This window comes from Thermopolyspora sp. NPDC052614 (assembly GCF_040678635.1).
GTDB lineage: Bacteria > Actinomycetota > Actinomycetes > Streptosporangiales > Streptosporangiaceae > Thermopolyspora.
On record NZ_JBFATZ010000024.1, the window covers coordinates 480 to 55,641 of the forward strand.

General features: G+C 71.3%; 54 protein-coding genes and 3 pseudogenes (1 of these 57 running past the window's edge). 18 read left to right on the forward strand and 39 right to left on the reverse strand.

Going from position 1 to position 55,162, the window contains the following annotated elements; translation table 11 throughout:
- Nucleotides 1–601 (forward strand): tetratricopeptide repeat protein (locus AB0K60_RS32920; RefSeq protein WP_364064141.1); only part of this gene is annotated, 601 nt, incomplete at its 5' end.
- A gap of 54 nt (nt 602–655) precedes the next feature.
- Here AB0K60_RS32920 and AB0K60_RS32925 read toward each other — a convergent pair.
- Entirely contained in the window at nt 656–1,972 is a 1,317-nt protein-coding gene (locus tag AB0K60_RS32925) for a helix-turn-helix transcriptional regulator (RefSeq protein WP_364064144.1), read from the reverse strand.
- A gap of 260 nt (nt 1,973–2,232) precedes the next feature.
- Here AB0K60_RS32925 and AB0K60_RS32930 point away from each other — a divergent pair, with 260 nt between their 5' ends.
- Nucleotides 2,233–2,709, forward strand: a complete 477-nt coding sequence (locus AB0K60_RS32930) for an ATP-binding protein (protein ID WP_364064147.1) — start codon at nt 2,233–2,235, stop codon at nt 2,707–2,709.
- A gap of 107 nt (nt 2,710–2,816) precedes the next feature.
- Here AB0K60_RS32930 and AB0K60_RS32935 read toward each other — a convergent pair whose 3' ends face one another.
- Nucleotides 2,817–3,269: an Rrf2 family transcriptional regulator gene (locus tag AB0K60_RS32935; protein WP_364064150.1), complete on the reverse strand. Its 453-nt coding sequence runs from the start codon at nt 3,267–3,269 to the stop codon at nt 2,817–2,819.
- Nucleotides 3,270–3,352: 83 nt separating this feature from the next.
- Between AB0K60_RS32935 and AB0K60_RS32940 the strand changes: the two genes are divergently transcribed.
- Genes AB0K60_RS32940 through AB0K60_RS32950 form a run of 3 tightly spaced genes read left to right on the forward strand, consistent with a single transcriptional unit; the run spans nt 3,353 to nt 6,208 of the window.
- Nucleotides 3,353–4,216 carry an SDR family oxidoreductase gene (locus AB0K60_RS32940; RefSeq protein ID WP_364064153.1) on the forward strand — a complete coding sequence of 288 codons (864 nt, stop codon included), beginning with the start codon at nt 3,353–3,355 and terminating at the stop codon, nt 4,214–4,216.
- Nucleotides 4,213–5,421, forward strand: a complete 1,209-nt coding sequence (locus tag AB0K60_RS32945; RefSeq protein ID WP_364064156.1) for a multidrug effflux MFS transporter — start codon at nt 4,213–4,215, stop codon at nt 5,419–5,421. Before AB0K60_RS32940 ends, AB0K60_RS32945 begins: the two co-directional genes overlap by 4 nt.
- Entirely contained in the window at nt 5,411–6,208 is a 798-nt protein-coding gene (locus AB0K60_RS32950) for an MBL fold metallo-hydrolase (RefSeq protein WP_364064159.1), read from the forward strand. The genes AB0K60_RS32945 and AB0K60_RS32950 overlap by 11 nt, the downstream gene beginning before the upstream one ends.
- 379 nt (nt 6,209–6,587) lie before the next feature.
- Here AB0K60_RS32950 and AB0K60_RS32955 read toward each other — a convergent pair whose 3' ends face one another.
- Nucleotides 6,588–7,076: a helix-turn-helix domain-containing protein gene (locus AB0K60_RS32955; protein WP_364064162.1), complete on the reverse strand. Its 489-nt coding sequence runs from the start codon at nt 7,074–7,076 to the stop codon at nt 6,588–6,590.
- 56 nt (nt 7,077–7,132) lie between these two features.
- Between AB0K60_RS32955 and AB0K60_RS32960 the strand changes: the two genes are divergently transcribed.
- Nucleotides 7,133–8,119 carry an NADP-dependent oxidoreductase gene (locus AB0K60_RS32960; RefSeq protein WP_364064386.1) on the forward strand — a complete coding sequence of 329 codons (987 nt, stop codon included), beginning with the start codon at nt 7,133–7,135 and terminating at the stop codon, nt 8,117–8,119.
- On the opposite strand, the pseudogene AB0K60_RS32965 reads toward AB0K60_RS32960, so the two are convergent.
- The 5 genes and pseudogenes from AB0K60_RS32965 to AB0K60_RS32985 form a co-directional block, all read right to left on the reverse strand.
- Nucleotides 8,118–8,246, reverse strand: a pseudogene (locus tag AB0K60_RS32965) (transposase); the annotation flags it as partial. The gene AB0K60_RS32960 and the pseudogene AB0K60_RS32965 sit on opposite strands and share 2 nt — an antisense overlap.
- Nucleotides 8,241–8,486: pseudogene (locus AB0K60_RS32970) on the reverse strand (DUF397 domain-containing protein); the annotation flags it as partial. The pseudogenes AB0K60_RS32970 and AB0K60_RS32965, both read right to left, overlap by 6 nt.
- Complete coding sequence (locus AB0K60_RS32975) at nt 8,483–8,653, reverse strand: hypothetical protein (RefSeq protein ID WP_364064165.1); 171 nt, start codon at nt 8,651–8,653, stop codon at nt 8,483–8,485. The pseudogene AB0K60_RS32970 and the gene AB0K60_RS32975, both read right to left, overlap by 4 nt.
- A 21-nt stretch (nt 8,654–8,674) precedes the next feature.
- The gene (locus tag AB0K60_RS32980) at nt 8,675–8,920 is read right to left on the reverse strand and encodes a DUF397 domain-containing protein (RefSeq protein ID WP_364064168.1); all 246 of its coding nucleotides are present in this window, start codon (nt 8,918–8,920) and stop codon (nt 8,675–8,677) included.
- A complete protein-coding gene (locus AB0K60_RS32985; protein WP_364064170.1) occupies nt 8,917–9,771 on the reverse strand; it encodes a helix-turn-helix transcriptional regulator in 855 nt (284 codons plus the stop codon). The genes AB0K60_RS32980 and AB0K60_RS32985 overlap by 4 nt, the downstream gene beginning before the upstream one ends.
- A gap of 253 nt (nt 9,772–10,024) precedes the next feature.
- Here AB0K60_RS32985 and AB0K60_RS32990 point away from each other — a divergent pair, with 253 nt between their 5' ends.
- Nucleotides 10,025–10,378 carry a hypothetical protein gene (locus AB0K60_RS32990; RefSeq protein ID WP_364064173.1) on the forward strand — a complete coding sequence of 118 codons (354 nt, stop codon included), beginning with the start codon at nt 10,025–10,027 and terminating at the stop codon, nt 10,376–10,378.
- Between the two features lie 202 nt (nt 10,379–10,580).
- Here the strand turns inward: AB0K60_RS32990 and AB0K60_RS32995 are convergent, their stop codons facing one another.
- The 6 genes from AB0K60_RS32995 to dapA form a co-directional block, all read right to left on the reverse strand.
- A complete protein-coding gene (locus tag AB0K60_RS32995; RefSeq protein ID WP_364064176.1) occupies nt 10,581–11,072 on the reverse strand; it encodes a nitroreductase/quinone reductase family protein in 492 nt (163 codons plus the stop codon).
- A gap of 166 nt (nt 11,073–11,238) precedes the next feature.
- Complete coding sequence (locus AB0K60_RS33000) at nt 11,239–11,649, reverse strand: VOC family protein (RefSeq protein ID WP_364064178.1); 411 nt, start codon at nt 11,647–11,649, stop codon at nt 11,239–11,241.
- Nucleotides 11,650–11,713: 64 nt separating this feature from the next.
- On the reverse strand, nt 11,714–12,109 hold the full coding sequence (locus tag AB0K60_RS33005) for an AraC family transcriptional regulator (protein WP_364064181.1): 396 nt from the start codon (nt 12,107–12,109) through the stop codon (nt 11,714–11,716).
- Between the two features lie 10 nt (nt 12,110–12,119).
- Nucleotides 12,120–12,887 carry an IclR family transcriptional regulator gene (locus AB0K60_RS33010; protein WP_364064184.1) on the reverse strand — a complete coding sequence of 256 codons (768 nt, stop codon included), beginning with the start codon at nt 12,885–12,887 and terminating at the stop codon, nt 12,120–12,122.
- Nucleotides 12,888–13,220: 333 nt separating this feature from the next.
- Entirely contained in the window at nt 13,221–14,906 is a 1,686-nt protein-coding gene (locus AB0K60_RS33015; RefSeq protein WP_364064187.1) for a ribonuclease J, read from the reverse strand.
- 10 nt (nt 14,907–14,916) lie between these two features.
- Nucleotides 14,917–15,795, reverse strand: coding sequence for a 4-hydroxy-tetrahydrodipicolinate synthase (gene dapA / locus AB0K60_RS33020; RefSeq protein WP_364064190.1), 879 nt, complete (start codon nt 15,793–15,795; stop codon nt 14,917–14,919).
- Between the two features lie 763 nt (nt 15,796–16,558).
- Between dapA and AB0K60_RS33025 the strand changes: the two genes are divergently transcribed.
- Nucleotides 16,559–17,302: a GntR family transcriptional regulator gene (locus tag AB0K60_RS33025; protein WP_364064193.1), complete on the forward strand. Its 744-nt coding sequence runs from the start codon at nt 16,559–16,561 to the stop codon at nt 17,300–17,302.
- Nucleotides 17,303–17,626: 324 nt separating this feature from the next.
- Here AB0K60_RS33025 and AB0K60_RS33030 read toward each other — a convergent pair whose 3' ends face one another.
- Both AB0K60_RS33030 and AB0K60_RS33035 read right to left on the reverse strand, forming a co-directional pair.
- Nucleotides 17,627–17,788, reverse strand: coding sequence for a hypothetical protein (locus AB0K60_RS33030; RefSeq protein WP_364064195.1), 162 nt, complete (start codon nt 17,786–17,788; stop codon nt 17,627–17,629).
- Nucleotides 17,789–17,805: 17 nt separating this feature from the next.
- Nucleotides 17,806–18,741: a DMT family transporter gene (locus AB0K60_RS33035; protein ID WP_364064197.1), complete on the reverse strand. Its 936-nt coding sequence runs from the start codon at nt 18,739–18,741 to the stop codon at nt 17,806–17,808.
- Here AB0K60_RS33035 and AB0K60_RS33040 point away from each other — a divergent pair.
- A complete protein-coding gene (locus AB0K60_RS33040; protein ID WP_364064200.1) occupies nt 18,740–20,158 on the forward strand; it encodes a PLP-dependent aminotransferase family protein in 1,419 nt (472 codons plus the stop codon). The two genes, AB0K60_RS33035 and AB0K60_RS33040, sit on opposite strands and share 2 nt — an antisense overlap.
- Here AB0K60_RS33040 and AB0K60_RS33045 read toward each other — a convergent pair.
- The gene (locus AB0K60_RS33045) at nt 20,134–20,439 is read right to left on the reverse strand and encodes a hypothetical protein (RefSeq protein WP_364064203.1); all 306 of its coding nucleotides are present in this window, start codon (nt 20,437–20,439) and stop codon (nt 20,134–20,136) included. The two genes, AB0K60_RS33040 and AB0K60_RS33045, sit on opposite strands and share 25 nt — an antisense overlap.
- 225 nt (nt 20,440–20,664) lie before the next feature.
- On the opposite strand from AB0K60_RS33045, the gene AB0K60_RS33050 reads away from it, so the two are divergent.
- The 3 genes from AB0K60_RS33050 (at nt 20,665) to AB0K60_RS33060 (ending at nt 23,186) form a co-directional block, all read left to right on the forward strand.
- A complete protein-coding gene (locus tag AB0K60_RS33050; protein WP_364064205.1) occupies nt 20,665–21,291 on the forward strand; it encodes a CGNR zinc finger domain-containing protein in 627 nt (208 codons plus the stop codon).
- Nucleotides 21,292–21,336: 45 nt separating this feature from the next.
- Entirely contained in the window at nt 21,337–21,942 is a 606-nt protein-coding gene (locus AB0K60_RS33055; RefSeq protein ID WP_364064208.1) for a GNAT family N-acetyltransferase, read from the forward strand.
- Between the two features lie 374 nt (nt 21,943–22,316).
- The gene (locus tag AB0K60_RS33060) at nt 22,317–23,186 is read left to right on the forward strand and encodes a 1,4-dihydroxy-2-naphthoate polyprenyltransferase (RefSeq protein ID WP_364064210.1); all 870 of its coding nucleotides are present in this window, start codon (nt 22,317–22,319) and stop codon (nt 23,184–23,186) included.
- Between the two features lie 338 nt (nt 23,187–23,524).
- Here AB0K60_RS33060 and dapB read toward each other — a convergent pair whose 3' ends face one another.
- The 13 genes and pseudogenes from dapB to rimP all read right to left on the reverse strand — a co-directional run bounded on the left by dapB (nt 23,525) and on the right by rimP (nt 38,443).
- On the reverse strand, nt 23,525–24,262 hold the full coding sequence (gene dapB / locus AB0K60_RS33065) for a 4-hydroxy-tetrahydrodipicolinate reductase (RefSeq protein ID WP_364064213.1): 738 nt from the start codon (nt 24,260–24,262) through the stop codon (nt 23,525–23,527).
- A gap of 152 nt (nt 24,263–24,414) precedes the next feature.
- Nucleotides 24,415–25,725 carry a pitrilysin family protein gene (locus AB0K60_RS33070; RefSeq protein WP_364064388.1) on the reverse strand — a complete coding sequence of 437 codons (1,311 nt, stop codon included), beginning with the start codon at nt 25,723–25,725 and terminating at the stop codon, nt 24,415–24,417.
- A 36-nt stretch (nt 25,726–25,761) separates the two neighbouring features.
- Nucleotides 25,762–28,086, reverse strand: a complete 2,325-nt coding sequence (locus AB0K60_RS33075) for a polyribonucleotide nucleotidyltransferase (protein ID WP_364064216.1) — start codon at nt 28,084–28,086, stop codon at nt 25,762–25,764.
- 327 nt (nt 28,087–28,413) lie between these two features.
- Nucleotides 28,414–28,683, reverse strand: coding sequence for a 30S ribosomal protein S15 (rpsO, locus tag AB0K60_RS33080; RefSeq protein ID WP_364064219.1), 270 nt, complete (start codon nt 28,681–28,683; stop codon nt 28,414–28,416).
- Nucleotides 28,684–28,901: 218 nt separating this feature from the next.
- Complete coding sequence (locus tag AB0K60_RS33085) at nt 28,902–29,858, reverse strand: bifunctional riboflavin kinase/FAD synthetase (protein WP_364064391.1); 957 nt, start codon at nt 29,856–29,858, stop codon at nt 28,902–28,904.
- Nucleotides 29,859–30,007: 149 nt separating this feature from the next.
- A complete protein-coding gene (gene truB, locus AB0K60_RS33090) occupies nt 30,008–31,036 on the reverse strand; it encodes a tRNA pseudouridine(55) synthase TruB (protein WP_364064222.1) in 1,029 nt (342 codons plus the stop codon).
- Nucleotides 31,037–31,224: 188 nt separating this feature from the next.
- On the reverse strand, nt 31,225–32,274 hold the full coding sequence (locus AB0K60_RS33095) for a DHH family phosphoesterase (protein ID WP_364064225.1): 1,050 nt from the start codon (nt 32,272–32,274) through the stop codon (nt 31,225–31,227).
- A 122-nt stretch (nt 32,275–32,396) separates the two neighbouring features.
- Nucleotides 32,397–32,843: pseudogene (gene rbfA / locus AB0K60_RS33100) on the reverse strand (30S ribosome-binding factor RbfA); the annotation flags it as partial.
- A gap of 51 nt (nt 32,844–32,894) precedes the next feature.
- Nucleotides 32,895–33,209 carry a DUF503 domain-containing protein gene (locus AB0K60_RS33105; RefSeq protein WP_364064227.1) on the reverse strand — a complete coding sequence of 105 codons (315 nt, stop codon included), beginning with the start codon at nt 33,207–33,209 and terminating at the stop codon, nt 32,895–32,897.
- 153 nt (nt 33,210–33,362) lie between these two features.
- The gene (infB, locus tag AB0K60_RS33110; RefSeq protein WP_364064230.1) at nt 33,363–36,479 is read right to left on the reverse strand and encodes a translation initiation factor IF-2; all 3,117 of its coding nucleotides are present in this window, start codon (nt 36,477–36,479) and stop codon (nt 33,363–33,365) included.
- A gap of 155 nt (nt 36,480–36,634) precedes the next feature.
- On the reverse strand, nt 36,635–36,946 hold the full coding sequence (locus AB0K60_RS33115; RefSeq protein ID WP_364064233.1) for a YlxR family protein: 312 nt from the start codon (nt 36,944–36,946) through the stop codon (nt 36,635–36,637).
- Nucleotides 36,912–37,925 (reverse strand): transcription termination factor NusA, encoded by a 1,014-nt coding sequence (gene nusA, locus AB0K60_RS33120; protein WP_364064394.1) that lies wholly within the window; start codon nt 37,923–37,925, stop codon nt 36,912–36,914. Before nusA ends, AB0K60_RS33115 begins: the two co-directional genes overlap by 35 nt.
- Nucleotides 37,926–37,948: 23 nt before the next feature.
- Nucleotides 37,949–38,443 (reverse strand): ribosome maturation factor RimP, encoded by a 495-nt coding sequence (gene rimP / locus AB0K60_RS33125; RefSeq protein ID WP_364064236.1) that lies wholly within the window; start codon nt 38,441–38,443, stop codon nt 37,949–37,951.
- 216 nt (nt 38,444–38,659) lie between these two features.
- On the opposite strand from rimP, the gene AB0K60_RS33130 reads away from it, so the two are divergent.
- Both AB0K60_RS33130 and AB0K60_RS33135 read left to right on the forward strand, forming a co-directional pair.
- The gene (locus AB0K60_RS33130) at nt 38,660–39,325 is read left to right on the forward strand and encodes a hypothetical protein (RefSeq protein ID WP_364064239.1); all 666 of its coding nucleotides are present in this window, start codon (nt 38,660–38,662) and stop codon (nt 39,323–39,325) included.
- A gap of 71 nt (nt 39,326–39,396) precedes the next feature.
- Nucleotides 39,397–39,810, forward strand: a complete 414-nt coding sequence (locus AB0K60_RS33135) for a ferritin-like domain-containing protein (protein ID WP_364064242.1) — start codon at nt 39,397–39,399, stop codon at nt 39,808–39,810.
- A 142-nt stretch (nt 39,811–39,952) separates the two neighbouring features.
- Here the strand turns inward: AB0K60_RS33135 and AB0K60_RS33140 are convergent, their stop codons facing one another.
- From AB0K60_RS33140 to AB0K60_RS33150, 3 genes are all read right to left on the reverse strand, one after another.
- Entirely contained in the window at nt 39,953–41,695 is a 1,743-nt protein-coding gene (locus tag AB0K60_RS33140) for a proline--tRNA ligase (protein ID WP_364064245.1), read from the reverse strand.
- Between the two features lie 108 nt (nt 41,696–41,803).
- Nucleotides 41,804–42,373 carry a hypothetical protein gene (locus tag AB0K60_RS33145; protein ID WP_364064248.1) on the reverse strand — a complete coding sequence of 190 codons (570 nt, stop codon included), beginning with the start codon at nt 42,371–42,373 and terminating at the stop codon, nt 41,804–41,806.
- Between the two features lie 240 nt (nt 42,374–42,613).
- Nucleotides 42,614–43,126: a hypothetical protein gene (locus tag AB0K60_RS33150; protein WP_364064250.1), complete on the reverse strand. Its 513-nt coding sequence runs from the start codon at nt 43,124–43,126 to the stop codon at nt 42,614–42,616.
- 335 nt (nt 43,127–43,461) lie between these two features.
- Here AB0K60_RS33150 and AB0K60_RS33155 point away from each other — a divergent pair, with 335 nt between their 5' ends.
- The 3 genes from AB0K60_RS33155 (at nt 43,462) to AB0K60_RS33165 (ending at nt 47,601) form a co-directional block, all read left to right on the forward strand.
- Nucleotides 43,462–44,787 carry an AMP-binding protein gene (locus AB0K60_RS33155; RefSeq protein WP_364064253.1) on the forward strand — a complete coding sequence of 442 codons (1,326 nt, stop codon included), beginning with the start codon at nt 43,462–43,464 and terminating at the stop codon, nt 44,785–44,787.
- Nucleotides 44,788–44,789: 2 nt separating this feature from the next.
- Nucleotides 44,790–46,136 carry an FAD-dependent oxidoreductase gene (locus tag AB0K60_RS33160; protein WP_364064256.1) on the forward strand — a complete coding sequence of 449 codons (1,347 nt, stop codon included), beginning with the start codon at nt 44,790–44,792 and terminating at the stop codon, nt 46,134–46,136.
- Between the two features lie 280 nt (nt 46,137–46,416).
- A complete protein-coding gene (locus tag AB0K60_RS33165) occupies nt 46,417–47,601 on the forward strand; it encodes an aldolase (RefSeq protein WP_364064258.1) in 1,185 nt (394 codons plus the stop codon).
- A 9-nt stretch (nt 47,602–47,610) separates the two neighbouring features.
- Here AB0K60_RS33165 and AB0K60_RS33170 read toward each other — a convergent pair whose 3' ends face one another.
- The 3 genes from AB0K60_RS33170 to AB0K60_RS33180 form a co-directional block, all read right to left on the reverse strand.
- Entirely contained in the window at nt 47,611–48,300 is a 690-nt protein-coding gene (locus tag AB0K60_RS33170) for a copper homeostasis protein CutC (RefSeq protein WP_364064260.1), read from the reverse strand.
- 95 nt (nt 48,301–48,395) lie between these two features.
- Nucleotides 48,396–49,196, reverse strand: coding sequence for a GNAT family N-acetyltransferase (locus AB0K60_RS33175; protein WP_364064263.1), 801 nt, complete (start codon nt 49,194–49,196; stop codon nt 48,396–48,398).
- A gap of 408 nt (nt 49,197–49,604) precedes the next feature.
- Nucleotides 49,605–50,558, reverse strand: a complete 954-nt coding sequence (locus AB0K60_RS33180) for a GntR family transcriptional regulator (RefSeq protein ID WP_364064266.1) — start codon at nt 50,556–50,558, stop codon at nt 49,605–49,607.
- A 392-nt stretch (nt 50,559–50,950) separates the two neighbouring features.
- Here AB0K60_RS33180 and AB0K60_RS33185 point away from each other — a divergent pair, with 392 nt between their 5' ends.
- Entirely contained in the window at nt 50,951–51,769 is an 819-nt protein-coding gene (locus tag AB0K60_RS33185; protein ID WP_364064268.1) for an SDR family oxidoreductase, read from the forward strand.
- 31 nt (nt 51,770–51,800) lie between these two features.
- Here the strand turns inward: AB0K60_RS33185 and AB0K60_RS33190 are convergent, their stop codons facing one another.
- The 3 genes from AB0K60_RS33190 to AB0K60_RS33200 all read right to left on the reverse strand — a co-directional run.
- Nucleotides 51,801–52,496 carry a pentapeptide repeat-containing protein gene (locus tag AB0K60_RS33190; RefSeq protein ID WP_364064271.1) on the reverse strand — a complete coding sequence of 232 codons (696 nt, stop codon included), beginning with the start codon at nt 52,494–52,496 and terminating at the stop codon, nt 51,801–51,803.
- Between the two features lie 104 nt (nt 52,497–52,600).
- Nucleotides 52,601–54,190, reverse strand: coding sequence for a glycoside hydrolase family 3 N-terminal domain-containing protein (locus AB0K60_RS33195; RefSeq protein ID WP_364064274.1), 1,590 nt, complete (start codon nt 54,188–54,190; stop codon nt 52,601–52,603).
- Between the two features lie 65 nt (nt 54,191–54,255).
- Nucleotides 54,256–55,162, reverse strand: the 3' portion of a protein-coding gene (locus tag AB0K60_RS33200; RefSeq protein ID WP_364064277.1) for an alkaline phosphatase D family protein. 509 nt of this gene lie beyond the right edge of the window; the window shows 907 of its 1,416 coding nt (coding positions 510–1,416); its start codon lies beyond the right edge, outside the window; the stop codon is at nt 54,256–54,258.

The following is a 55,162-nucleotide window of genomic DNA, read 5'->3' on the forward strand; positions in this document are numbered from 1 at the left end:
ACAAAACCGCGACGCCCACCTCCCCGCCCTCGCCACATCGCTGCACAACCACGCCAGCTATATGTCGGAGACCGGACGACGAACCGAAGCGGTACCGGTCAGCGAAGAAGCCCTCCGCCTCTACAGCGAACTGGCCGAACAAAACCGCGACGCCCACCTCCCCGCCCTCGCCACATCGCTGCACAACCACGCCAGCTATATGTCGGAGACCGGACGACGAACCGAAGCGGTACTGCTCAGCGAAGAAGCCCTCCGCCTACGACGCGAACTGGCCGAACAAAACCGCGACGCCTACCTCCCCGACCTCGCCACATCGCTCTGGGTGCGCGCGGAGGTGCTCGACTCCGATGTAGAAAATCTCACTGCCGCAATCGCTGCCGCTGAGGAGGCGGTAGTCCTATTCGAGGAACTCGTCTCAGTGCTTCCGCAAGCGTTTGAGGAACGGCTTCTTGCGGTCCGCAACCTCACCGCGAAGCTGCGAAGGCAACGTGATCGCGGCGCGGGACCCGGTCAGGGCGGACTCGTTGACCTGCAGCCAAATGCTCCCTGTTCATGCGGATCTGGCAAGAAGTACAAGAGGTGCCATGGTGCACCGTCGTGAAGCCGGCGCGGTCCCGCCGCGCTGTCAGCGACATGTAGTTGGAGACGATTCAGTTCAGAGGTCTGGTGAATGATCTGGGAAACGTGGAGGGCGGGTGGCGAGCAGTTCACGGAGTTCGGCGACCGCTGGGCGCTCTTGCTGGGCTAGAGGTACGGTGCGCAGTACCAGTCGTCCCGTCTCGATGATGTGGCGACTGCGGTAGGCCGAATCGAGGTGGTCGATAACCGAGGCTGCGCGGCGTGCTCCCTGATCCACGGCGCCGTTGACGACCATGCAAAGCGCATCGTGGAGTTGAACGTTCGCTTGATATTGATAGTCGCGGGTCAGGCCGAGCACGTCTTGGCGGGCTGCGTCTGCTTGCCGTTCATCGCCCATGCCCGCGTAAACCCAGCTTTTGGCGAAATGGATTTGGCTCGGTGTCCAGAAGCCGAGCGGGTCCGGGGTGACGCCCTTGTCGGCGACGTCGAGGAGAGTGTGCAGAGTCTCCCGGGCCTGGTCGTGTCTGCCGAGTATCGACAGGGCTTTGGCCTGCGTGGTCATCAAGTCCACGGAGGGCTTGTCGGTGCCCAGGAGTTGTTGCGCGCTCTGGACCAAGCGGAGCACGGCTTCCGGGGCGCGCTGGCCGTAAAGGCCGTGGCCGGCCTCTTCGGAGCGGACCAGTACCCGCAGTTCGAGATTTCCCGACGCGTCGGCGGCCTGGCGGGCGGTTTGCCACCAGCGGATGGCCGCGCCGTGGTCGCCCAAGCGGGTGAGGGCGTTGGCGTGTACGGCGGAAAGGCTTGCCGTTACGCGGTACAGGTCGGGCACTTCGGTGGGCGAGGACAAGTCCAATTGCCGTTTGACGGCGAACAGGTCCATAACGAGATCGGCCGCGACCTGGGCGGGAGGGCGGGTGCGGAGCGCGTAGAGGTGGTCGGTGCAGGCGAGTTCCCAGTCCGGAATGCTTCGGAATCCGTTGTCGAGGGTTGTTCCGATCAATTGTCGGGCGGATTCGCTGGAGATGCCGAGGGCCCCGATTCCGGCGCCGACGGCGGCGAGACGTAGAAGCTGTCGGCGTTCCGTGGCGGCCTCCTCCGTGGAAATGCCCTTCTTCGCCAGGGTACGCAGCCGTTCCATCTCGACCGCAAGTGCGTGCAGGGCTACAAGACGGCCACCCGCGCCGTAGATGTCGTCCAGGCGTCGTACCGTGTCGGCGTGCGGGCGGGTGAGGCCGCGTTCCCATTTCGACAGGTCGCCGTCGTCGCAGAACGCCCGCTTGCCCACCTCGCGCATGCTCAGCCCGAGCACCTTCTCGCGCCAGTGGCGCAGCTCGGTGCCGAGCAGGTGCCAGGGTGAGCGACCGGGGTCCACGTACTCGGAGATGCGGCGCACCAGTGCCTCCCGTCCGCTGCCGACCGCCGGAGAGGCGTGTCTCCAGCGGCGAGTCTCTTGGTTGTCCTGCGGGGCCACCCCATGATGACACTCCGTAAAGAGACGTACACGAAACTCTGCTTGTTCGGCACGTGTCGTCGCGTCTTTCCGCCGGGCAACGGACGGAGAGGGGTGGCGCCGGGCCGTACCGGCGGATGAGCGGTGCGATGACCCGAGGGCGCGGACCCGCGCCGCCGCGCCCTCTCGAGAAACGGAGACCCATGTCAGCGGAGTACTCCCCCTTGATCCCTCCGCAGGATCCGACCGGCGCGGCGGCCGATTCCGGCGACGGAGAGGATGGTGGCGGGCGATCGGTCTGCTGGGACCTGCCCGCGGAGGCGGCGATCGTCCGCAAGGTACGGGCGATGACCCGGAGCACGCTGATCGGCTGGAGGTATCCCGGCGACGTCCACGATGTCGTGCTGATGGTGGACGAGCTCGTGGCGAACGCCGTCACGCACGGCCGCGCGCCCATCCGTCTGTGCCTGCGTGTCACGCGATGCCCGTCGGGACGTGGCGTGACGCTGTTCGGCGAGGTCGCCGACGCGAGCCCGGAGATGCCCCAGGTGCGGGAGACCGAGCACCTCGGCGTGCACGGCCGGGGCCTGTGGATCGTCAGGCACCTGGCCGACGACTTCGGCGTCCGCCCGTCGCCGTATGGCAAGGCCGTGTGGTTCTCGCTCTCCTCGCCGGCCTGACTCCCGGGCGCTCGCGCTCGTGGTCGCCTGAGCGGGCGTCGGCGTCGGCGGCGTCGAGGCACGTCAGGCGGGCGGATCCGACATGCCGGGCATGGCAGGGTCGGCGCTCACCCCTGTACGGCTCCCGCCCCCAACCGTGCCGCCACCTCTCCCGAGACGACGTCGTGCACGGTGAACCGGGCGAGCTCCTCCGCGACGGCGTCCGCGACCGCGCGGTCGAGGGCGGTCAGCGTCCTTTGCACCTCTCGGCCGACCGGGCACGAAGGGTTCGGTCCGTGCAGTCCGAGCACCGGATCATCGCCCTGGAGCAGCCGCCAGACCTCGGCGAGCGCGATGCCCTCGGCGGGGGCGGCCAGTTCCCATCCGCCGTGCGCGCCGGGACGTGACCGCACCAGGTTGGCCGCCCGCAGCGGGCCGAGCACCCGGCGTACGTGCACGGGGTTGACGTTCGTGCTCGCGGACAGCTCGTCGGAGCTGACGGGACGCGCACCGGCGACGCCCGCGAGGTACGTGAGCACGTGCACGGCGACCGCGAACCGGGTGTTCGTCGATCGGGCCATGACGCCATCTTGCCATATCGCAATCACTGTGGCTACAGTTCAGCCCGGAACCGCAACCATCGCGGTTACGAATTGGAGGAACGATGACCGTCGCCATCACCGGAGCATCCGGGGCCCTGGGCCGCAGCACCGCCGAGCACCTGCTTCGGCTCGCCGACCCGCGCGAGGTGGTGCTCACCACCCGCAACCCGGACGCGCTCGCCGACTTCGCCGCACGCGGCGCCGACGTACGGCGAGTCGACTTCGCCGAACCCGGCACGCTCGACACCGCGTTCGCGGGCGTCGACCGGCTGCTGATCATCTCCACCGACGCCGTCGGCACCCGCCTCGACCAGCACCGCGCCGCCATCGCGGGCGCGGCCGCGGCCGGAGTCCGGCACGTCGTATACACCTCGGTCCCGGAACCGGTGCCCGACAACCCCGCGCTCGTCGTCGCCGACCACGCCGGTACCGAGCAGGCGCTCCGCGAGAGCGGCCTGAAGTGGACGATGCTCCGCAACAACCTGTACGCGCACATGCAGCTCCGCGTCATCGAGCAGGCGATCGCGTCCGGGCGGCTCGTGAGCAACGGCGGCGACGGCGGCGTCGCCTACGTGACCCGCGAGGACTGCGCCGCGGCCGCGGCGGCGGTGCTGGTGCAGGACGGGCACGAGGACCGCGCGTACGACGTCACGGGACCGGAGGCGCTCACCGCCGCCGACCTCGCGAAACTCGCCGGAGAGGTCGGCGGTCGCCAGGTCGAGCCGGTCATCGTGGACGACGACGCCATGGCGGCGGGTCTGCGGGCCGCCGGGGTGCCGCAGGGAGGGGCGGAGTTGCTGGTCTCGTTCGGCAAGGCGACCCGCCTCGGCTTCTTCTCGCACGTCAGCTCGACGGTCCCCGACCTCACCGGACGCCCGGCCACGCCTCTGGCCGACCTTCTCCGGACCACGTCGCCGACGCGATGACCGCTGACGACCGCTACCAGGGCAGGTCCCCCATCCTGCTGCTCGGGTCGCTTGTCGCGCTCGCGCCGCTGTCCATCGACGCCTACCTGCCCGCCCTGCCGCAGCTCGCCGCCGCCCTGGACGCCGCCCCCTCGGCGGTCCAGCTCACCGTGACGGCGTGCCTGATCGGGCTGGCCTGCGGTCAGTTGCCGGCGGGGCCGCTCAGCGACGCGTACGGCAGGCGTCGGCCGCTGCTGATCGGGCTCGGCGTCCACACGGTGGCGGGACTGCTCTGCGCCGTCGCGCCGAACGCGGCGAGCCTCGTCGTGTTCCGCGCGCTGCAGGGCATGGGCGGCGCCTTCGGGCTGGTCATCGCCTACGCGAGCGTCCGCGACCGCTACACCGGCGCGGCGGCGGCCCGCGTCTTCTCGTCGCTGATGCCGGTGAGCGGGCTCGCGCCGGTGCTCGCACCGCTCGCGGGCGCCCAGGTGCTGCGTTTCGGGGACTGGCGCACCGTGTTCCTCGGCCTCGCGCTGCTTTCCGGCGTGACGCTCGCCGGGTGCGCCGCCGCGTTCCCCGAGAGTCGGCGCCCGCGGCTCGTCATGGCGACGAGGGTGCGGTACATCGCCCTGCTACGGGACCGGACGCTGCTCGGGTACGCGGTCGTCAACGCGCTGGTGTTCGCGGCGATGTTCGCCTACATCGCGGGTTCGCCGTTCGTGCTCCAGCACATCCACGGCATGTCCCCGCAGCAGTACGGCGTGGTCTTCGCCGTCAACGCGATCGGGCTCGGCGCGGCGACCCAGGCCAACGGCAGGCTGGTGCGCCGCTTTCCCCCGCGTACGCTGCTCGGCGCGGGGGTCGCCGGCTCGGCGGCGGGCGGCGTCGCCCTCCTCGTCGTCGTGCTCACCGACGCCGGCCTGTGGCCGCTGCTGACGGCGCTGTTCATCGTGGTCACGAGCGTCGGCCTCGTACTGCCGAACGCTCCGGCCCTGGCCCTGCACGACCACGGCGCGCACGCGGGGGCCGCCGCGGCCGTGCTCGGCTTCGCCCAGTTCCTCGTCGGCGGCCTCGTCGCCCCGCTCGCGGGAGCCGACGGGGCCGGCAGCGCCCTGCCCATGGCCGCGGCCGTCGCGGCGCTCGGGCTCGCGGCGGCCGTCACCTTCCTCATGCTCCGCCCCGTTTCCGGATCCGTACGTCACAAGGAGGCTCATCATGCGCGGTGAGAACGCCGTGGACAATCCGGTCGACACTCTCCGGCTGCGCCGCCTGGCCTGGGCGGGCGTCGAGGTGCGACTCGGCGACGTCCGCCTGCTGATCGACCCGCTCGAACACGCCGAGCCGCTCGCCCCCGCCCTCGGCGCGCCGCGCACGCCGCTGCCGCCGATCAATACCGGCCCCGGCACGCACGCCCTCATCACGCACCTGCACCCCGACCACTACGACCAGCGCCTGATCGCGCGGCTCAGCGCTTCCGGAACCGTCGGCTGTCACGCGCCGATCGCACCGGCGCTGGCGGAGGCGGGAATCGACGCGGTCCCCCAGGAGCTCGGGCAGCCCCGCCGGATCGGCCCGCTGACGGTCACGCCGGTGCCGTCGCTGGACTGGCGCGGCGACGACTCCGACCAGGTCGCATGGGTCGTGGAAGGCGGCGGCCGGCGCATCATCCACTGCGGCGACACCATGTGGCACGGCAACTGGTGGCGCATCGCACGCGAGCACGGCCCGTTCGACGTCGCGTTCACGCCCGTCAACGGCGTCATCGCCCGTTTCGAGGGGTACGAGGCCAACGTCCCGGTCACCATGACGCCCGAGCAGGCGGTCGAGGCCGCGGCGGTGCTCGGCGCGCACACCGTCTGCGCCATGCACTACAAGCTCTTCAACAACCCGCCCACGTACGAGGAGCAGCCCGACATCGAAGCACGCTTCCGCCGCGCCGCCGAAGCCCGCGGCCTCACGGCCGCGGTGGTCGCCGACGGAGAACCGGTCCCGGCGGCACCCGCAGGCCGATGACGGCATGCCCCGAGCGCAGGCGGCCCCACGCCCAGCCCGCCTGGCTCCTGCCACCCGCGCACGTCCATATTCGGGCGTGCGTACGGGCGGTCATTCAGCGATGAGGCGTCGCAGCGCCGCCTGTGCGGGTGGGCCCCACGTGGCCTTGCCTCCTGGGCGGCCGCGGACCCTCGTCCCACACCGCGCGTACGGCGTCAGGATCGGGAATGAGTCCCAGCTCGGTGGCCGAGGCGAGTTGCGCCGCGAACCCGTCGGAGTGGTCGGACAGCGGCCCTCCACGGTCCCGCTACCCGGGGCGCTCGTCGCACCCACGCCGCTGTCCATCGACGCCTGCTTGCCTGCCCTGCCGCGGCTCGCCGCCGACCTGGCGGCCGGCACATCAACCGGACGCCGAGGGAAGGGGTGCGGCATCGGCGGGTGTGCGGGCGTCGAAGGCCCGGCGACTGGCAAGGATCTCCGAGGCGTGCGCGATCGACCAGTCGGCGATCGCGGTGGTCAGCTTGCCGACCTCGACACCCAGCTCGGTCAGCGCGTACTCCACCCGGGGCGGCACGGTGGGATACACCGTGCGGCTGACCAGGCCGTCGCGTTCCAGCGTGCGTAGCGTCTGAGTCAACATCTTCTGCGTGATGCCCTCCAGGAGCCGTCGCAGGGCGTTGAACCGCATCGGGCCGTCCTGTTGCCGCAGCGCCGCCAGCACGTACAGCGCCCACTTGTTGGCCAAGACCTCGATGACCGTGCGCGAGGGGCAGTCGCGGCGGTAGCGGAAAGCCAGGCGCCCTGGATCGCGAGTCGAAGTGGTATCCATGAGGTACTTAGATATCATCCGGGTGCCTTCTTTACCATGGATACCGCTGACGACCAGCATGGGAGCCGCGGCCTGACGGGGTCGCGGCGACCATGAAGGGGACGTGAGCGGTGAGCATGCGCATGTTGGCCGTGAGCCAGCGGGCCTTCGGCGGCCCGCAAGTGCTGGAGATCGTTGAGACCGGACGGCCCGAACCACGCCCGAACGAGGTACTCGTACGGATCAAGGCGGCCGGAGTGAACCCTGCCGACTGGAAGATCCGCTCCGGACAACTCCGGCACAGGGGCGAACCGCCCCTCACCCTCGGACTGGACCTGTCGGGCACGGTGGAGGTGGTCGGCGAGGCGGTGACCCGGCTGCGACCGGGCGATGCCGTGTTCGGCAACGCCTTCCCGCCGAACGGCGCCTACGCCGAATACGCGGCGGTGCCGGACACGTGGCTCAGCCTGATGCCGTCCGCCCTGGACCATGTGCAAGCCGCCGCGCTACCCACCGCGGCGCTCACCGCCTGGCAGGCGCTGACCCACGTCGCGCCCATCATCGCCGGACAGCGCGTCCTGATACACGCGGCCGCCGGCGGCATCGGCCACCTGGCCGTGCAAATCGCCAAGGCGCGCGGAGCGTACGTGATCGGCACCGCCCGCGCCGACAAGCACGCCTTCCTGCGCAGGCTTGGCGCCGACGAACTCATCGACTACACGCAGGACGACTTCGCCGAGGTCGTACGCGACATGGATGTCGTCCTGGATCCGATCGCCGATGACTACGGGCCCCGTTCGCTGGACACCCTCGCGCCCGGCGGAACGCTCATCGACGTACGGGGCACCGGCCCGGACCGCAGCGCCGTACGCGAGTTGGCCGACGAGCGCGGCCTGCGCTTCGTGGAGTTCGGCTTCACCCCGTCCGCAGCCGACCTGGAGGCGATTGCCGACCTGGCGCAACGCGGCACCCTCCGGGCCACCGTCGAGACGGTCCTCCCACTGGCACAGGCGGCCAAGGCACACGAGCTCAGCGAGACCGGCCGGGTCAAAGGCAAGATCGTCCTCGTGGTGGACGAAGCCGCCGAGGGCCTGCACAGGGCTTCGGACCTGCAAAGGCGGTGAACAGCCGGCGCAGCAGCCGGTTGTTACGCTTTTTGCCCCCGGTGATTGCCGGTCACTCGGCCGGAGTCGCGTTGGACGGGTATCAGCCCGGCGTAGGAGGCCAAACGTCCGGCATTCACTTCGAGAAGAAGTCGAATTCGCCTTCTTTGACACCGGCGATGAAGGCTTCCCATTCGCCTCGGGTGTAGACGATGACTCCGGCGTTGGGATGACGGCTATGGCGCACGGCGACGCGGCCCGTGCCATCGCCGAGAGGGCCTGCCTCCACGCAGTTTCCGCCCCCACCATCACTTATCGTGCTGATATGCCAAGCGACGCGGGCCAGTTCCTCCTGCGTGAGCACGTGCGGACTGCTCGTCTCGTTCACCGGAACTCCTCTGCGATAGCGGACACGAGATCGACTGATTCCTGCTGGTCGAGTGAAAGTTTCCGCAGCTCATCGTACATCAGCACGCAGCGGTCGATACCTGGTGATTCAACATAGATTGACCCGTCGGTATGTCCGCGCACAACCTCGGGATAGGGATCATGCATCGTCAGAATACGCTCAACTAGTCACTCGGCGGAAAAGTCGAATTCGCCTTCTTTGGCTCCGGCGATGAAGGCTTCCCATTCGCCCCGGGTGTAGACGATGACTTCGCCGTTGGGATGGCGGCTGTGGCGGACGGCGACGCGGCCGGTGCCGTCGGCCAGGGGGCCTGCCTCAACGCAGTTTCCGCCGCCGTTGTCGCTTTTGGTGCTGATGTGCCAGGCGACCTTGGCCAGTTCGTCGGGGCTGAGTGCGTCGCGCGGTCTACTCATCGCAACTCCTCTACGATCGTCGATATGAGCTGGACGGACTCGCCTGGTGTAAGCGTTAGCTCGCGCAACCTATCGTACGTCCGCATCAAGCGTCCGGCATCTGGAGACTCTATGTAAACGGCTCCTGTCGGTGTCTCCGCATATCCGATTTCGGGAAGCGGATCTTCCATGGTGAAGATCCGGAAGGCACCTGCGGGGCTGGCATGCGCGCCCGCGCTGAGCGGCAGCACCCTTACCTCGATGTTCGGCTGCATAGCCTGCTCGGAAAGATACTCGAGTTGCGCTGCGAGACACTCTCGTCCGCCAACCTCTCGGCGAAGGATGCCTTCATCTATGATCGTCATCAGGCATGGAGGCTCATCACGCTTCAATATTTTCTGGCGGGCCATACGAAGATCAAGCCAGTGATTGATCTGCTCTTCGCTCGCGTCCAGTTCGGCTGCGGTGATAGACGCCCGCGCATACTCCAGCGTGTGGAGCAGACCAGGCAGCAGCGCGTTGTCGAACGCACGGATCTCTTTCGCGCGGGACTCCAGCCATACGTAGTCCACGAACGTGCCGACGAGGTGCTCGGAGTAGCCGTCCCACCAGCCCTTCTGCCAGACGTCTTGGCTGAGGCGGAGCAGGGCGTCGCGGCGGCGTCCGTCGGAGACGCCGTAGAGGTCGAGTAGGGCCATCAGGTCGGGGCGTCGGATGGGGTACTCGCCTGTCTCGAATCGCCCTACGGTGCCGGGGTTGCGCTGCAGGTACTCGGCCGCCTCCTTGAGCAGCAAATTGTTGGCCTCTCGCAGCTCACGGAGCTGCTGCCCGAGCCAATGCGCCCGCAGCGTCGTCCACTTCACCGCAGCCATCCCCTCTCACCCTTCTGCTCGTTGCACAACCGAGCCACCTCCACATTCCGGGGGCTGTAGGGCGTCTTGGCTTGTTAAGCGACGCCTCCCGTGCCACTATACGCAAAGTAAACTCTCAACCGCAAAGAGTTAGCAGAATGTCCCGAATGCCCGGACGGCGGTCAAGGGCGGACGCGTGACACGCACGGGAAAGGCCGGGGATGGGCCGCTTGCAGGCCTCGCCCATCCCCGGCCTGAGACGGAAAGGAAGCACATGGAGCACTTCTCTGGTTCCGACTACTCGACTGTCTACCACGGTCCGAACGCGGAGGGGAACGCGGCGGGGCCGGGCGGGCGCCTCATGCCGGACGCGGGAGGGCCCGAGACGGGTGAGCGGGTCCGGGCGTTCATCGGGACGCCGCGGCTGTTCGCGCTCGTACGGCACGACGAGGACGAGGGCAGCACCGAGGTGGTGGCCTACGGCATCGCGCTGCCCGAGGGAGGCGCGGCGACCATCGGCGTCGGGCGGTCCTCGTTCGGGCGTTGGATCAGCGCCCAGACCGCCGCCACCCGGCTCCGTACGGAGCTCGTCTGGGTCGGCCAGGGCGGACGTCCGTCTATGGCGTGATCGGGCGGCGGCGTGCGATCGGCGCATGGGTCTCGGCAACGCGGCCAGGCCCATGCGCCGGCATGGGGACCTTGCGAGCGGTGCCCGAACCGTTCATACCACATCTGGCTACGCCCTGGGGCGCAGCGACCTCGGTTCCGGGGATCTGCAGGCCATGCCGATGGGGCGCTCACGGAGGTCGGGCCGTCGTGCAGGGGGTTGGTCATGCGCGGGCATCGGCGGTCGCGGGCTGGACGCGGAAGGCGGGATAGTTCGCCGCGATCGCCTCGAACTCGGACAGGGGCGCGTGCCGGTCGATTGGCATGTGCGGCCGGGCCCCCGGGACCTTCTGCAGGTACCGCTTGAGGATCGGCGCGCGCTGGTCGACCGGCACCTCTACCAGGTGGCAGCGGCGGGCGCGTCCGTGCCTGATCGTCGCCAGGCCGCCGGCGGCCCGTACGTTGCGGACCCAGTTGCAGTTCTGGCCCAGCATCGGCACCAGGTACCAGTCGCCCTGCCAGTCGGCCATGCCCAGCGGGAAGCGGGTGAGCCGTCCGGTGCGGCGGCCGGGAACCTCCAGCGTCACCCAGCGTCGGGGGGCCAGGCCGATGCCGAGCACGAACGCCCACAGGCGGGAGAAGCAGCGTGCGGTGGCGTTACCGCGTCCTCCCGCGTACATCGCCCGAAGACCGTCCGCGGAGAGCCAGCTTCTCATCGCGTCCCCCAATTCGCCGCCCACGAGCGCCCGCTGGGGCGCTCCAGACCGAGGATTCGCGATGCCGATAAGTGAATATAGAGGCCAAAGTCCACAAATAGCCGTATGGCGACGGCGAGCCCGGATCCCGAAGGCTCCGGGCCGCCCGCCGGGCCACCGCCGCCGTCTACTCCTTCAACTGGGTGAAGCGGATCGAGTTGCCGAAGGGGTCGCGCAGGCCGCAGTCGATGCCGTACGGCCGCTCGGTGGGCTCCTCGGTGAACTCGACGCCTCGGGTCAGCAGCGTCTCGTACGTCTTGCGGCAGTCGTCGACGCTGAAGATGAGGTGGCCGCCCATCGCGCCCTTGGTCAGCAGGTCGCGGACCTGCCGGGTGGTCTCCTCGGACATCCTCGGGCCGCCCGGCTTCTCCAGCAGGATCTGGCGGTCGGGGTGGCCGGGGACGCTGACGGTGAGCCAGCGCATGAAGCCCATGTCAACGTCGGCGTTGACCTCCAGGCCGAGCTTGCCGACGTAGAAGTCAAGGGCCTCGTCCTGGTCGAGGACGTAGATCTGCGAGTGCGTGATTGCCGTGAACATGTGCTTCACGCTACCGACCAGGTCGGAGGGAAAACTTATCCGAAACTGCTCGGTTCGCCGGAGGTCACGCTCTCGGCCGGGTCCACGCCATCGTGAAGCACGTCGGCACGTTGACGGAGATCGCCTGCCTGCGGTACTCCCTCGGGGACCGGCCGACGATGTCGCGGAACGTGCGACTGAAGGTGCCCAGGCTGCCGAAGCCGACCTGGAAGCAGATGTCCGTGACGCTCTGGTCGGTCTCCCGCAGCAGGAACATCGCGCGCTCGACGCGGCGGCGCTGCAGGTAGCGGTGCGGCGTCTCGCCGAACGTGGCGCGGAAGGTGCGGGTGAAGTGCGCCTCCGAGACGTGGGCGATCCGGGCGAGGGCCGGGATGTCGAGCGGCTGGGCGTAGGAGCGGTCCATCGCGTCGCGTGCCCGGAGCATGCGAAGGTTGGTGTCCTCCTCGGGGGTACGGCTCATCGGGCGGCCCCTAGCGGTTCGACGCCAGGCCGAGGGGGGCGCCGAGGGCCTGCGAGACCTCGCGGGCGGCGGCGACGACCTCCGGGCCGAGGGCCTCCAGGGTTTCGCGGGAGGCGTCCATGGCGAGGGCGGAGACGGAGATGCCGCCGAGGACGTCGCCGCTGTGGTCGAAGACGGCGGCGGCGACGCAGCGTACGCCCGGCTCGTTCTCCTCGTCGTCGATGGCGAAGCCGCGGGCGCGGACGGCGGCCAGGTGGGTGAGGAGGTCCTCGTCGCTGGTGAGGGTGGCGGCGGTGCGGGGCTGCAGGCGGGTGCGGGCCGCGATGGCGAGGACCTCGTCGTCGGTCAGCGCGGCGAGGATGGCCTTGCCGATCGCGGTGCAGTGCAGGCGCAGGCTCATTCCGACGCGGGAGTGCATCTGGTACGGCCGGCGGCCCTCCAGCTTGTCCACGTAGACGGCCTCGTCGCCGCTGCGTACGGCGAAATGGGTGGTGTAGCCGGTGCGGTCGTGCAGGGCACGCAGCGCGGCCGACGCCTGCCGGGCCGGGTCGAAGCGGCTCATCACCTTGCCCGCCAGGGTGAGGATGCGCGGCCCCGGCTCGTAGCCGCCCGCGCCGTCGGGGCGCGCGAAACCCCACTCCACCAGGGATTGCAGGATGCGGTGCACGGTCGACTTCGACACGCCCGTGGCCGTGGCGATGTCGGTGACGCGGTGACGCTCGGCCACGGCCTCCAGCACCGCCAGCGCCTTATCGATGGAACTGCCTTCCCTGACCACGGATCGAGCCTACTCGCGCCGATCCGCTGCGGGGGCCGTCGATCGGGGCATGCGGGCACGGCGTGCCCGGCGGCGTACCGCGTCCGGCGCGGCGGGGCCACGTTGCTCCTCAGCCAGGCACAGCGGGACGCGGGCTGCCGGTGGCGGTACGACGAGCCCAGGGCCGTGCATCGGTTCAAGGGCAAGTCCGACTACTGCCACGTGTACCGCCGACGCGAGAGAACGCGGCGTGCGGGGGGCGGTCGGCGGTCCGGTCGTGGCCGTGGTGAGGCCGCTCCCGTTGGCGGGCCGGTCCGGCCCCGGCCGGTGCGTGCGCATCGGCCGGGAAGCCGGTCAGACCTCGACCACCACCGGGATGATCATCGGTCGGCGGCGGAAGGAGTCGCTGACCCAGCGGCCCACGGTGCGCCGTACCACCCGGCGGATCTGCTGCTCGTCGGCGACGCCGTTGGCCGCGCTCTCCTCAAGCGCCCGCTCGATCTGCGGGATGACCTCGTCGAACGCCTCGATGGCGATGCCGGACCCGCGGGCGTGCACCTCCGGGCCGCCGACGATCTTGCCGGTGGTCGAGTCGATCGCGACGACGATCGAGACGAAGCCCTCCTCGCCGAGGATGCGCCGGTCCTTGAGCGCCACGTCGGTGACGCCGCCGACCGAGGTGCCGTCCACGTACACGTAGCCGCACGGTACCGCGCCGGTCACCTTCGCCTGGCCGTCGACCAGGTCGACGACCACGCCGTCCTCGGCGATGACGATGTTGTCCTCGGGGACGCCGGTGAGCGCGGCGAGCTTGGCGTGCGCCCGCATGTGCCGCCACTCGCCGTGTACGGGCAGGAAGTTCGACGGGCGGGTCAGGTTGAGCACGTACAGCAGTTCGCCGGCGGCGGCGTGGCCGGAGACGTGCACGAGCGCGTTGCCCTTGTGCACGACCTTGGCCCCCCAGCGGGTGAGGCCGTTGATGACCTTGTTGACGGCGGTCTCGTTGCCGGGCACGAGCGAGGAGGCGAGCAGCACGGTGTCGCCCTCGGCCACCCGGATCGGGTGGTCGCGGTTGGCCATGCGCGACAGCGCCGCCATCGGCTCGCCCTGGGAGCCGGTGCAGATCAGCACCACGTCCTCCGGCGGCCACTCCTCGATCTCACGGGAGTCGACCATGAGGCCGGCCGGCACCCGCAGGTAGCCGAGGTCGCGGGCGACGCCCATGTTGCGTACCATCGAGCGCCCGATGAGCGCCACCTTGCGGCCGTGCGCCTCGGCCGCGTCGAGAACCTGCTGCACGCGGTGCACGTGCGAGGCGAAGCAGGCCACGATGATGCGTTTGCTCGCGGCGCGGAACACGTCGTCGATCACCGGGGTGATCTCGCGCTCGCTGGTGACGAACCCGGGCACCTCGGCGTTGGTGGAGTCCGACATCAGCAGGTCCACGCCCTCGGCGCCGAGCCGGGCGAAGCCCGCCAGGTCGGTCAGCCGCCCGTCCAGCGGGAGCTGGTCCATGCGGAAGTCGCCGGTGTGCAGCACGAGCCCGGCCGGGGTTCTGATCGCCACGGCGAGCGCGTCCGGGATCGAGTGGTTGACCGCGAAGAACTCCAGGTCGAAGGGGCCGAACCGGTCGCGCTGGCCCTCGGCCACCTCGATGCGCACCGGCTGGATGCGGTGCTCGGTGAGTTTGCTCTCCACCAGACCGAGCGTCAGTCGCGAGCCCACGAGCGGGATGTCGGATCGTTCCCGCAGCAGGTACGGCACCGCGCCGATGTGGTCCTCGTGCGCGTGGGTGAGCACGACGGCCTCGATGTCGTCGAGCCGGTCCCTGATGTACTCGAAGTCGGGCAGGATCAGGTCCACGCCCGGCTGCTCGGGGTCGGGGAACAGCACGCCGCAGTCGATGACGAGCAGGCGGTGGTCGAACTCGAAAACCGCCATATTGCGACCGATCTCCCCGAGACCGCCGAGCGCGACGATGCGCAGGCCGTTCTCCGGAAGGGCGGGAGGTGGACCCAGTTCAGGGTGCGGATGACTCATTTGTCTCCATCTAGTTGCTATCCATGACCTTTACCCCACTCGCCACGAGGTCGGCGCGAAGCATCTCGATCTGCTCGGGCGTGGCGTCGATCAGCGGAGGCCGTACGGCGCCGCCGGTCTGGCCGACCAGGTTGAGGGCCGCCTTCGCCATGATCGCCCCCTGGGTGCGGGTCATGATCCCGGTGACCACGGGCAGCAACCGCCGGTGCACCTCGGTGGCGGCCGTGACGTTGCCCGCGAGGTAGTGCTCGATCATCGCGGCGAGTTGCGCGCCCACGACGTGCCCCACGACGCTGACGAAGCCTGCGGCCCCGACCGAGAGCCAGGGCAGGTTGAGCATGTCGTCTCCGGAGTAGAACGCCAGGTCGGTCGCGACCATGACCTGGGAGCCCTCGAACAGGTCGCCCTTGGCGTCCTTCACGGCCACGATGCGCGGGTGCGTGGAGAGCCGGATGAGGGTCTCCATGGTGATGGGTACCCCGGTACGTCCGGGAATGTCATAGAGCATCGCCGGAAGGCCGGACGCGTCGGCGATCGCGGTGAAGTGTCGGTAGATGCCTTCTTGCGGGGGCTTGTTGTAGTAGGGCGTGACCAGCAGAAGCCCGTGCGCGCCCGCCCGCTCGGCGGCCTTCGCCAGCTCGACGCTGTGGTGGGTGTCGTTGGTGCCCGCGCCCGCCACAATGGTGGCGCGGTCGCCGACCGCTTCGATCACCGCACGGAGGATGCGGTCTTTCTCCTCGTCGGTGGTGGTCGGGGACTCTCCGGTGGTGCCGCTGACGACGATGCCGTCATTGCGCTGTTCATCGACGAGATACACGGCGGTCCGCTGAACCGCGTCGTAATCGACCGCTCCGTCGGCGGTGAACGGGGTGACCATCGCGGTCAACATGCGGCCGAAGGGGGCGCCTGAGGTTCCTGTTGGCGATGCCATAAGGGAACGGTACCCGGAACCGGCCAAACGGTGGACCCCGCCACCCCGGCTCGGGGCGGCCGAGGTCGGCCCCGCAGGGCCCGCTGCCTGCGGTGACCGCTCGGCGTACCGGCCTGTCCGGCCCGGCCTGCGCGGTCACGCGGCCCGGGGCGAAAGGGCACGTCGCGCGGCCCTCGGAGCGAAAAGGGCCGCCGATATGTGCTCGGGGGTACACACATCGGCGGCCTCTACCGAACAATCGGCGCGGCTTACATCCGCGTTACACGGATGACAAGGAAATTTTGCCGACGCCCCGCGCCACCGGAATCGCCCCGGCGTGCGTAGCCCCTATCGCGTGACTCCTCCACCTCCTGAAGGAAGCGCCGTTTCGCTTTCCTCTGCCGAGGTAGGCAAACGGACAAGCCCTGCCCGTGTCGAACACAAGATCCATACCGGGGAGGCGATTCCCCCGCCGGGTGAACCCGGCGGTCCTCGCGTCCCCTCGCCAGATCCGATGGGAGCGCATGCCATGCCGATGTTGGAACAGTCCAGAGACTTTCCCTAGGCTTTGGGTAAAGTTGGCGCTCCACCCGACCATCATTACCCAGCGTTGTGCAATGAATACGGCAGGATTGGAAAATGCCAAGGCGGCCCCCCGCGCCGGGTTCCACCGTGCGTGTGGCGCCGCCGAACCGGCGCGATCGTCGTCGGTTGCGACCTAGCGGAACCCAGGGATGGACCAGTGGCCAGCTCCGATCCGGTATACCTGCGAGTCGTCGAGGACCTGCGCCGGCAGATCATCGACAGCACGTTGCCGCCGGGGGCACCGATCCCCTCGCGGGTGCAGCTCACCCAGCGATACGGCGTGGGCGAGACGGCGGCCCGCCACGCGCTTCGCGTGCTCGCCCAGGAAGGCCTCATCGTGGGCCGGGTAGGCGCCGGGCACTACGTGCGCGAACGCCCCGTGCTGATGCCCTTGCAGAGATCACGTCTACACGACCAGCAGACCGCCTTCACCGCCGACATGCAGGCCCAGGGGCGGCACGCCTCCTGGGACTGGCGATCCGAGCTCGTGGAGGCGCCTCCCGAGATCGCCCGCCGGCTGAAGCTGCGCGAGTGGGAGCAGGTGATGCGCACCCGCTTCGTGCTGCGCGGCGACGGCCGCCCACTACAGCTCGCCACCTCGTACGAGCCCGCCGAGTTCAGCAGGGGCCAGGCGCTGCCCGCCGAGGGCAGCAACGGCCGCAAGGGGCTCGCCGCCCGGATGGCCGCCGCCGGGATGCCGATCACGACGGCCAGCGAGGAAGTCTACATCCGCGTGCCCCGGCCCGAGGAGAGCGACCGGTTGGAGCTGCCCTCCGGCACCCATGTGCTGCATTTGGAACGCACCCATTGGTCCGGCGACCGTCCGGTCGAAACCAGCGACATCATCGTGCCGGGCGACAAGTTCCGCCTCTGCTACAACATCCCCGTCGCCTCCGCATAGGTCGGCCATCAGGCAACCGGTCGTGCGAGGGCGGCCGGTTGACCGGGGATTACGAAGTCGGTGACCGCGGCTTCCCGGCCGGATGCGACGCCCGTCGACGCCGCGGGGCCGTGCCCGTTCCCCATCGCAGGAAATCTCCGCAGCAAGGAACAACGGCCGGTCACCATGCACGACCAAAGCACTGGCCTTCGCCTTCACGGCCTGGCGCCCGCGCCCTCCAGGCCGTGTCGGCGCACGGCGAAATCCTCGTGTGGCGAAGGTGAGGGCTGCCGGGCCCAGGGCGCGTAAGACAGGCCTTGCACACATCCGCGACGCTGTATCGGCTCAGCGCAAACGCTGGGTGAGGGCCGCGCAGACCAGTACCGCCACCGCGCCCACCTCCGTAACCAGGCCGAACCTCTCGCCGACCAGCAACCACGCCCACACCAGCGCCAGCAGCGGGCTGGACAAGCCGCCCCGCCCGCGCAAGACAGGCCCCGCACACACTCACGGCACCGTACGGCTCAGCGCAAACGCTGGGTGAAGGCCACACAGACCAGCACCGCCACCGCGCCCACCACCGTGACCAGACCGAACCTCTCGCCGACCAGCAACCACGCCCACACCAGTGTCAGCAGCGGCTGGACGAGTTGGGTTTGCCCCGCCCGGGCGATGCCGCCTCTGGCCAGGCCTGCGTACCAGGGGATGAAGCCGAGGAACATCGCCACCAGGCCGGCGTAGGCGAATCCGGCGATCGACGATGGCGATGGGTGGACGTCGGTGACCGCCGCCAGCACCGCCGTCACCGGCACGGTGACGGGTGCGGCTAGTACCAGGGCGTGGGAGATTACCTGCCAGCCCGGCCGGGTTCGGGTGAGCTTCGCTCCCTCTGCGTAGCCGACGGCGGCCGACACCAGTGCGCCCGCCAGGAGCACGTCGGGGAGCGTGACGTGGCCGCCGCCCCTGCTCAGGGTGAAGGCGGTGACGGCGAGGGCGCCCGCGCCGACGGCGAGCCAGAATCCTGCCCTCGGCCGCTCGCCCGCCAGCAGCACCGCCACGGCCGCGGTGGTCGCGGGCAGCAGGCCGATCACCACCGCGGCGTGCGAGGTGCTCGCCCCCAGATCCAGTGCGACCCCGCTGAACAGCGGGAACCCGAACACCACGCCCAGCGCGATCAGGCCGTGGGAGCGCCACTCGGATTTCGGCGGCAGCAGCGGCACCCGCGCCGCCAGCAGCCACACCACGGCGACGGCGACGGCGATCACCGCCCGGCCCATGGCCACCAGATAGGGGTCGAAGCCGCGCATCGCGAGCACGGTGCTCGGAAACGAGCCGGAGAAGGCGAACACCCCGATGAAGGCCAGGGCGGTGCCCTGCCAGGCGAATCCGGCGGAGGAGGCGGTCGGTTGAGGGAGGACCGCTACTCTATTGGTCGCAGTAGCGCTATCGTTATCTCTCATGAATGACGATAGCAGTATTCAGCGCCTTGCGGCCATACTGCGATCCGAGGTGGCGCGCCTTGGCCCCGGCGACCGGCTGCCGGCCAGCCGGGAGCTCGTCGCCCGGCACGGGGTGAGCCCGGTCACCGTGTCCCGGGCCCTGGCCGTGCTCGCGGCGGAGGGCCGGGTGGTCACGCGGCCGGGCAGCGGCACGTTCGTCGCCTCCGCTCCTCCGGCCAGGACCGGCGACACGGCGGACCTGTCCTGGCAGACGGTCTCCCTCGGCGACCGCGTGATCGACGACAGCGGCGTCGCGGCCCTGCTCGCCCGGCCCTCGGACGGCGTCATTCCGCTCACCGGCGGCTATCTCCACCCGAACCTCATCCCGGTCAAGGCGCTCGCCGCCGCGGCCGGGCGGGCGGTGCGGCGCGCCTCGACCTGGCTGCATCCGCCGCTGAGCGGCCTGAGCGGGCTGCGGCGCTGGTTCGCGACCGAGGTCGGCGGCGACGTCACCTCGTCGGACGTGCTGGTCGTCGCGGGCGGGCAGGCCGCGCTCACGCATTGTTTCCGCGCGCTCGCCGCGCCGGGGCAGCCGGTGCTGGTCGAGACGCCCACCTACCCGGGGGCGCTGGCGGCGGCGAAGGCGGCCGGGCTCCGTCCCGTGGCGGTGCCGATCGACCACGAGGGGGTGCGGCCCGACCTGCTCGCCGAGACGTTCGCGGTGACCGGGGCGCGGGTGTTCTACTGCCAGCCCACGCTGCACAACCCCACGGGCGCTACGGTGCCGCGAGAGCGGCGCGAGCAGGTGCTCGCGGTGGCCCGGGCGGCGGGCGCGTTCGTGATCGAGGACGACTACGCGCGGCATCTGGCGCTGGGGCCGATGCCGCCGCCCATGATCACGTTGGACGGGCACGGGTCCGTCGTCTACATCCACTCCCTGACGAAGATCACTTCGCCGAGCGTACGGGTGGCGGGGCTGGTCGCGCGCGGGCCCGCCGCCCATCGGCTGCGGGCCGCGCAACTGGTGGAGTCGTTCTTCGTGGCGCGTCCGCTGCAGGAGACCGCGCTGGAGTTCCTCGACTCCCCCGCGTGGCGGCGGCACCTGGCCGCGGTCGCCGCCGAGCTCGCCACCCGCCGCGACGCGCTGGCCGGGGCCCTCGCCCGGCACCTGCCCGACGGGGACCTTCACCTGCTCCCCCAAGGCGGCGTGCATTTGTGGGTACGGCTGCCGCGCGACGTCGACGAGGCCGCCCTCGTCGAGACGGCCCGGCAGCGCGGGGTGCTCGTCAGCCCCGGTCGCATCTACTACCCGTCGGAGCCGCCCGGCCCACGGATCCGGGTCACCCACATCGCCGCCACCCACCTGCCCGAACTCTCGGAGGGAGTGCGGCGGCTCGCCGCCGCCCTGGCGGATCAGCAGGTCGCGAAGACCTCGTAGTGATCGACGGTCGTCTCGCGGGCGACCAGGAAACGGTCGTCCTCCGGGTAGAAGACGGCCCGTTCGGGGACGTCGCCGGCGAAGGCCCGGACGGCGTCCCAGGACTCCCATAGGGAGATCAGGAAGAACTCGGCGCGGTCACCCTGATCGCGGCGGGTGAGGTACACGCCCTTGTTGCCCGGGGTGGCGCGGTACTCGGCGAAGCCCGTCGCCATTAGGTAGCGCTCGTACTCGGCCGCGTCCTCCGCACGGGTCCAGCCCCGCCAGGTGCGTGCGATCATCGCCCGCCGTCCTCGTACCACCGTGTCCCCCGGGTCCGCGCGGCTCCGGTGCCCTCCGAACAGCTCCGCAGGCGTGTCTCCCGCTCGCGGCGTCGCCTCGCCTGATGCGCCAAATAAATCAAGTACGGCATGTCATCACCCTCTCGACACCACCAAAAAGGCTATACCGGTGTTGTGATCTGGGCAACCGGCGACTCGCGTACAGTGGTGTCGGAGGTGGGGAGGATGAGCGACCCGGCGGAGCTGCTCCGCGACTTCGTCAACACCTACGACGTCGAGGACGACGCCGACGAGCTGACGTCGGCCGCGGCGCTGGCGGGATGGCTGCGCGACCACGGGCTGATCGCCGACGATGACCGCCCCGCCGACGACGACCTGGCCGTCGCGGTCGCACTCCGGGAAGGGCTGAGATCCGCGCTGCGCCGCAACCACGACCGCGCCGGCACGCCGCCGACGGGGGCGTCCCAGGTGACCGGTCCGGGCGAGCCGCCGCAGGTGCCCGAAATGAGCCGTGTGTCGGAACCGGCCGGGGTCTCCGAGGGGCTGGACGCGCTGCTGGCCGCCTTTCCGCTGCGGGTCGCGCTCGCCGGAGCCGTACCCTCGCTTGAGCCGATCGACGGCGGGGTGCGCGGCGGCCTCGCCCGCCTGGCCGCGGCGGTGATCGAGGCGTACGCGGCGGGCACCTGGCCCCGGCTGAAGGTGTGCGGCGAGGACACCTGCCAGTGGGCGTTCATCGACTCCTCCAAGAACCGCTCGCGCTCGTGGTGCTCGATGAAGGTGTGCGGGAACCGCACCAAGACGCGCGCCTACCGCGCACGCCACAAGACCGCGGGATCCGCCGAACGCCGCTGACGCGCGCACGGACGGCTACCCTTACCCGTAGGAAAGGGGCTGGCGATGACTGACGTGGGCGTACGGGTCGCACGGCGGGGGGACGTCGACGCCGTGACGAACACCCAGATCAGAGCGTGGCGGTACGGATACGACTTTCTGCCCGAGGGGCCGCTGGAGCAGATGGCGGGCGAGGGCGCCCGCGGGCTGTGGCGCCGCCAGTGGGAGGAGGCGATCGTCGCCCCGCCCACGCCCCGGCACCGCCTGCTGGTCGCCGTCGAGCGCGGCCCCGACGAGGCACGCGACGACGCCGACGGCGGCGATGACAACGAGGGCGGCGCCGCCGGGCCGTGGCGCGAGCGCGTCGTCGGCCTCGCCTCACACGCGCCCGCCGAGGATCCCGACCTCGACCCAGCCAAGTACGCCGAACTGCTGACCCTGCTCGTCGATCCCGACCACGTGCGCCGCGGCCACGGCAGCAGGCTGCTCAACGCCACCGTCGACCACCTGCGCGAGGACGGCTTCGCCGCCGTGGTCACCTGGGTCTTCGCCGACCACCTGCCGATGCTCGCCTTCCTGGAGTCGGCGGGCTGGGCGGCGGACGAGGCCGAGCGCGTCCTGGACATGGGCCGCCCCATCCGGATGATCCGCCTCGCCACCGACATCAGCTGACCTGCGGCCACGCCCCTCGCGACCGCACTCCTCGCCTGGCTCGCACTGATCGGACGGCGGGTCCGGCATGGAGAAGCCGATGGCCCACCGCCGGGACGGGCTATGTGCCGGTACGCGGTCACACCGCCTGCTGCGAAACCGTCGCGATCGGAGTGACCGCCGGGACGGGCTATGGTGCCGGTACACGGTCACACCGCCTGCTGCGAAACCGTCGCGATCGAGGTGACCGCCGGGACGGGCTATGGTGTGCCGGTACACGGTCACACCGCTGGCTGCGAAGCCGTCGTTCGATCGGGGCCGAGGCCACGCCATCGGTCGGGAAAACGATGTTTTAGTCTGCATTGAGCAGCTTGTACATCGATGAAAGGCAGACCTTGGCGACATCGGCTCAGTGGCTCGCGGGGGCCCGGCCGCGCACTCTTCCCGCAGCGATCGTGCCGGTCGCCGTGGGAACGGGCGTGGCCGCCGCGTATGGCGGCGTCATTTGGTGGCGGGCCCTCACGGCGCTGTTCGTGGCACTGGCGCTGCAGGTCGGCGTCAACTACGCCAACGACTACAGCGACGGCGTGCGCGGCACCGACAAGGCACGGGTCGGTCCGATGCGCCTGGTCGGCTCGGGCGTGGCCAGCCCGCGGTCCGTGCTCGTGGCGGCGATGCTGTGCTTCCTCGCCGCGGCCGTGGCCGGGCTCGCCCTCGTGGTGGCCACCCGCGCCTGGTGGCTGCTGCTCGTCGGCGCGCTCGCCATCGCCGCCGCCTGGTTCTACACCGGCGGCTCCCGCCCGTACGGCTACCGCGCCCTCGGCGAGGTCTCGGTCTTCGTCTTCTTCGGCTTGGTGGCCGTGGTGGGCACCGCGTACGTGCAGCTCGAACGGCTGCCCTGGACGGCGGTGGTCGCCGCGATCCCGCCGGGCCTGCTGGCCTGCGCGCTGCTCGTCGTCAACAACCTGCGCGACATCCACACCGACGAGGCGGCGGGCAAGCGCACGATGGCGGTCGTCCTCGGCGACCTGCGCACCCGCGTGCTCTACACGACCTGCCTGCTGGTGCCGTTCGCCGCCGCGCTCGTCCTGGTCCCCTGGCGGCCGTTCGCCGCGCTCGCCGTGCTGGCGATCCCGCTCGCCCTCGCCCCGGTCCGCGCGGTCCGCACCGGCGCGGTCGGCCCGGACCTCATCACCACCCTGCGCCAGACCGGCCACCTGCAACTGGCCTTCGGCGCCCTGTTCGCCGCCGGGCTGGCCCTGTAGGGGGCGGCTCTTCACACATCGGCGGTCCGGTCGGCCTACCCGCGACCCTGCGGTCCAGGTCCGCCATGCCGTCGCGGACGCTCTGCCGCGAGCGGCTCGGCGTGGGGAAGGCCCGATCCGGCACGAGGCCGAACCGAGCCCGTCACACGCATTCGGCGTCGTCGAGCGCGCCCGCCCGCGCGGCGCGCCAAACGCCCGCAGCGGCCCGTCGGTCGCCCCCGCGCCGGGTCGCGTGCGGGGTGCCAGCGCGAGCATGGAACAGAGCGGACCGATGTCAGGCGAAAACCGCGGTGGCCGCCGCACCCTGCCACATGGGCGGCCATCGCCGAACAGAAGCGTTAGAGATCGAGCAGGTGCTCCAGGCCGACGGTGAGCCCGGGCGTCTCGCGGATGCGGCGCACGCCCAGCAGCACGCCCGGTGTGAACGACGTCCGGCTCATGGTGTCGTGCCGGATCGACAGTGTCTCGCCCTCGCCGCCCAGCAGCACCTCCTGGTGGGCGATCAGGGCCGCCAGCCGCACCGAGTGGACGTGGACGCCCTCCACATCGGCCCCCCGCGCCCCGGGAAGGGACGTGGTGGTCGCGTCCGGCGACGGCCCCCGGCCCGCCTTGCGCCGCGCCTCGGCGACCAGCTCCGCCGTACGGCGGGACGTGCCGGACGGCGCGTCCGCCTTGTTGGGGTGGTGCAGTTCCACGATCTCGACGGAGTCGAAGTAGCGCGCGGCCTGCTGGGCGAAGTGCATCATCAGCACCGCCCCGATGCCGAAGTTGGGCGCGATCAGCACGTTGACCCCGCCCTTCTCCTCCAGCCACCCGCGGATCGTCTCCAGCCTGCCCGCGTCGAACCCGGTGGTCCCCACGACCGCGTGGATGCCCTGCGACACGCACCAGTGCAGGTTGTCCATGACCACGTCCGGGTGGGTGAAGTCCACCACCACCTCGGCCGCGGTCAGCGCCTCACGCGGATCGTCCTTGTCGACGGCGGCGACGAGTTCCATGTCGTCGGCCGCCTCGACCGCCTTGCAGACCTCTACTCCGACGCGCCCGCGCGCGCCCAGCACACCAACCCGGATCACGAGCCCCAACTGTATACCTGTCGCCGATCCGCGTGCGCGAAGCCCTCGGTGCCCCGCCGATCGACGTCGCGGCCCGCCGCGAAGGGATCGTTGTCAGTGCCTTCGCGGCGGGACGCGGTGGTGTACGTCGGTGGATGTTCTGGTGGGGTTGGTCAGGAGATGGCGTCGGTGAAGTCCTTGCCGGCGTAGGGGCCGATGACGGCGAGGGTGAGGGGACGGTTGAGGACGTCTGCGGCTACGAGGGCGATGTCCTCGGGGGTGACGGCGTCGATGCGCTCGAGGACGTCGTCGACCGACATGAGGGTGTCGTAGACGAGTTCGCTTTTGCCGATGCGGGACATGCGTGAGCCGGTGTCCTCCAGGCCGAGGACGAGGCCGCCGCGCATCTGGCCCTTGCCGCGGACGATCTCCTCCTCGGTGATGCCGTCGGCGACGACGCGGGCGACCTCGTCGCGGCAGATCTTGAGGACGTCGTCGATCTTCGTGGGGAGGCAGCCGACGTAGATGCCGAACTGGCCGGTGTCGGCGTACTGGGAGGTGTAGCTGTAGGCCGAGTAGGCCAGGCCGCGCTTTTCCCGGATCTCCTGGAAGAGCCGGGACGACATGCCTCCGCCGAGCGCGGCGTTCAGCACGCCGAGGGCGAAGCGGCGGTCGTCGGTGCGGGCCAGGCCGGTGGTGCCGAGCACGAGGTTGGCCTGCTCGGTGGGCCGGTCCACGACCCGTACGCCAGAGCGGGAGGCGACGCCGGGGCCGGTGACGCGCGGTGGCGCGGGCGGCGCGTCGCCGTTCAGCGCACCCGCCCGGTCGTACGCGGCGGCGACGAGTTCGACGACCCGGTCGTGGTCGACGTTGCCGGCGACGGCGACCACGGTCTGCGGCGGCCGGTAGTAGCGCTGGTAGTACTCGACGATGCGGTCCCGGCCGAGCGCGTTGATGGAGTCGACCGTGCCGAGGATGGGCCGCCCGATCGGCGTGTCGCCGTACAGCTCGGCGGTGAACTGCTCGTGCACCACGTCGGAGGGGTCGTCGTCGTGCATGGCGATCTCTTCGAGGATCACCCCGCGCTCCGACTCGACGTCCTCCGGCGTGATCAGCGACGAGGTCACCACGTCGGCGAGCACGTCGATCGCGAGCGGGAGGTCCTCGTCGAGCACCCGCGCGTAGTAGCAGGTGTACTCCTTGGCGGTGAAGGCGTTGATCTCACCGCCGATGCCCTCGATCGCCGCGGAGATCTCCAGGGCGTCGCGCCGTGGGGTGCCCTTGAACAGCAGGTGCTCAAGGAAGTGGGTGGCCCCCGTGTGCTCGGGGGCCTCGTCCCGCGATCCGATGCCGACCCACATGCCGACCGCGACGGAACGCACGGTCGGCATGCTCTCGGTCACCACGCGGAGGCCGCCGGGGAGGACGGTGCGGCGTACGACGCCGACACCGTCCCTGCCCGGATGCAGAGTGATCGTATTCAGTGGTCCTTCACCCGTTCAGTGATCGGCCCGGAGGGCTCAGGAGTTGCGGTCGTCCCGTCCGCCGCGGGTACGGGTGCGGGTGCGCCGGCGCTCGGGGCGCTCGCCGCCCTCGGCCCGCTCGGCGCGCTCCTCGCCGCCGGCGGAGTCGTCGCCGTCGCCCGCCTGGCCGCTCTCCTTGGCGGCCGCGGCCTGGGCCTCGACCACCTCGACCGGGACCAGGGACAGCTTGCCGCGCGGGTCGATCTCGGCGATCTCCACCTGGATCTTCTCACCGACGCTCATCACGTCCTCGACGTTCTCGATGCGCCGTCCGCCGTGCAGCTTGCGGATCTGCGAGACGTGCAGCAACCCGTCCTTGCCCGGCAGCAGCGAGATGAACGCGCCGAAGGCGGCGATCTTGACGACCGTGCCCAGGTAGCGCTCGCCGACCTCCGGCATGTGCGGGTTGGCGATCGCGTTGATCGCCGACCGCGCCGCCTCGGCGGACGGGCCGTCGGTGGCGCCGATGTAGATCGTGCCGTCGTCCTCGATGGTGATCTCGGCGCCGGTGTCGTCCTGGATCTGGTTGATCATCTTGCCCTTGGGGCCGATGACCTCGCCGATCTTGTCCACCGGGACCTTGATGGTGATGATGCGCGGCGCGGTCGGGTTCATCTCCGCCGGGGAGTCGATCGCCTCCTGCATCACCTCCAGGATCGCCAGCCGGGCCGCCTTCGCCTGCTTCAGCGCGCCGGCGAGCACGTTCGCCGGGATGCCGTCGAGCTTGGTGTCGAGCTGCAGCGCGGTGATGAGGTCCTTGGTGCCGGCGACCTTGAAGTCCATGTCGCCGAAGGCGTCCTCGGCGCCGAGGATGTCGGTGAGCGTGACGTACTCCCCGCCCTCGTGGATCAGGCCCATCGCGATGCCCGCCACCATCTCCTTCAGCGGCACGCCGGCGTCGAGCAGCGACATCGTGGAGGCGCAGACCGACCCCATGGACGTCGAGCCGTTCGACCCGAGCGCCTCGGAGACCTGGCGGATCGCGTACGGGAACTCCTCGCGCGACGGCAGCACGGGGATCAGCGCCCGCTCGGCGAGCGCGCCGTGGCCGATCTCGCGCCGCTTGGGCGAGCCGACGCGGCCGGTCTCACCGGTGGAGTACGGCGGGAAGTTGTAGTTGTGCATGTAGCGCTTGGTCCGCTCGGGGTTGAGCGTGTCGATCATCTGCTCCATGCGCAGCATGTTCAGCGTGGTGATGCCGAGGATCTGGGTCTCGCCGCGCTCGAACAGCGCCGAGCCGTGCACCCGGGGCACCACGTGGACCTCGGCGTTGAGCTGCCGGATGTCCTTGACGCCGCGCCCGTCGATGCGGACGCCCTCCTTGATGACCCGCTCGCGGATCAGCTTCTTGGTGAGCGCGCGGAACGCGGCGGCGATCTCCTTCTCCCGGCCCTCGAAGTCGGCCAGCAGCTTCTCCGCGGCCAGCGCCCTGACCCGGTCGAGCTCGGCCTCGCGCTCCTGCTTGCCGGCGATGGTGAGCGCGGAGGCGAGCTCGCTGCGGATCGCGCCGACGACGGCCTCGTAGGCGTCGTCCTGGTAGTCGATGAACAGCGGGTACTCGACGGTCTCCTTCGCCGCCACCTGCGCCAGCCGCGACTGCGCCTCGCACAGCACCTTGATGAACGGCTTGGCGGCCTCCAGGCCCTCGCCGACGGTCTCCTCGGTGGGCGCCACCGCGCCCTCGGCGACCAGCTTGAGCGTGTCGCGGGTGGACTCGGCCTCGACCATCATGATCGCGACGTCGCCGTCCTCCAGCACCCGGCCGGCCACGACCATGTCGAAGGTCGCGCCCTCCAGCTCGCTGTAGGTCGGGAAGGCGACCCACTGGCCGTTGATCAGCGCCACCCGTACGCCGCCGATCGGGCCGGAGAACGGCAGGCCGGCGAGCTGGGTGGACATCGACGCGGCGTTGATCGCGACCACGTCGTACAGGTGGTCGGGGTGCAGCGCCATGACGGTCGCCACGATCTGGATCTCGTTGCGCAGCCCCTTGACGAAGCTCGGGCGCAGCGGGCGGTCGATCAGGCGGCAGGTGAGGACCGCGTCCTCGGACGGGCGGCCCTCGCGACGGAAGAACGAGCCGGGGATGCGGCCCGCGGCGTACATCCGCTCCTCGACGTCGACGGTGAGCGGGAAGAAGTCCAGGCTCTCCTTGGGAGTCTTGGACGCGGTGGTGGCGGAGAGCACCATGGTCTCGTCGTCGAGATAGACCACGGCGCTGCCCGCCGCCTGGCGGGCGAGCCTTCCGGTCTCGAACCGGACGGTACGCGTGCCGAACGAGCCGTTGTCGATGACGGCCTCTGTGCTGTGGACACCCTCCACGGGGGACCTCCTTCTCGGGTCGGTCACCCGCGCCCGGCGTTTCGCCTGCTCCCCGTCAGGTGTAGCGCCGGTCTTCGATTGAAGCGCCCGGTCTGTACGGCTATCGCCGTGATACATCCGGAGGCCACTACCGAGGACCGGCCCTCCGACGCCGCGGGAACGCGCCTGCGCGGACGCGGGGGTTGCGTCTTGTTCAGTTGTCCTTCAGGCCCAGTGTGCTCAAAACCTGGGTCATGTAACGGGCGCGACGCGCCGGGCGCTCACATCAGGCCGGTATTTGACCTGATATGAGGAGGGGGGCGACCCGACCGCCGCCCCCCGTCGACTCTATCGGCGCAGACCCAGCCGCTCGATCAGCGTGCGGTACCGCTGGATGTCCTTGCTCTGCAGGTACTTCAGCAGGCGGCGGCGGCGGCCGACCAGCAGCAGCAGGCCGCGGCGGCTGTGGTGGTCGTGCTTGTGCGTCTTCAGGTGCTCGGTGAGCTCGCTGATGCGCTTGCTCAGCAGCGCGATCTGCACCTCCGGGGATCCGGTGTCGTTGTCCCCGGTGCCGTACTCATCGATGATCTGCTTCTTCGTGGCGGTGTCGAGCGACACGGCTCTCCTCTGAATTGTCTACGGGCACACTCAACACGGATGACCTTCGAACGACCGTGTGTGCCTACAGTCGCCGGGAGGAGTCGACGGGCAGCGCACAGCAGCGCCGGTGTACAGCCGACATGCAAGGCTACCACCGCGCAGCGCTTGGTCGCACACGATCATCACGGCCCCGCGGGTCCGTGCTACACGGCGCGGTTCCCGCCGTCAGCCCACCATCAGCCTGACGTCAACTCGCGGGCCCGGTCGATGTCGCGCCGCATCTGGTCGATCAGTTCCTCCACGCTGTCGAAGCGGAGGTTGTCACGCAGCCGGAAACGGATGTCGACGGCGACGTGCGTGCCGTACAGGTCGAGGTCGTCGCGGTCGAGCGCGTGCGCCTCGACGGTGCGCTCCACCCCGTCGAAGGTGGGGTTGGTGCCCACCGAGATCGCCGCCGGCCAGCGCTCCCCCGGGTACGCCCGGGGCACCCCGGCCACCGGGATGCACTCCATCCACCCCGCGTACACCCCGTCGGCCGGGATGGCGGTGCGCTCGGGCGGCTCGACGTTGGCGGTCGGCACGCCGAGGGCGCGTCCTCGCTGGAAGCCGCGCACCACGACGCCCTCCACCCGGTGCGGGCGGCCGAGCGCCTCGCACGCGGCCTCCACGTCGCCCGCCGCGAGCCGTTCGCGGATCCCCGTGGACGAGATCGCCTCGCCGTTGCTCACCAGGGGCACTCCCTCGGCCACGAAGTCGTACTTCTCTCCCAGCGTGCGCAGCGTCTCGACGTCGCCCGCCGCCTTGTGGCCGAACCGGAAGTTCTCCCCCACCACCAGGCCCGCCACCCGCAGCCGGTCCACCAGCACGGTCTGCACGAACTCGTCCGGGGACATCCGGGAGAACTCCAGCGTGAACGGCAGCACGCACACCGCGTCGACGCCGAGCCCGGCGAGCAGCTCGCCGCGGTGGCGGGCGGTGGTCAGCCGGGGCGGGTGGGTGCCGGGACGCACCACCTCGTCCGGATGCGGGTCGAAGGTGACGACCACGGAGGGCAGGCCGAGGGTGTGCGCCATCTCCACGGCCCGCGCGACCATGCGCTGATGGCCGCGATGGACGCCGTCGAACACTCCGATCGTGACGACGGATCTGCCCCAGCCCTCGGGCACGTCGTCGAGTCCGTGCCAGAACTGCACCTTGACCTCGTTCCCTTCGGCTTGTCGGTCGGCCCTCACCAGGGTGCCATGCCCCCGCGGCCGATCCATCACCGGGTACGGCCATCGGGCGTCCGCCCGGACGCGTCCGTCGTGGGCCCGGGAGGTCCCAGGGCGACCCGACGCCGATGTCAGGGGGCGAACACGGCCAAGGCTCGGGCTTGACCGCCCTTTTCCTCCACCAATGCCAGAAGAGTACCGTCTGGGCCGAACACTCCGATTGGTCCGTCCCCGAGCCCGGCGGCCGGCAGCCGCCCGCCGTGCGCGACCACCCGGGCCTGCTCGGCGCTCACGTCCCGGCGCGGGAACGCGGCGGCGACGGCCTGCGCCATCGGCAGGATCTCGCACTTGTCCGCCAGCTGCTCGATGGTGCGCGCCGAGGAGACGTCGTACGGCCCGACCCTGGTGCGGCGCAGGTAGGTGAGATGGCCGCCGACGCCCAGGCGCTCGCCCAGGTCGCGGGCGAGCGAGCGGATGTAGGTGCCGCTTGAGCAGCGCACGGTCACGTCCACGTCCAGCACCGGCCTGCCGGCGGAGCCGCCGCCGACCGCGACTGCGGCGTGCGCGGCGTCATCGGCCCGCCCGGACGGCTCGCCTCCGGGGTGCGCTTCGGGCGCGGATCGCGCGCCGTCGTCAAGGTTCTCGTGCTCGGCGGGGGGCTCGGCGTGCTCGGCCGGGCGCAGGGCGGTCACCTCGAAGGCGTACACGGTCACCGGGCGGGCGCTCAGCTCGACGTCCTCGCCCGCGCGGGCCCGTTTGTACGCCCGCTTCCCGTCCACCTTGATCGCACTGACCTGCGGCGGAATCTGCATGATCCTCCCGGTGAGCGCGGCGACACCCGCCTCCACGGCCTCGCGCGAGACGCCGTCCGCCGCGGTGACGGCGAGCACCCGCCCCTCGGCGTCGTCGGTGTCGGTGGTCACGCCGAGCCGGATCGTGGCCTCGTAGACCTTCTCGGTGAGCGCCAGGTGACCCAGCAGCCGGGTCGCCTTCTCCACACCGATCACCAGCACGCCGGTCGCCATCGGGTCGAGCGTCCCGGCGTGGCCGACGCGGCGCGTTCCGGCGAGCCGCCGCAGCTTGCCGACGACGTCGTGGGACGTCCAGCCGGACGGCTTGTCCACGATGATCAGACCGCTTTCGGGCGGGGGCGGCTTCATCGGCATCTCCTCGGCAGGGCGTGTGCGGCCCGCGTGGCGCTCACGCCTGGGCATCTAGGGTCGGACATGTAGACAATCTCGATAGGCCGGGATTGTGCACCCCGGACGGCGGTGGCATCTGAGCGGAGGTCGCGCGGCCCGGCCGGCGGCACGCGGGAAACGGCCACGTGCGTGACCGGGTCCGGCGGTCACATCGGTTTGAGCACCGGCCGCAGCTTCTCCACGATGTCCTCCGGCGACGCGTGCGAGATGAACCCGGCCGCCCTGGCGTGACCGCCGCCGCCCAGCGCCGTGCAGGCGCGGCCGACGTCGATCGCGCCCTTGGATCGGGCCGACACCTGCCAGGCGCCGTCGTCGTCCTCCTTCAGGACCACCGCCACGTCGGCCTCGTCGGCTCGCCGTACCACGTCGATGACGCCCTCGACCTCCTCGTACGGCAGGCCGGCGGCGGCCCGGTCGGCCCGGGTGACGTACGTCCACACCAGCCCGTGCCCCTCGGCCGCGTCCTGGTCCAGGACGACCCGGTCGAGCGCGGCGGCGAGCACCTTGAGGTAGCCGAACGGGCTGCGTTCCCACAGCTCGCGGGCGATCTCGTCGGTACGCAGCCCGGTGGCGATCAGCCGCCCGGCCATGGCGTGCACGGCGGGCGTGGTGCTGGAGTAGCGGAACGAGCCGGTGTCGGTGACCAGCCCGGTGTACAGGCAGGCGGCGATGTCGCGGTCCACGGGCAGGCCCAGCCGCGCGATGAGCTGCTCGGTGAGCACCGTGGTCGCGGCGGCCGAGGGGTCCACCAGCCGCAGCGTGCCGAAGCCGGTGGCGCCGGTGTTGGAGGCGTGGTGGTCGAGCACCACCAGCTCGGCGGCGGCGCGGGCGCTGTCGGCGAGCAGCCCCAGCCGCTCCGTCGTCGAGACGTCAAAGGTGATCATCAGCTGGGGGGCGGCGGGATAGTCCGCGGGCTCCACCAGCAGGTGCTGCCCGGGCAGGAAGCGCAGCAGCCGGGGCACCGCGAACCGCCGGTCCCCGAAGGAGGCCACCACGCGCCGCCCGGCGGCCCGCAACGCCAGGCCCAGGGCGAGCATGGAGCCGAGCGCGTCCCCGTCGGGCGAGACGTGACACGCCAGCGCCACCTCCTCGGCGTTCGCGATCGCCGCGACGGCCCTGTCCCAGGCGTCCTCCGCGATCGCGGAGCCCGCGCCGGCGGACCCGGCCGCGGGCGCGGGATCGTGCGTGGCGGTCACCGCGCCGAACGTCCCGCCGAGGCGTCCGGCCCGCGGCGGCCGTCCGACGCGACGCCGTCGAACCCGTCGTCCAGCTCGTCCAGCTCGTCGAGGTCGTCGAGTTCATCGAGGTCGTCGAACCCGTCGTCGGCGTCGTCGTCGAGGTCACGGGCGGGCTCTGGCTTGCGGTACGGGTCGGGCTCGCCCGCGTGCCGCGCCCCCTCCGCCTTCTTGGCGATCTCCGCGTCCTTGGCGCGGGCCTCGGCGAGCAGCTCGTCGATGTGTCGGGCGCTGTCGGGCAGGGGGTCGTGGGCGAAGGTCAGCGTGGGGGTGTGCCGCAGCCCGGTCTGCCTGCCCACCTCCGAGCGGATGACGCCCTTGGCGCTCTCCAGGGCCGCCGCGCTGTCGGCGCGCTCGGCGTCGGAGCCGAAGACCGTGTAGAAGACCGTCGCGTCGCGCAGGTCGGCGGTGATCCTGGCATCGGTGATCGTCACGAAGCCGAGCCGCGGATCCTTGATCCGTCGTTCCAGCATCTCGGCGACGACCTGCTGAATGCGGTCGGCAAGCTTGCGAGCACGTGCTGCATCCATCTGGCCGCGCTCCCCCCAATCCTTGTCAGTCGCCAAAACAGTACGAATCGCCTACGGGTCGAGGGTGGAATCCTCGTGTTCGTTGAAGATTCGCTGCCGAGCGGACAAAAGTTCGATCTCCGGATGAAAGGCGACCATCCGCTCGCACGCGTCCATCACCTCGTCGCAGTTGGCGGCCGTGGCGGACACCACGGCGATGCCGATCTCCGCTCGGCGATGCAGGTCCAGATGGCCGGTCTCCGCGACGGCGACGGCCGGGAACCTGCGCCGCACCTCGGCGATGAGCGGACGCACCACGGAGCGCTTCTGCTTCAGGGATCGAACGTCACCGAGCAGAACGTCCAGGGTCAGAGCACCTATGTACATGTGTTGGCGATCGAATCACGATCATTGTCGGCATGGGTCCGCGGCACCGGGAACCCGCCCCGGCACCGCCGCCCACGATCGGTGTTCAGATGAACTCGCGGCCCGATCGGCCCCGGCCGGCGTGAGCGGCCGGGGCCGATCGGGTACGACGCGTCAGACGCGCGGCTTCTCCCGCATCTCGAACGTCTCGATGAGGTCGCCGATCTTGATGTCGTTGTAGCCGATACCGATACCGCACTCGAAGCCCTCGCGGACCTCGGTCGCGTCGTCCTTGAAGCGGCGCAGCGACTGCACGGTGAGGTTGTCGGCCACCACGACGCCGTCGCGGATGAGCCGGGCCTTGCTGTTGCGGGTGATGACCCCGGAGCGGACCATCGCACCGGCGACGTTGCCGATCCGCGGCACCTTGAAGACCTCGCGAACCTCGGCGGTGCCGAGCTGGGCCTCCTCGAACTCCGGCTTCAGCATGCCCTTGAGGGCCGCCTCGACCTCCTCGATCGCCTGGTAGATGACCGAGTAGTACCGGATGTCGACGCCCTCGCGCTCGGCCAGGTCGCGCGCCCGGACCTCGGGCCGCACGTTGAAGCCGATGATGACCGCGTTGTCGTCGGCGATCGCCAGGTTGACGTCGTACTCGGTGATGGCGCCGACCGCGCGGTGCAGCACGCGGAGGCTGACCTCCTCGCCGACGTCGATCTTGAGCAGCGCGTCCTCCAGGGCCTCGACCGAACCGGAGACGTCACCCTTGATGATGAGCTTGAGTTCCTGGACCTGGCCCTTCTCCATGTCCTTGAACAGCTCTTCGAGGGTACGGCGACGGCTGGACTTGGCCATGTCGGCGATGCGCTGCCGGGCCGCCCGCTGCTGGGCGATCTGGCGGGCCATGCGGTCGTCGCTCACGACGATGAAGTTGTCGCCGGCGCTGGGCACCGCGGTCAGACCGAGGACGAGCACCGGACGCGACGGGTCCGCCTCCGCCACCGGCTCGCCGGTGTCGTCGAGCAGCGCCCGCACGCGGCCGAACGCCTCGCCGCAGACGATCGAGTCGCCGACCCGCAGCGTGCCGCGCTGCACCAGCACGGTCGCGACCGGGCCGCGGCCCTTGTCCAGGTGCGCCTCGATGGCCAGGCCCTGGGCGTCCTGGTTCGGGTTGGCCCGCAGGTCGAGCTCGGCGTCCGCGGTGAGCAGGATCGCCTCAAGGAGGTCGTCGATGCCGGTGCCGTTCTTGGCCGAGATGTCCACGAACAGCGTGGAGCCGCCGTACTCCTCGGCCACCAGCCCGTACTCGGTGAGCTGGGCGCGCACCTTGTTGGGGTCGGCCCCCTCCTTGTCGATCTTGTTGACCGCGACCACGATCGGCACGTCCGCCGCCTGGGCGTGGTTGAGCGCCTCGACGGTCTGCGGCTTCACACCGTCGTCGGCCGCGACCACCAGCACCGCGATGTCGGTGGCCTGGGCGCCTCGGGCACGCATGGCGGTGAACGCCTCGTGACCCGGGGTGTCGATGAAGGTGATCTTCCGCTCTTCGCCCTCGTGATCGGTCGTCACCTGGTACGCGCCGATGTGCTGGGTGATGCCACCCGCCTCGCGCGCCGCGATGTTGGTGTGCCGGATCGCGTCGAGCAGCTTGGTCTTACCGTGGTCGACGTGACCCATGACGGTCACCACCGGCGGACGCGGGGCCAGGTCGGCCTCGTCGCCCTCGTCCTCGCCGAACTCGATGTCGAAGGACTCCAGCAGCTCGCGGTCTTCCTCCTCCGGGCTGACGACCTGAATGTTGTAGTTCAGCTCTTCGCCCAGAAGCTGCAGGGTCTCCTCGTTCACCGACTGCGTGGCGGTCACCATCTCGCCCAGGTGCAGCATGATCTGCACGAGGGAGGCGGGGTTCGCACCGATCTTGTCGGCGAAGTCCGCCAGCGACGCGCCGCGCGGCAGGCGCAGGACCTGCCCGGTGCCACGGGGCACCTGCACGCCGCCGATGGACGGAGCCTGCATGTTGTCGAACTCCTGCCGGCGCTGCCGCTTCGACTTGCGGCCACGGGTCGGCCTGCCGCCGGGGCGGCCGAAGGCGCCCGCGGTGCCGCCGCGACCGCGGCCACCGCCGCCACCGGGACGGCCGCCGAAGCCGCCGCCGCTCGGGCCCGCTCCGCCGGGACGACCGGCGCCGGTGCCCGTGCGCGCGCCGCCGAAGCCGCCACCCGGGCGACCGCCGCCGCCACCACCGGGACGCGGACCGCCGCCACCCGGACGGCCGCCGACGCCGGGGCCGGGACGACCGACGCCCGGAGCCGAAGGCCGCGAGCTCGGCATCATCGACGGGCTGGGCCGCGGACCACCGGGCCGCGGGCCACCGGCGGCGAAGCCACCGGGACGCGGACCGCCGACGCCGGGGCCGGGACGCGGGCCGCCGGGACCCGGACGCGCCGCGGGCGGACGCGGCATCGCCGCGTCACGGCCGCCGTCGCGCCGCTGCCCGTCCCTCGGAGCGCCCTCGCGCGGACCGCCGTCGCGACCGCCCTCGCGCGGCGGGCGAGGACGGGCCTGCCCCATGCCGCTGGCGTTGGAGGAGAAGGGGTTGTTGCCGGGGCGCGGACCACGCGGGCCGGGCTTGGGAGCCCCGGGCCGCGGAGCGCCGCCGCCACCGGGGCCGGGCCGCGCCGGAGGCGCGGGCACGGCGGGACCGCCGGGGCCGCCTGCCGGGGCGCCCGGACGGGGACCCGGACGCGGGCCGGGGGTCGGCCGGGCCTGGCCGCCGCCCGGGGTTCCCGCACCGGACCCCGCGCCGGGAGCCGTCGGACGCTGCTGCCGGTCGGGCCGCGGGGCGTCCGGGCGCGGCGGGGTGTCGAACCTCGCCGCCTCCGGGCGCGGCACCTCGGGCCGAGGCGGCCGGGGCGTCTCCTGACGCGGCTGCTCCTGCGGGGGATGGGGCATGGGAACCGGCGGGCGCGGCGTGGGCCGCGGACCCGGCTTTGGACTGGGACCCGGACGGGGAATCGGGGGGGTCGGCACCGGAGCGCCGTTGCCCGCCTGCCCGTCCCCGGGCCGGGGAGACGCCGCACGCTGCGGCGCCCTGGACGACCTGTCGCCGCCCCTGTCGGACGATCGCCTGGAACCGCCCGTGAAAGCCTCTTGAAGTTTACGGACCACCGGCGCCTCGATCGTCGAAGACGCCGACCGCACGAACTCGCCCATTTCCTGGAGCTTGGCCATGACGACCTTGCTCTCCACACCGAACTCCTTGGCGAGCTCGTAGACCCGGACCTTCGCCACTGCACTCCCTAACTCGGCCCGGGAGGCTCGCAGTGCCGCCGGACCGTCTCTACCTAGACGTCCTCATCGCCGCGTACTCATCAGGCGCTCATCGCTATCTGACCCGCCCATCAACTCGGCGTCCTACATGACAGTTGGTAACCATTCACCCGGTCCTAATCGGCGTCAAGCCCCTCAAGGTGAGCACGCACGGGCGTCGTATCGAGCGCTCCCGTGACGCGAAAGGCGCGCGGGAACGCCCGGCGACGCTCGGCGAGCTCCAGACAGCTCCGGGTGGGGTGCAGCGACGCACCACGCCCCGGAAGCCGTCCCAGCGGATCGGGGACAACCTTGCCCTCGACAACCACCAAGCGGAGCAGCTCGGACTTAACCGTGCGAATCCGACAACCCACGCATGTTCTCAGCGGGGCTGCCCGACCACCATATTCCAGCTTACCGCGTTGACGCATCTGCGGGACCGACGGCATCCTCCGTCCGGCCCTCGGCCGAAGCCGTCTGGGCGTCGGACCTGATGTCGATGCGCCACCCGGTGAGCCGCGCGGCGAGCCGGGCGTTCTGCCCTTCCTTGCCGATCGCGAGCGAAAGCTGATAATCGGGCACGGTGACCCGGGCGACCCGGCCGTCGGCGTCGACGACCGCGACATGGGTAACACGCGCGGGCGACAGCGCATTCCCCACGAACTCGGCCGGATCCTCCGACCAGTCGATGATATCGATCTTCTCGCCGTGCAGCTCACCCATGACGTTGCGCACCCGCGAGCCCATCGGCCCGATGCACGCGCCCTTGGCGTTCACCCCGCTCTTGCGCGACCGGACCGCGATCTTGGTACGGTGACCCGCCTCGCGGGCGATCGCCGCGATCTCCACGGTGCCGTCGGCGATCTCGGGGACCTCCAGGGCGAACAGCTTCTTCACCAAATTGGGATGTGTTCGCGACAAGGTCACCGACGGGCCCTTGTGGCCCTTCTTCACCTGCACCACATAGCAGCGGATGCGCTCGCCGTGCGTGTACTCCTCCCCCGGGACCTGCTCGTTGTGCGGCAGGATCGCCTCGATCCGGCCCAGGTCCACCAGCACCACCCGCGGATCCTTGCCCTGCTGGATGATGCCCGCCACCAGCTCGCCCTCGCGGCTGGCGAACTCACCGAAGTTGATCTCGTCCTCGGCGTCCCGGAGCTGCTGCAGAATCACCTGCTTCGCGGTCGTCGCCGCGATCCGGCTGAAGTTGCCCGGGGTGTCGTCGTACTCCCGGACGACCTGCCCGGATTCGTCGAGTTCGGCGGCGTAAATGGTCACGTGACCCGTCTGCCGGTCGAGCTCGGCGCGGGCCTTCGGCGCCGCCCCCTCGGTGCGGAAGTAGGCGATCAGCAGAGCGTCCTCGATCGCCTTGACGACCAGGTCGAAGGAGATGTCCTTCTCACGCTCCAGGCTGCGCAGGACGCTCATGTCAATGTCCACAAGGCTCCCCCTTAGCCCTCGTCGCCATCGTCGTCGTCATCGTCGTCGAGACGGCGGAACTCCACCTGCACCCGCGCGCGGGTGACCTGCTGATACTCCACCCGGCGGACGACGCCGCCGACGTCCAGCTCGGCGCCGGAGTCGTCGGACGCCGTCACCCGGCCCTCCACCGGGGCGTCGCCCGCCAGCTCCACCCGGACGAGCCGGCCCCGCGCCCGCCGCCAGTGCCGCGGCAGGGTCAGCGGACGGTCCACGCCCGGCGAGGTGACCTCGAGAACGTACGGATCGGAGCCCAGCGCGTCGTGGGCGTCGAGCGTCTTGGACACCGCCCGGCTCACCTCGGCCACGTGATCCAGGCTCACGCCGCCGTCCCCATCGACGACCACCCGGACCAGACGCCGCCGGCCCGCCGGGGTGATCGTGACATCCTCCAGGTCGAGCCCTTCGGCCACGACCACCGGCTCCAGCAGTTTCACCAGGCGGTCGCGCCGAGCATCGCTGCCCATCCGACCTCCCACACGCGCGCGGCCGTCGTCGGACGGCCACGGGGCGTATCTCGCCCCGATGACCACCAGCCTATCGACACCCGGGGTGTCGCCGGGCGTCAGTCGGACGACCACCCGGCGACGCGCCGTACGATGCTGTGGTGCATGACCAGCTCAACGCCCCGACCGGCGGGGCTTTGAGATCGGAACAACGAGCGGCACCAGGAGAACGTTCCCGTGGGTGATCGTGGCCTGACGCGGCGTCTGCTGCTGCGCGGGGCCGCCGTGGGCACCGCCGCCACGGCGACGATCGCGACCGCGGGGTGCTCGGAGGAGCGGCGGCCGCCCGCCGCCGCGCCCGCGACCCCGGATCCGGACGCCGCGCTGCTGGGTCGGCTGATCGACGGCAAGGAGCAACTCATCGCCCTCTACCGGCAGGCCGCCCAGGGCACGCCGAAGCTCGCCGCCGCGCTGCGCCCGTTCGAGCAGCGCCACCAGGCCCACCTGGCCGAGCTGCGCCGCCGTCTTCCGGCGCCGCAGGCGGGGCCCGCGTCCGCCGACGCGCTCGCGTCGAGCCCTCCCGCCGCGTCGCCGACCGAATCGGCCACCGGACCGTCGGGGGAGTCCGCTGTGGAGCCCGCCACCGCGTCGGCCGGGTCACCCGGCCACTCCGGACCCTCCGGATCCCCGTCGCCCGGGGGCGCGGGATCCCCCGAGGCGTCCCCGTCGGCCTCGCCGGCGGTGGTGACGGTGACGCGGTTGCGGGCGGCCGAGCGCGCCGCGGCGGCCTCCCGCGCCGGTCAACTCGCCTCCGCCTCCCCGGCCCTGGCCCAGCTCGTGGCGTGCATCGGCGCCTGCGAGGCCGCGCACGTGATCGCCCTGCCCTCCTCCCGGGCGACGTGAAGGCGGCGCGTTCGGGCATGCGGACGGGCGCGGGCCCGCGGGAGAATCACGGACTGAAGACGGGATCGGTGATGATGACGGACGCGCTGGACGGGCTGCGCAAGGCGCTGGAGGCCGAGCACGCCGCCGTGTACGCCTACGGCGTGGTGGGGGCGCGCACCGGCGGCGACCGCCGCAGGACGGCCGCGTCCGCGTTCGACGCCCACCGGGCGCGTCGGGACCGGCTCCGCGAGCTGATCATCGCCCGTGGCGGCACCCCCGCCGAGCCCGCCGCCGGGTACACCCTGCCGTTCCCCGTCACCACGGCCGAGGACTGCGTGCGTCTCGCCGCCCTGGTCGAGGAACGCGTCACCGCCGCCTATCTGGAGCTGGTCGCCGTCGACGACCCTGCCGTACGCCGCATGGCCGCCCTGGCCATGCAGGAGAGCACGACCAGGGCGTACGCCTGGCGCCCGGACATCCCCGCCTTTCCCGGCTGGAAGTAGATCCGGACATTCCGGCAGGAACCACGGACCCCCACGCCGTGAATGCGAGGGCCCGACCCGACGTCACGCTGTGAACACGAGGGCCGGACCCGACGTCCGGCCCCACGTTCCCCGGTTCCTGTATTTTCGGCCGCGCCGGGACTCAGGCGCGGCACGCCTCCAAGACGCGGTCGACCGCCTCGTCGAGGGGGATCTCCCGCTTCTCGCCGGTGGCCCGGTCGCGGAGCTCGACCACGCCGGAGGCCAGGCCGCGGCCGACGATGAGGATGGTCGGCATGCCGAGCAGCTCGGCGTCCTTGAACTTGACGCCGGGCGAGACGCCCGCGCGGTCGTCCACGAGCACCCGCAGGCCCTTGGCCTCCAGCTCCTCGGCCAGGCGGGTGGCGACCTCGATCTGGTTGTCCTTGCCCGTGCCGACGATGTGCACGTCGGCCGGGGCGACCTCGCGCGGCCAGACCAGGCCGAGCTCGTCGTGCCGCTGCTCGGCGAGGACGGCCACCAGGCGGGAGACGCCCACGCCGTAGGAGCCCATCGTGATGCGGATCGGCTTGCCGTCGGGGCCGAGCGCGTCCAGCCCGGCGGCGTCGGCGTACTTGCGGCCGAGCTGGAAGATGTGGCCGATCTCGATGCCGCGGTCGAGCGACAGCGGGTGCCCGCAGCGCGGGCAGGCGTCGCCGTCGCGCACCTCGGCGGCCTCGATGGTGCCGTCGGGGGTGAAGTCGCGCCCGGCGACGACGTGGGCGGCGTGCTTGCCCGGCTCGTTGGCCCCGGTGACCCAGGACGACCCGGTGACCACGCGGGGATCGACCAGGTAGCGGATGCCCAGGTCGGCGAGGATCTGCGGGCCGATGTAACCGCGCACCAGGCCGGGGTGCCGGGCGAAGTCGTCGGCCTCGAAGATCTCCGGGATGCCCGGGGAGAGCGCGGCCTCCAGGCGCTTGAAGTCGACCTCGCGGTCGCCGGGGACGCCGATGATGAGGGTCTCGACCTCGTCGGAGCCGGGCGTGCGGACCTTCACCACGACGTTCTTGAGCGTGTCGGCGGCCGTGATGCCCAGGCCGTACCGCTCGTTGACCAGCGTGACGAGGGACTCGATCGTCGGGGTGTCGGGCGTGTCGAGCACCTGCAGCGGCGGATGCTCGGCGGTGATCGCGGGCGGCGCCGGGGTGACGACCGCCTCGGCGTTGGCCGCGTATCCGCACTCACGGCAGGAGACGAAGGTGTCCTCGCCGTTCTCGGCGGGCGCGAGGAACTCCTCCGACGCCGAGCCGCCCATCGCCCCCGACATCGCGAAGCAGATGCGGTAGTCGAGGCCGAGCCGGTCGAACATCTTGATGTAGGCCTCGCGGTGCAGCTCGTAGGAGCGCTTGAGCCCGTCGTCGTCGAGGTCGAAGGAGTAGGAGTCCTTCATGACGAACTCGCGTCCGCGCAGGATGCCGGCCCGGGGACGCGCCTCGTCCCGATACTTCGTCTGGATCTGGTAGAGGATGACCGGATAGTCCTTATAGGAGGAGTACTCCTTCTGGACCATGTCGGTGAACAGTTCCTCGTGCGTCGGGCCGAGCAGGTAGTCGGCGCCCTTGCGGTCCTTGAGCCGGAACAGCGTCTCGCCGTACTCGGTCCAGCGGCCGGTGGCCTCGTAGTAGTCGCGGGGCAGCAGCGCCGGGAAGAGCACCTCCTGGCCGCCCATCCGGTTCATCTCGTCCCGGACGACGTGCGCGACGTTCTCCAGCACGATCTTGCCGAGGGGCAGCCAGGAGTAGATGCCGGGGGCCACGCGGCGGATGTATCCGGCGCGGACCAGCAGCTTGTGGCTCGGCACCTCCGCGTCCGCCGGATCCTCACGCAGGGTGCGCAGGAACAGGGTGGACATACGCAGCAGCACGGCTACTCCTCGGTGGGTCGTGACGTACCGTCTAAGGCTATCGACTCCTCGGGCACGATCGCGCCGTAAATGCGAGCCGTAAACGCGGCGGGTGTGCCCGCGGCGCATTCAATTGGTGAGCGCGAGCGACAGCACGTAGCAGGCGGCGATCACCAGCGCCACGGCCAGGGCGCGCAGGCGGGCGCCGGGCGTTCGCCGCATCGCCGCGAGCAGGCCGAGCACGAGCAGCGTCACGACCAGCGCGGGCCACGGGCGGAAGGCCGGGACGGTGTCGGGCAGGCCCGGCAGCGCGCGCCCGCCGACGTCGGCGAGGAGCACCCCGCAGATCACCCCCGCCGCCACGTCGCCGAGCAGTCCGAGGGACCGCGCCACGTAGGCCACGAGACCGAAGCCGAGGAGCACGACGATCAGGATGTTGAGCGTGGTCGGGTCGCCGCCGAGCGCGTCGATGTCGTGCTCGGCCAGCCCGGCGCCGACCAGCGCCGGGATCACCGGCGCGAGCGCGGCCAGCGTCGTCGACAGCAGGGCCCAGCCGAAGCCCACCGCCGTGCGCCCGACCAGCACCGTCAGCGCGAAGTAGGCGTACGGGTCGTAGATGTGCTCAAGCGGGTCGAGTCCCGCCACGTGAATGAGCGTCCCGATCGTTCCCACGATCGTCCCGGCCACGAGTGCCAGCATCAGATGCCGGAGTATGCCGCGATAACGCTTCTCAAGCGCTCGGTAGTCCCCGTACGGACCCTTGTCCTCTTCCGACATCACCGTCATTGATCTCCCCCTGGAGCAGGTGACCGTTGCCGGGCAAACTAAACGCCGGGAACCGTCATGGATGGGCCGGGGGGCTGAAGGTCATGCCTGGTCGGATCGGGTGGAACGGGTGAAGCAGGTGGAACCTGTGGCCTCGGGCGGCACCGGGCGGGCTCAGCCGCCGAGCAGTTCCTCCCAGTGACGGCGGGCCATGGAGCGGCGCGGGGAGTCGGGGTAGGAGGTGTTCAGGGCCGCCGCCAGGCGCCACAGTCCGGCTCGCCCGCCCAGCCGCTCGCGCCCGAGCGGGTCGATGGCGCGCAGCGTGAAGGGTACGCCCAGCACCGTGACGGCCGCGCTGGAACGATCCGTACGGCCCGCGGCCCCGACCGGCCCCGGTACCCGCGCCGCCAGCAGCGCCACCACCTCCGAGGCGTACGGCCCCTCGCGCCATTCGATGTTCCAGTCCTGTTCGGTGCCCTGCCACCAGGTCAAATCCCGGCTGGTCTCCATGAAGTCCGCCTCGGTCGCCAGCGCCGCCATCACCCGGCCGAGCGCCTCGAACCGCATGGCCTCGCTACGTGCGGTCTCGGGGTCGGTTTGACCCGCTCGGTCGGCGCGACGCGCCTGCTCGTGGCGCTGCCGCGCCACGGCACCCACGTCCCGCCGCTTCTTCGCCCCAGAGGCCACGGTCACCTACTTTGATTGGCGGGACCGCCTGGGTGCAACCCCTCCACGCTGAGCATTTGCCACATTCCACCCCATGAAAACCCTGGCATGGCCTCAGCCAATCCCCGTTCGCGTCCTTCCGCGCGGGACGGTCGCGCACGACCGGGAGGCCGTTCCCCGGGTTCGCGTACGCGGGCGGCAGGGCGATGACGCCACGACGCCGACGACCTGATCTCCGTTCCCGGCTTACGCGGGTGTCGCTCCGGGTAAGCAGCTCAGTGCCTGGTTTTTACGCATTCTTTCGCGAGGGCTCCTCCGGGCGTCCTCGTTCGCCTTTCCGCTCAGGGGAGCACCCGATGCTGCGTCTCCTCGCCGCAGAGGCCGCGCGCAGGTTCGGCGCACGCGCGGCGTTCGACACCGGATCCGTCCGGCTGTCCTTCGCCGAACTGGACCGCCTGTCCGACCGCGTCGCCGCCGGTTTCGCCCATCGGGGCGTGCGCATGGGCGACCTGGTGGCCCTGGTGCTTCCCGACGGGCCGGAGTTCCCCGTCTGTCACCTCGCGGCGGCCAAGCTCGGGGCGGTGACGGCGGGGCTGACCTGCGACCACCCCCGGCTGGCCGAGACGATCGAGCGGCTGGATCCGGCCATCGTCGTCACCGGCCCGGCGCACGCCCCGATCGCGAACGGGCGGGATCTGGTGATCGTGCCGCCCCTCGCGCCGGCGGGCGGCGGCGGGGGCGAGTACCGCGGCGAGACCCTGCGCGCGGCGCTGCGGAACGAGCCGCCTCCTCCCCCGCTTCCGCCCGACCCGCTGCGCCCGGTCGCCATCGTGTTCACCGCGGGCACGACCGGCCCGCCGAAGCCCGTCGTCTTCGCCAACCGGCAACTGGCCGCGATCCGGGCGAACGGGGCGGGCGCCCGCTGGGGCGGCGGGGACGCGCGGCTGCTGTCGCGGCCTCTGCCGTACGTGGGGGTGATGACGCGGCTGCCGGTGCTGCTGCAGACCGGCCGCACCTCGCACATCATCGCCTCCTGGGCCTGCTCGTGGGCCGCGGGCGTCGGCCCGGCCGCGCGGGAGGGCTGGGACGGCGAGCCCCGGTTCGACGCGGTGCGCGTGTGGCATCTGCTCGAACGGGAGCGTGTGGGGGTGCTGCAGGGCACGCCCGTCCAGCTCGCCACGCTCGCCGGGGCCGTCGGCGAGGCGGCGGTCGATCCGCCGGCCTTCGTGCGCATGGTCCTGTGCTCGGGCGCGCCCGCCTCCGCGACGCTGGTCCGCATGTTGCGCGAGCGCTTGGGGGTGCCGGTGTGTAACCGTTACCTGTGTACGGAGGCCGGGCTCGGCCTCGGGACCGGCCCCGACGACCCCGCGGAGGACGCCGAGGAGACCGTGGGCCGGCCGCGACCGGGCATCGACGTGGACGTGCGCGACGCCGGAGGGCGCCCTTTGACACGCGAGGAGATGGACCGCGGCGAGGCGGGCGAGGTGCTGCTCCGGTCTCAGGCGGTGATGAGCGGCTACTTCCGTGACCCCGGGGCCGATGCCCGGGCCTTCGCCAAGGACGGCTTCGTCCGTACCGGTGATCAGGGATATATCGATCAGTTAGGCCGGTTACACCTCATCGGACGTATATCTGGATCAAACACATCAAACCCCGACAAATCAGCAAAAGAGGATACATAGGCATGACCCTTCGCGTGGCAATCGTGGGATCGGGACCCGCCGGCATCTACACCGCGGACGCCCTCACCAAGCAGGCCGGCCAGGAGGTCGAGGTCGACGTGCTGGAACGCCTCCCCACCCCCTACGGCCTGGTCAGGTACGGCGTGGCCCCCGACCACACGTCGATCAAGTCGATCGCCCGGTATTTACGAGCCGTCCTGGAGCGACCGTCGGTGCGCTTCCTGGGCGGCGTCGAGCTTGGTTCCGACGTCTCGGCCGCCGAGCTGCGCGAGCGCTACGACGCGGTCGTGTACTGCACCGGCGCGATGGTCGATCGCCACCTCGGCATCCCCGGCGAGGACCTGCCCGGCAGCGTCGCCGCCACCGACTTCGTGAACTGGTACTGCGCCCACCCCGACATGCCCGCCGACGCCTTCACCCTCGACGCCGAGGAGGTCGCGGTGATCGGCGTCGGCAACGTCGCCGTGGACGTGGTGCGCATCCTGTCCAAGACCGCCGACGAACTGCGGCCTTTCGACGTGCCCGAAGAGGTCATCGAACGGCTCGCGGCCAGCCGGGTCCGCGCCATCCACATGATCGGCCGCCGCGGCCCCGAGCACGCCAAGTTCACCCTCAAGGAGCTGCGTGAGCTGGGCGAGCTCGACAACGTCGACGTGCTCACGCACCAGGGCGAGGTCAAGGTGGACGACGTCGCCTCGCTGTCCCGTGGGGCGCGCGGCAACGTGGACGTGTTGCAGGCGTGGGCCTCCCGCGTTCCGGAGGGCAGGCCCCGGCGGCTGGAGCTGCGGTTCTGGCTGCGTCCGGTGGAGATCCTCGGCACCTCGCGCGTCGAGGGCGTCCGCTTCGAGCGCACCCGGCTGGTGGACGGCCGGGTCGTGGGCACCGGCGAGTTCGAGACGATCCCGGCCACGCTCGTGCTGCGCTCGGTCGGCTACCAGAGCGTGCCGCTGCCCGGCGTGCCGTTCGACACCGCCACGATGACGGTGCCGAACCAGGCCGGCCGGATCATCGCCGACGACGCGCAGGCCGGGACGGACGATCGGCTGGCGGACCAGTACGTGGCCGGGTGGCTCAAGCGCGGGCCGACCGGCGTCGTGGGCACCAACAAGTCCGACGCCGCCGAGACCGTGCGCACCCTCCTCACCGACCTGCAGGGCCGGGAGACCGGCGGGAGGCCGCCGCTGGACGACCTGCTCGCCGAGCGCGGCGTCAAGCCGATCACGTACGACGAGTGGCTGGCCATCGACGCGGCCGAGGCGGCGCTGGCCGACTCCCTCGGGCGCGGGGAGCGCGTCAAGCTGGTCGGCCGCGAGGCGATGCTGGCCGCCTGCGGACGCATGCCCCGCTGACACCGCGAACCATGACGCCGCGACCGTGATACCGCGACCGCGGGCTTGTTCACCGGGTCGGGTTCGTGCGGCAACGCGCCGCCGTCCATGTGGCACGCGTACCACACCACATGGACAGCGCCCGCTCCGGTGAACGCCCGCGGGCCCGCGCCCGCGACGCGGACGATCCGATGTCCGCGACCGCATGCCCTGCTCCGGGCCGTGCCGCGCAATGCCGCGCACCCGTTCGCGGCCCGGAGCTCCGACCATGCCGAGATGAGGGAACGATGAGGGAGCCGCGATGCGTGTGAGCCTGGGTGGACCGGCGACTCCTCCCGGGTTCGACGAGGCCCACCGGGAGCAGACGGCGAGGTATCCCTGCCCGCCGACGGGCTGGCAGCCGGTTCACACGGTCTACGTTCCCGCGGACGTCTTCGACGCCGGCACCGTCGCCGCGTGGGGCGACGCGGCCTCGGCTCTGCTGGAGCGCCACCTGCCGACGGCGGCGGAGTTGGCCGCCGTGTTCGAGATCGCGCCGCACGAGGTGGCCCGCGCGGTGTGGCATCGGCTGGGGCTGAAGCTCGCCGGCGACCCGGTCGAGGACCTGCGCGTGGACTTCGAGGACGGGTACGGCACGCGCTCCGACGACGAGGAGGACGCCGACACTGTCAAGGCCGCCGAGGCGATCGCGGAGATGTACCGGGCCGAGACGCTGCCGCGCCGCTGGGGGCTGCGGGTGAAGTCGTTCGCCGACGGGAACCCGGCGCGCTCCCTGCGTACCCTGGACGGTTTCCTCACCACGCTGGCCGAGCGCGTCGGCGTGCTGCCGCCCGGGTTCACGGTGACCTTCCCCAAGGTGATCATGGAGGCGTACATCGGCCAGTTCGCGGCCCGGCTTGAGGCGCTGGAGCGCGCCCTCGGCCTGCCCGCCCGGACGCTGCGCTTCGAGATCCAGGTGGAGGCGCCGCAGACGGTGCTGTTCCTGCAGCGCTCCCCCGACGCGGTGGCCGCTGCCGGGGGGCGGCTCGCCGCCGCCCACTTCGGCGTGTTCGATTACACCGCCGCCTGCGGTCTGCCTCCCCACGAGCAGCGCCTGGACCACCCGGTCTGCGATCACGCCCGGCACGTGATGCGGACGGTCTTCGCGGGCACGGGCGTGGAGCTGTCGGACGGCTCCCTCGCCGCCGGCCCCGCCTCGGACGACACCGCCGACGTCCACGCCTTGTGGCGCCGCCACGCCGCCCTGGTCCGGCACTCGCTGAGCCACGGCTTCCACCAGGGCTGGGACATGCATCCGGCGCACCTGGTCAGCCGGTACGCCGCCGTCTACGCCTTTCACCTGGCACGTTACGACGAGTACCGCGAGCGGGTCCACGCCTGGCAGGAGGGCCGCGCCGCCGCCGGGGGCGTGCTGGACGAGCCGGCCACCATCGCCACTCTCACCGCCGCCCTGCGCCGCGCCGACCACGCCCTGGGCAACACCTGACCGCGGGCGTCACCCGTCCAGGAGCTCGCGCCACCGGCGGACGAGGCGGGTCTCCACCGGGTCCGACCACGAGGTCCGGACCGCCCCTCCGACGTGGAAGGCGTGGATTCCGTAGCCGCGCAGCACGGGCACGTGGCGGCGTTCGAGCCCGCCTCCGGCCATGATCAGCGGCCCGTCGCCGGCGTCGGCGCGGGCGCGCAGCACCGGCAGGCCGTCCTCGACGCCGGTGGCGGCCCCGGCGGTGCGTACGGTGGCCAGGTTGGGCAGCAGCCGTACGGCCCGCCAGGCGGCCTGGACGTCGGCCGCGTGATCGACGGCCCGGTGGAAGGTCCAGGGCAGCGGCGCGACCGCGCCGATGAGCGCCTCGGTGGCCGCCAGGTCCACGGTCCCGTCGTCGGTGAGGAAGCCGAACACGAACCCGGCCGCGCCCGCCGCGGCGAGTTCGCGGGCGCGGCTGGTGAGGTCCGCGAGTTCGGACGGGGTGACGGTGTGATCGCCGCCGGGGCGCGCGGCGGGGCGCAGCAGGACCATCTGCGGCAGCGCGCACTCCTTGGCGATCGCCGCCACCGTGGCCGCCTCGGGGGTCCGGCCGCCGGTGGAGGCGTCCGCGATGACCTCCACGCGATCGGCGCCGCCCTCTTCGGCGGCCACGGCGTCACGCGCGTCCAGCGTGACCACTTCGAGCAGCGAACCCGTCATGATGGGAGGCTATCGGAGGAGTCGTCCGGTCTTGCACGGCTACCACCTGCTCTCAGCGATTCTCAGCGATGACGGGGTGAAGAGCCCGGCTTGTCTCACCGGGTGAGGACCAGGTCGCGGTCGGACGCCGCGTCCGCGGCCTCGGCCGCCAGGTCGACGGTGAGGTCGATGACGCGGGCGCCGGCGGGGTGGCCGGGGGCGACGGGGGCCGTCGGGGCCTCGACGTACCCGGCCGTGAGGGTCGCCGGGCGCTGGAAGAGAGCGCCCGACGCGCGGTGCGGCAGGTCGACGGTGCGGACGTGCCGGAATCCGAGGGAGCGGTAGTAGCCCTGCAGGCCCGCGTTCGTCTTGGCGCAGTCGAGCCGCAGCCAGGCCATGCCGTCGGCGAGGGCGCGCAGCGTGGCCCAGTCGAGCAGGGTACGGCCGAGCCCGAGGCCCGCGCAGGCCCGGGACGTGCACAGCTTGTGCACGTAGTAGGCCGTCTCCGGCCGGTCGTCGGCGGTCCAGAACTCGGGGTCGGCGAAGCCGTCGAGGGCCATCGTCGCCACGATCGCCGGGCCGCCGACGCCGTCCCGGTGGGCCCCGCCGAGTCCCGCCTCCAGGCCCGCGTCGAGGCCCGCGTCGAGGTCGCCGAGCCCGGCCGCCTTGTCGCTCTCGTTGACGCTCTCGTTGACGCTTCCGGCCTCGAGGACGTAGAGCGTTCCGGCGGCGATGAGGGGCTCGATGCGGGAGGCGGGGAAGCCGCCGACCGGCCACTGGCGCACGCCGCGGTCGTTGAGCCATGCGGCGGCCTCGGCGAGCAGGGCGAGCGCGGCGGGGAGGTCGGCGGATTCGGCGCGACGCAGGGTGAGGGACAGCGGCTGGCGGACGGCGTCGAGGACGGTGTTCCTGTGCATGGTGCATCCTTTCGGTGCTGGTGGTACAGCGCTGAATACGGAGAGTGACCAACAGATGGCGTGAGGTTGCCGCCGGACGATCAAGAAGGGGGGTCGCCGGAGGGGTGCGCGGCACGGGCTCAGCCTTCAACGGCGACGGGAAGGATCACCCCCAACCACGAGGGCACGCCTCTTCGCTGGGTCGAGTCCACCTCGCCTGGCTGATTGCGGGTCGCCCGCGTACGGCTCCCGGTCCCGTCCCCACGACGGGCGCATTCATCACCACGGCGGACCGGAGCGGCGGTTCCGGAATCGGCCCTGACGGCCGCCCCGAAAGCGGCATCGGCAGCGGCCCCGGAATCGGCCCTCGTCCACGCGTCGAACACGACGGCCGCCGTCCCATCCGAGGATGGTCCGGCCGGCGCAGCGTCAACGACGTTCCAGCTCGTATCTGATCAGATGCTTGTCGGCGGGCAGCACCGACACCGCGACACGGACCGGCATATCATCTTGGTCGTAGCCAACTCGGACATATACGACGACAGGAGTACCAGGTTCGAGCTTCAGGCGCGCCGCTTCCTCAGAAGTCGGCATACGTGCCGAGATGTCGTCGATCATCCGAACCTGAGGATGTCCGAGTTCCTCCAGCACACGGTTCGCACCCCGGGTGATGTCCGCCGGACGGGCGATTTCGGAGTTCGAGACCAGGGCGAACGGGAAGTAGGAATCGTTGGTGTTGTAGGGCTGGTCGTCGACGTACCGCAGCCGGCGGCGCACCACCGCCAGTTCGCCGTCGGGCAGTGCGAGCCGGGTGGCGATGTCCTCGGGCGGCTCGACGATGGCCACCTCGATGTCCTGGCCGGGCTTGCGTCCCTCCTGGGCGACCGCGCGGGCGAATGCCTCCTGGCGAGCACCGTCCTCGCCGGACTGGGGCTCCAGCTCCTTCTGGGGGTACATGAGCAGCGGCCGGCGGTCCCGCACCACGCTGCCGCGCCGCGGGGTGCGGCTGATCAGGCCCTCGTTGACGAGTTCGCCCAGCGCGAGCCGTACGGTGTTGCGGCTGACGTTGGACTTGCGCATCAGGTCGACCTCGGTCGGCAACGCGTCACCCGGGCGGAGTTCCCCCGAGTAGATGGCGCGACGCAACTCCGACGCCACCTGTTGATACAGCGTTGACCGTGCCACTCCGACCCTCTGCATGCCCTTTTGTTCCAACAAATTTAGACGATCTCGTTCTAAGTTGGAACAACCCCTTGACCCCGGCGCGCCTTCCAGCGCATCATCCATTCGTTGGTACAAATCCATCGAAAGGTCGGCGGCAGGGTGATCGCCGATCTGACGGCCCGGATGATTCCGCGCATCGGAGCCCGAGCCGTCGCCCACTGGCTCCCCGTGCGCCAGAGGGTTCAGGACCCCATCCCTCGCCGGGGTCCTGGGCCTCCTACGCCGGGGCGGAGCGTGTCCTGGCGGGTCCCCCACGCCCGCCAGGACACGTTCCACTTTCCGGGGAGCACAGCCGGACATGGACGCACCTCCGCGATCAAGGGCCGTGGATCAAGACAGTTGTTCACCCGCTGTCACGTCCCGTCAAGGCCCAAAAAAACGCGCCGAGCCATAACCAACGGGCATCGGCGGGGCTCCCCCGACCGGTGCGAGGCCGCTGACGACCGTGTCGGGCACCGTTCGCCGGCCCACCCGGCGCTCATCGACTCCGCCCGCCGGCCTTGGTCCTCGGCCGGCCGTCCCGTGATCCGCCGACCGATTTCGCGCCCCGAATGCGAGAGACCGACCAGTCGGTATGGACTCGGGTCGTCGGGTACGGCATGCTGTCCGTCATGAGCCTGTTCTCGGTCGAAGGTAAGACGGTCATCGTCACAGGTGGATCTCGCGGCATCGGCAAGATGATCGCGCGCGGTTTCGTGGAGGGCGGTGCACGGGTCTACATCGCCTCCCGCAAGACCGCCGAGGTGGAGAAGACGGCGGCTGAGCTGGGATGCGTCGCCGTCACGGCCGATCTGGCCACGCCCGCGGGCATCGAGTCCCTGGTCTCCGCCGTGTCCGCGGCCGAGACCCGGCTGGACGTGCTGGTGAACAACGCCGGGGCCGTGTGGGGCGCGCCGCTGGAGGACTACCCCGAATCCGGTTTCGACAAGGTCTTCGCCATCAACGTCAAGGCCGCCTTCTACCTGACGGTCAAGCTGCTGCCGCTGCTGCGGGCCGCGGCGAGCGCCGACGATCCGGCCCGCGTCATCAACATCGGCTCGATCGACGGCCTTCGCGTGCCCATACTGGAGAACTACGCCTACTCGGCCGCGAAGGCCGGCGTGCACATGCTCACCCGGCACCTGGCGAGCAAGCTCGCCCCCGAGCACATCACGGTCAACGCGATCGCCCCCGGCCCGTTCGAGTCGAAGATGATGGCCTTCGCCCTCGACAACCCGGAGACCCGCAGCGAGATCGAGGCGTCCGTCCCGCTCGGCCGCATCGGTCGCCCCGACGACATGGCCGGCGCCGCCATCTACCTGTCCTCCCGCGCCGGCGCCTATCTCACCGGGGCGGTCATCCCGGTCGACGGCGGCATCTCCCAAATCTGACCGCCCGCTCCGCGATCAGGCGTACGAGGGATCAGCGGACGGTGAAGCCGCGGTCGGTGAGGATGGCCGCGGCTTGGGCCGGGCTGATGACGGCGCCGGTGAACCGGCGCAGGTCGGCGTCGTCGAGCGTGCCGAGGTCGGCCCCGCGCAGGTCGGCCTCGGTGAAGCGCGCGTTGACGCACCGGACGCGGATGAGGCGGCAGTCCTCGAAGACGGCGCGGGTGAAGTCGCAGCCGGACAGGTTCGCCTCGTCGAAGCGCACGCCGGTGAGCGTGGCGCCGCGGAAGCCGCAGCCGGTCAGGTCGGCGAGCATGAGGTTGGCGCCCTCCAGTCGGTAGCCGGTGCCCCGGCAGCCCGCGAGGACCGCGCCGATCAGGCGGCAGCCGGTGAAGACGGCGTCGGTGAGCAGCGCGTTGCCGAACTTGGCCCCCGACAGGTCCACGTCGGTGAAGACGGCGTCGATCAACTCGGCGTCCTCGAAGCGCAGGCCGGTGCCGCCGCCCCCGGTGAAGTGCGCGCCGTCCAGATCCGCCCCGCGGAAATCGGCGCGGTCCAGCGCGCATGACTCGAAGACCGACTCGGCCAGCCCGGCGCCCCGGAAGTCCGCGCCGTTCAGCACGCACCTGCGGAACGCGTACGGCCCGGGGCCGAGCCGGGCGCCGACGTCGGTGTCGGACAGATCCTCGTCCTGGATCTCCCGCGGACCTCGCGGGGCGACCATCTCCATGCCGCCGATTCAACCAGCCTCCACCGACAACCCGGCGCGGCTTTGACAAGCCGCAATCGGCTGACAAGCGGCAATCGGCCGGGCGGGGGCCGGTTAGTGGCCGGTCAGGGGCTGGTGACGCCGGCGAGGACCTCGGCGGCGGCCTGGCCGCAGACGCGGGCCGAGCCGTGCGTGGCGATGTGCGCCGCGCCCAGGTCGGTACGGCCCGGCAGCCCCATCTCGACCACGATCCCGTCGGGGCGGGCGGCCAGCAGGTGGTCGATGGCCTCGGTCAGCCAGCGGTGCCGGTTGGCGTACCTGACGACGATCACCAGCGGGCGGCCGGCGGCGGCGGCGAGCGCCGCGTCGAGGTCGGCGGCGTCCGGGGGCGGGCCGTCGCCCGACTCGGGAAGGCGCGTCACCGTGGTGCCGGGCATCAGCTCGGTGAGCGGGCCGCCGACGCCCCAGGGGGTGTGGCGGTCCACGGCGAGCGACAGCAGCGGCGACATCTCGATCACGTGCGGCGCGGCGCGCAACGGCAGGACCGCGCTGCGCCGCTGGGTGACGCGCAGGGCGCGCCGCGCGGCGTACAGGCCGAGCGGCACGTCGCCCGAGATCCCCGAGCCCCACGCGGCGCCGGAGGACGACTCCCACGACAGGCCCCCGGACGCCTCGCCGGAGCCCGCGGGACCCGACGGCGAGCCGGCCGTCGCGGCGGAGGCGGTGCGTGCGGCGAGCCCGCGCATGCGCTCGGCCGCCTCGGCGAGGCGGTCCTCCGGGATGAGCCCCTCGACGACGGCGTCGGCGATCGCCTCGCGGAGCTCCTCGACGATCTCCTCGCCGCAGTTCTCGCCCCCGACGCAGATGCCGTCCGCGCCCGCGGCGATGGCGTGCGTCGCCGCGCCGGCGAGGCCGTACCGTTCGGCGACGGCCGCCATCTCGATCCCGTCGGTGATCACCGGCCCGTCGAAGCCCAGCTCCCGCCGGAGCAGGTCGCCCAGGATCCGCGGGCTGAGCGTGGCCGGGCGCTCGTCGTCGTAGGCCGTCACGACCAGGTGCCCGGTCATGATCGCGGCGACGCCCTCCTCGATGGCCGCGCGGAACGGCAGGAGCTCCACCTGGGCGAGCGCCTCACGGCTGCCGGTGACCACCGGCACGCCGTGGTGGGAGTCCACCGCCGTGTCCCCGTGGCCGGGGAAGTGCTTGGCGCACGCGGCGACCCCGGCGGCCTGCAGGCCCCGGATCCACGCCGCGGTGTGCCGGGCCACCAGGCGCGGGTCGTCGCCGAACGAGCGCAGGCCGATGACGGGATTGTCCGGGTTGGAGTTGACGTCGGCGGCGGGCGCGAAGGTGATCGTCACCCCCACGCCCGCGAGCGCCTGCCCGAGGTCGCGGGCGAGCTCCTCGGTCAGCTTGACGTCGTCGACGACGCCGAGGGCGTAGTTGCCCGGCCGGGTGCTGCCCGTGGCCGCCTCCAGGCGGGTGACCTCGCCGGACTCCTCGTCGATGCCGACGATCACGTCGGGGCGCTCGGCGCGCAGGTCCGCGGTGAGGCGGGCGACCTGGTCGGCGTCGCCGATGTTGCGCGAGAACAGGACGACGCCGACCAGGCCGTCCGCCAGCCTGCGGCGCACCCAGTCGGGCGCCCGCCTGCCCGCGAATCCGGGCAGGATGACGCCGTCGGCGAGACGGAGCAGGGCAGGGTCGCGGCTCATGCCGTGTACTCCTTGAGCATGCCGCCAATCTAATAGGAAACTTTCCTATCTTCTAGTCCCCGCGCTCAGACATCCGCCCTTTTGAGACGCCCCTCCTCCACGGTGAACCGCGCCACCGTGCGTACGGGCGCGTCCTTGCGGTCCACGAAGTCCACGATACGGAACTCGGCGGTGAAGCTTTCACGGCTCGCCTCGCACACCACGTAGCCCCGGTGCCCGTCGAAGAACTTGATATGCGGGTTCAGCCGCATCACGGCGTCGGCGTCCACGGCGGCGGGCATGCTCGTCACCGAGCTGGACACCAGCTCCACGCCGAGCGACGGCGCGTCCGGCTTGTCGAAGTCGGCGAGCACCTCGGCCGCCCAGTGGTTGTGCACGTCGCCGCTGATCACGATCAGGTTCGGCGTCCCCGCCTCGCGCGCCGCGTCGAGGATGCGCCCCCGCTGCGCCGGGAAGGCGTCCCAGGCGTCGGAGCTGAGGGTCGGCGGCGAGCCGGGGAACCGGCGACGGGAGAAGAACAGCGGCTCGGCCAGCACCCGCCACCGCGCCTGCGAGTCGCGCAGGCGGTCGATCAGCCACCGCTCCTGGTCGGCCCCGAGCATCGAGTCGTCCGTGCGGTACTGCCGCGAGTCGAGCAGGTGGAAGTCGGCCACCGTGCCGTACGGACGCCAGCGGTACATCTGCAGCCCGTCACCCGACGGCCGCACCCGCAGCGGCAGATGCTCGTAGTAGGCCCGATAGGCCGCGGTACGGCGACGCAGGAACGCGGCCTGGTTCGACCCGTCCCCCGGCAGCTTCCCGCGGTAGTTGTCCTTGACCTCGTGGTCGTCCCAGATCGTCACCCAGGGCGCGGCGGCGTGCGCGGCCCGCAGGTCGGGGTCCATCTTGATCCGCGCGAACCGGTTGCGATAGGCCTGCAGGGTCTTGGCCTCGGCCTCGGGCGGCTCCAGTTTGCGCACGTAGCGCCCGAGG

Excerpts from the sequence above, each read along its gene's own strand:
- AB0K60_RS32930 (WP_364064147.1), top strand. The coding sequence starts at position 2,233 with ATGTCAGCGGAGTACTCCCCCTTGATCCCTCCGCAGGATCCGACCGGC.
- AB0K60_RS32935 (WP_364064150.1), bottom strand. The coding sequence starts at position 3,269 with ATGGCCCGATCGACGAACACCCGGTTCGCGGTCGCCGTGCACGTGCTC.
- AB0K60_RS32940 (WP_364064153.1), top strand. The coding sequence starts at position 3,353 with ATGACCGTCGCCATCACCGGAGCATCCGGGGCCCTGGGCCGCAGCACC.
- AB0K60_RS32945 (WP_364064156.1), top strand. The coding sequence starts at position 4,213 with ATGACCGCTGACGACCGCTACCAGGGCAGGTCCCCCATCCTGCTGCTC.
- AB0K60_RS32950 (WP_364064159.1), top strand. The coding sequence starts at position 5,411 with ATGCGCGGTGAGAACGCCGTGGACAATCCGGTCGACACTCTCCGGCTG.
- AB0K60_RS32955 (WP_364064162.1), bottom strand. The coding sequence starts at position 7,076 with ATGCTGGTCGTCAGCGGTATCCATGGTAAAGAAGGCACCCGGATGATA.
- AB0K60_RS32960 (WP_364064386.1), top strand. The coding sequence starts at position 7,133 with ATGCGCATGTTGGCCGTGAGCCAGCGGGCCTTCGGCGGCCCGCAAGTG.
- AB0K60_RS32975 (WP_364064165.1), bottom strand. The coding sequence starts at position 8,653 with ATGCATGATCCCTATCCCGAGGTTGTGCGCGGACATACCGACGGGTCA.
- AB0K60_RS32980 (WP_364064168.1), bottom strand. The coding sequence starts at position 8,920 with ATGAGTAGACCGCGCGACGCACTCAGCCCCGACGAACTGGCCAAGGTC.
- AB0K60_RS32985 (WP_364064170.1), bottom strand. The coding sequence starts at position 9,771 with ATGGCTGCGGTGAAGTGGACGACGCTGCGGGCGCATTGGCTCGGGCAG.
- AB0K60_RS32990 (WP_364064173.1), top strand. The coding sequence starts at position 10,025 with ATGGAGCACTTCTCTGGTTCCGACTACTCGACTGTCTACCACGGTCCG.
- AB0K60_RS32995 (WP_364064176.1), bottom strand. The coding sequence starts at position 11,072 with ATGAGAAGCTGGCTCTCCGCGGACGGTCTTCGGGCGATGTACGCGGGA.
- AB0K60_RS33000 (WP_364064178.1), bottom strand. The coding sequence starts at position 11,649 with ATGTTCACGGCAATCACGCACTCGCAGATCTACGTCCTCGACCAGGAC.
- AB0K60_RS33005 (WP_364064181.1), bottom strand. The coding sequence starts at position 12,109 with ATGAGCCGTACCCCCGAGGAGGACACCAACCTTCGCATGCTCCGGGCA.
- AB0K60_RS33015 (WP_364064187.1), bottom strand. The coding sequence starts at position 14,906 with ATGAGTCATCCGCACCCTGAACTGGGTCCACCTCCCGCCCTTCCGGAG.
- dapA (WP_364064190.1), bottom strand. The coding sequence starts at position 15,795 with ATGTTGACCGCGATGGTCACCCCGTTCACCGCCGACGGAGCGGTCGAT.
- AB0K60_RS33040 (WP_364064200.1), top strand. The coding sequence starts at position 18,740 with ATGAATGACGATAGCAGTATTCAGCGCCTTGCGGCCATACTGCGATCC.
- AB0K60_RS33035 (WP_364064197.1), bottom strand. The coding sequence starts at position 18,741 with ATGAGAGATAACGATAGCGCTACTGCGACCAATAGAGTAGCGGTCCTC.
- AB0K60_RS33045 (WP_364064203.1), bottom strand. The coding sequence starts at position 20,439 with ATGATCGCACGCACCTGGCGGGGCTGGACCCGTGCGGAGGACGCGGCC.
- AB0K60_RS33050 (WP_364064205.1), top strand. The coding sequence starts at position 20,665 with ATGAGCGACCCGGCGGAGCTGCTCCGCGACTTCGTCAACACCTACGAC.
- AB0K60_RS33055 (WP_364064208.1), top strand. The coding sequence starts at position 21,337 with ATGACTGACGTGGGCGTACGGGTCGCACGGCGGGGGGACGTCGACGCC.
- truB (WP_364064222.1), bottom strand. The coding sequence starts at position 31,036 with ATGAAGCCGCCCCCGCCCGAAAGCGGTCTGATCATCGTGGACAAGCCG.
- AB0K60_RS33105 (WP_364064227.1), bottom strand. The coding sequence starts at position 33,209 with ATGTACATAGGTGCTCTGACCCTGGACGTTCTGCTCGGTGACGTTCGA.
- AB0K60_RS33115 (WP_364064233.1), bottom strand. The coding sequence starts at position 36,946 with ATGCCGTCGGTCCCGCAGATGCGTCAACGCGGTAAGCTGGAATATGGT.
- nusA (WP_364064394.1), bottom strand. The coding sequence starts at position 37,925 with ATGAGCGTCCTGCGCAGCCTGGAGCGTGAGAAGGACATCTCCTTCGAC.
- rimP (WP_364064236.1), bottom strand. The coding sequence starts at position 38,443 with ATGGGCAGCGATGCTCGGCGCGACCGCCTGGTGAAACTGCTGGAGCCG.
- AB0K60_RS33135 (WP_364064242.1), top strand. The coding sequence starts at position 39,397 with ATGATGACGGACGCGCTGGACGGGCTGCGCAAGGCGCTGGAGGCCGAG.
- AB0K60_RS33145 (WP_364064248.1), bottom strand. The coding sequence starts at position 42,373 with ATGCTGGCACTCGTGGCCGGGACGATCGTGGGAACGATCGGGACGCTC.
- AB0K60_RS33155 (WP_364064253.1), top strand. The coding sequence starts at position 43,462 with ATGCTGCGTCTCCTCGCCGCAGAGGCCGCGCGCAGGTTCGGCGCACGC.
- AB0K60_RS33160 (WP_364064256.1), top strand. The coding sequence starts at position 44,790 with ATGACCCTTCGCGTGGCAATCGTGGGATCGGGACCCGCCGGCATCTAC.
- AB0K60_RS33165 (WP_364064258.1), top strand. The coding sequence starts at position 46,417 with ATGCGTGTGAGCCTGGGTGGACCGGCGACTCCTCCCGGGTTCGACGAG.
- AB0K60_RS33170 (WP_364064260.1), bottom strand. The coding sequence starts at position 48,300 with ATGACGGGTTCGCTGCTCGAAGTGGTCACGCTGGACGCGCGTGACGCC.
- AB0K60_RS33175 (WP_364064263.1), bottom strand. The coding sequence starts at position 49,196 with ATGCACAGGAACACCGTCCTCGACGCCGTCCGCCAGCCGCTGTCCCTC.
- AB0K60_RS33185 (WP_364064268.1), top strand. The coding sequence starts at position 50,951 with ATGCGAGAGACCGACCAGTCGGTATGGACTCGGGTCGTCGGGTACGGC.
- AB0K60_RS33190 (WP_364064271.1), bottom strand. The coding sequence starts at position 52,496 with ATGGAGATGGTCGCCCCGCGAGGTCCGCGGGAGATCCAGGACGAGGAT.
- AB0K60_RS33195 (WP_364064274.1), bottom strand. The coding sequence starts at position 54,190 with ATGAGCCGCGACCCTGCCCTGCTCCGTCTCGCCGACGGCGTCATCCTG.